This window comes from Klebsiella sp. JB_Kp042 (assembly GCF_040065275.1).
GTDB lineage: Bacteria > Pseudomonadota > Gammaproteobacteria > Enterobacterales > Enterobacteriaceae > Klebsiella > Klebsiella quasipneumoniae.
In genome coordinates this window covers 1-42,218 of sequence record NZ_JBEAJL010000023.1, presented here as the reverse complement: position 1 = coordinate 42,218, position 42,218 = coordinate 1, and the positions used below count along the sequence as shown (strand labels likewise).

Annotated in this window: 38 protein-coding genes, 1 rRNA gene and 2 pseudogenes; 24 read left to right on the top strand and 17 right to left on the bottom strand. The window is 56.5% G+C overall.

From position 1 onward, the window contains the following. Window positions 1-90 precede the first annotated feature (90 nt). Window positions 91-206, top strand: a 5S ribosomal RNA gene (gene rrf / locus ABLV54_RS07785). Between the two features lie 220 nt (window positions 207-426). On the opposite strand, the gene ABLV54_RS07780 is transcribed toward rrf, so the two are convergent. The 3 genes and pseudogenes from ABLV54_RS07780 to ABLV54_RS07770 all read right to left on the bottom strand — a co-directional run bounded on the left by ABLV54_RS07780 (window position 427) and on the right by ABLV54_RS07770 (window position 5,189). Then, on the bottom strand, window positions 427-648 hold the full coding sequence (locus ABLV54_RS07780) for a membrane protein (RefSeq protein ID WP_004206262.1): 222 nt from the start codon (window positions 646-648) through the stop codon (window positions 427-429). A 292-nt stretch (window positions 649-940) separates the two neighbouring features. Beyond that, a pseudogene (locus ABLV54_RS07775) lies at window positions 941-4,037 on the bottom strand (efflux RND transporter permease subunit). A gap of 12 nt (window positions 4,038-4,049) precedes the next feature. Next, window positions 4,050-5,189, bottom strand: a complete 1,140-nt coding sequence (locus tag ABLV54_RS07770; RefSeq protein WP_044524928.1) for an efflux RND transporter periplasmic adaptor subunit — start codon at window positions 5,187-5,189, stop codon at window positions 4,050-4,052. A 376-nt stretch (window positions 5,190-5,565) separates the two neighbouring features. On the opposite strand from ABLV54_RS07770, the gene envR reads away from it, so the two are divergent. Next, entirely contained in the window at window positions 5,566-6,219 is a 654-nt protein-coding gene (gene envR, locus ABLV54_RS07765; RefSeq protein ID WP_023291162.1) for an acrEF/envCD operon transcriptional regulator, read from the top strand. Between the two features lie 84 nt (window positions 6,220-6,303). Here envR and fis read toward each other — a convergent pair whose 3' ends face one another. The 10 genes and pseudogenes from fis to msrP all read right to left on the bottom strand — a co-directional run bounded on the left by fis (window position 6,304) and on the right by msrP (window position 14,770). Then, a complete protein-coding gene (gene fis / locus ABLV54_RS07760) occupies window positions 6,304-6,600 on the bottom strand; it encodes a DNA-binding transcriptional regulator Fis (RefSeq protein ID WP_000462905.1) in 297 nt (98 codons plus the stop codon). After that, window positions 6,582-7,590: pseudogene (gene dusB, locus ABLV54_RS07755) on the bottom strand (tRNA dihydrouridine synthase DusB). Before dusB ends, fis begins: the two are co-directional and overlap by 19 nt. Before the next feature lie 357 nt (window positions 7,591-7,947). Further along, on the bottom strand, window positions 7,948-8,829 hold the full coding sequence (gene prmA / locus ABLV54_RS07750; RefSeq protein WP_348813897.1) for a 50S ribosomal protein L11 methyltransferase: 882 nt from the start codon (window positions 8,827-8,829) through the stop codon (window positions 7,948-7,950). 11 nt (window positions 8,830-8,840) lie between these two features. Further along, window positions 8,841-10,292 (bottom strand): sodium/pantothenate symporter, encoded by a 1,452-nt coding sequence (panF, locus tag ABLV54_RS07745; RefSeq protein ID WP_023291160.1) that lies wholly within the window; start codon window positions 10,290-10,292, stop codon window positions 8,841-8,843. Beyond that, complete coding sequence (locus ABLV54_RS07740; protein WP_004206253.1) at window positions 10,282-10,524, bottom strand: DUF997 family protein; 243 nt, start codon at window positions 10,522-10,524, stop codon at window positions 10,282-10,284. The genes panF and ABLV54_RS07740 overlap by 11 nt, the downstream gene beginning before the upstream one ends. 110 nt (window positions 10,525-10,634) lie before the next feature. After that, on the bottom strand, window positions 10,635-11,984 hold the full coding sequence (gene accC, locus ABLV54_RS07735; protein WP_004174096.1) for an acetyl-CoA carboxylase biotin carboxylase subunit: 1,350 nt from the start codon (window positions 11,982-11,984) through the stop codon (window positions 10,635-10,637). A 10-nt stretch (window positions 11,985-11,994) separates the two neighbouring features. After that, window positions 11,995-12,462, bottom strand: a complete 468-nt coding sequence (gene accB / locus ABLV54_RS07730) for an acetyl-CoA carboxylase biotin carboxyl carrier protein (RefSeq protein ID WP_004206250.1) — start codon at window positions 12,460-12,462, stop codon at window positions 11,995-11,997. 22 nt (window positions 12,463-12,484) lie between these two features. Further along, a complete protein-coding gene (gene aroQ, locus ABLV54_RS07725; protein WP_023291159.1) occupies window positions 12,485-12,937 on the bottom strand; it encodes a type II 3-dehydroquinate dehydratase in 453 nt (150 codons plus the stop codon). A 232-nt stretch (window positions 12,938-13,169) separates the two neighbouring features. After that, window positions 13,170-13,769, bottom strand: coding sequence for a protein-methionine-sulfoxide reductase heme-binding subunit MsrQ (gene msrQ, locus ABLV54_RS07720; RefSeq protein ID WP_050534350.1), 600 nt, complete (start codon window positions 13,767-13,769; stop codon window positions 13,170-13,172). Beyond that, window positions 13,769-14,770 (bottom strand): protein-methionine-sulfoxide reductase catalytic subunit MsrP, encoded by a 1,002-nt coding sequence (gene msrP / locus ABLV54_RS07715; RefSeq protein ID WP_032454192.1) that lies wholly within the window; start codon window positions 14,768-14,770, stop codon window positions 13,769-13,771. The genes msrQ and msrP overlap by 1 nt, the downstream gene beginning before the upstream one ends. 230 nt (window positions 14,771-15,000) lie before the next feature. Between msrP and ABLV54_RS07710 the strand changes: the two genes are divergently transcribed. The 9 genes from ABLV54_RS07710 (at window position 15,001) to tldD (ending at window position 27,541) form a co-directional block, all read left to right on the top strand. After that, window positions 15,001-15,192 (top strand): hypothetical protein, encoded by a 192-nt coding sequence (locus ABLV54_RS07710; protein ID WP_032429221.1) that lies wholly within the window; start codon window positions 15,001-15,003, stop codon window positions 15,190-15,192. A 79-nt stretch (window positions 15,193-15,271) separates the two neighbouring features. After that, window positions 15,272-17,212 (top strand): RNase E specificity factor CsrD, encoded by a 1,941-nt coding sequence (gene csrD / locus ABLV54_RS07705; RefSeq protein WP_044524921.1) that lies wholly within the window; start codon window positions 15,272-15,274, stop codon window positions 17,210-17,212. Between the two features lie 305 nt (window positions 17,213-17,517). Then, window positions 17,518-18,561: a rod shape-determining protein MreB gene (mreB, locus tag ABLV54_RS07700; RefSeq protein ID WP_002918653.1), complete on the top strand. Its 1,044-nt coding sequence runs from the start codon at window positions 17,518-17,520 to the stop codon at window positions 18,559-18,561. Window positions 18,562-18,631: 70 nt separating this feature from the next. Beyond that, window positions 18,632-19,624 (top strand): rod shape-determining protein MreC, encoded by a 993-nt coding sequence (gene mreC, locus ABLV54_RS07695; RefSeq protein WP_004206242.1) that lies wholly within the window; start codon window positions 18,632-18,634, stop codon window positions 19,622-19,624. After that, window positions 19,624-20,112 (top strand): rod shape-determining protein MreD, encoded by a 489-nt coding sequence (mreD, locus tag ABLV54_RS07690; RefSeq protein WP_002918648.1) that lies wholly within the window; start codon window positions 19,624-19,626, stop codon window positions 20,110-20,112. The genes mreC and mreD overlap by 1 nt, the downstream gene beginning before the upstream one ends. Window positions 20,113-20,119: 7 nt before the next feature. Further along, a complete protein-coding gene (locus ABLV54_RS07685; RefSeq protein WP_023291155.1) occupies window positions 20,120-20,701 on the top strand; it encodes a nucleoside triphosphate pyrophosphatase in 582 nt (193 codons plus the stop codon). Window positions 20,702-20,703: 2 nt separating this feature from the next. Next, window positions 20,704-22,173: a ribonuclease G gene (gene rng / locus ABLV54_RS07680; protein WP_004206239.1), complete on the top strand. Its 1,470-nt coding sequence runs from the start codon at window positions 20,704-20,706 to the stop codon at window positions 22,171-22,173. A 37-nt stretch (window positions 22,174-22,210) separates the two neighbouring features. Further along, the gene (gene yhdP, locus ABLV54_RS07675; protein ID WP_101881676.1) at window positions 22,211-26,008 is read left to right on the top strand and encodes an AsmA2 domain-containing protein YhdP; all 3,798 of its coding nucleotides are present in this window, start codon (window positions 22,211-22,213) and stop codon (window positions 26,006-26,008) included. Window positions 26,009-26,095: 87 nt separating this feature from the next. Then, window positions 26,096-27,541: a metalloprotease TldD gene (gene tldD / locus ABLV54_RS07670; RefSeq protein WP_004206236.1), complete on the top strand. Its 1,446-nt coding sequence runs from the start codon at window positions 26,096-26,098 to the stop codon at window positions 27,539-27,541. Between the two features lie 35 nt (window positions 27,542-27,576). On the opposite strand, the gene aaeR is transcribed toward tldD, so the two are convergent. Further along, entirely contained in the window at window positions 27,577-28,506 is a 930-nt protein-coding gene (gene aaeR, locus ABLV54_RS07665) for an HTH-type transcriptional activator AaeR (RefSeq protein ID WP_049012968.1), read from the bottom strand. A gap of 131 nt (window positions 28,507-28,637) precedes the next feature. Here aaeR and aaeX point away from each other — a divergent pair, with 131 nt between their 5' ends. The 4 genes from aaeX (at window position 28,638) to ABLV54_RS07645 (ending at window position 32,109) form a co-directional block, all read left to right on the top strand. Further along, the gene (gene aaeX / locus ABLV54_RS07660; protein WP_002918640.1) at window positions 28,638-28,841 is read left to right on the top strand and encodes a p-hydroxybenzoic acid efflux pump operon protein AaeX; all 204 of its coding nucleotides are present in this window, start codon (window positions 28,638-28,640) and stop codon (window positions 28,839-28,841) included. A gap of 7 nt (window positions 28,842-28,848) precedes the next feature. Continuing rightward, entirely contained in the window at window positions 28,849-29,781 is a 933-nt protein-coding gene (gene aaeA / locus ABLV54_RS07655) for a p-hydroxybenzoic acid efflux pump subunit AaeA (RefSeq protein ID WP_023291152.1), read from the top strand. Window positions 29,782-29,786: 5 nt separating this feature from the next. After that, window positions 29,787-31,754 (top strand): p-hydroxybenzoic acid efflux pump subunit AaeB, encoded by a 1,968-nt coding sequence (gene aaeB / locus ABLV54_RS07650; protein WP_023291151.1) that lies wholly within the window; start codon window positions 29,787-29,789, stop codon window positions 31,752-31,754. Window positions 31,755-31,833: 79 nt separating this feature from the next. Further along, complete coding sequence (locus tag ABLV54_RS07645) at window positions 31,834-32,109, top strand: barstar family protein (protein ID WP_002918629.1); 276 nt, start codon at window positions 31,834-31,836, stop codon at window positions 32,107-32,109. A gap of 50 nt (window positions 32,110-32,159) precedes the next feature. On the opposite strand, the gene yhcN-B is transcribed toward ABLV54_RS07645, so the two are convergent. The 3 genes from yhcN-B to argR form a co-directional block, all read right to left on the bottom strand. Beyond that, window positions 32,160-32,426, bottom strand: coding sequence for a DUF1471 family stress response protein YhcN-B (gene yhcN-B / locus ABLV54_RS07640; RefSeq protein ID WP_002918627.1), 267 nt, complete (start codon window positions 32,424-32,426; stop codon window positions 32,160-32,162). Between the two features lie 100 nt (window positions 32,427-32,526). Beyond that, window positions 32,527-32,790 (bottom strand): peroxide/acid stress response protein YhcN, encoded by a 264-nt coding sequence (yhcN, locus tag ABLV54_RS07635; protein ID WP_017899932.1) that lies wholly within the window; start codon window positions 32,788-32,790, stop codon window positions 32,527-32,529. 374 nt (window positions 32,791-33,164) lie between these two features. Further along, entirely contained in the window at window positions 33,165-33,635 is a 471-nt protein-coding gene (argR, locus tag ABLV54_RS07630; RefSeq protein WP_002918625.1) for a transcriptional regulator ArgR, read from the bottom strand. Window positions 33,636-34,049: 414 nt separating this feature from the next. On the opposite strand from argR, the gene mdh reads away from it, so the two are divergent. The 9 genes from mdh to ABLV54_RS07585 form a co-directional block, all read left to right on the top strand. Further along, complete coding sequence (gene mdh / locus ABLV54_RS07625) at window positions 34,050-34,988, top strand: malate dehydrogenase (protein ID WP_023291150.1); 939 nt, start codon at window positions 34,050-34,052, stop codon at window positions 34,986-34,988. 131 nt (window positions 34,989-35,119) lie between these two features. Continuing rightward, on the top strand, window positions 35,120-35,749 hold the full coding sequence (locus tag ABLV54_RS07620; protein WP_044524918.1) for a GntR family transcriptional regulator: 630 nt from the start codon (window positions 35,120-35,122) through the stop codon (window positions 35,747-35,749). Then, window positions 35,736-36,401: a GntR family transcriptional regulator gene (locus ABLV54_RS07615; protein WP_023291148.1), complete on the top strand. Its 666-nt coding sequence runs from the start codon at window positions 35,736-35,738 to the stop codon at window positions 36,399-36,401. Before ABLV54_RS07620 ends, ABLV54_RS07615 begins: the two co-directional genes overlap by 14 nt. A gap of 211 nt (window positions 36,402-36,612) precedes the next feature. Then, window positions 36,613-37,881 carry an SLC13 family permease gene (locus ABLV54_RS07610; RefSeq protein ID WP_044524916.1) on the top strand — a complete coding sequence of 423 codons (1,269 nt, stop codon included), beginning with the start codon at window positions 36,613-36,615 and terminating at the stop codon, window positions 37,879-37,881. A gap of 32 nt (window positions 37,882-37,913) precedes the next feature. Beyond that, window positions 37,914-38,813, top strand: a complete 900-nt coding sequence (gene ttdA, locus ABLV54_RS07605; protein WP_012540456.1) for a L(+)-tartrate dehydratase subunit alpha — start codon at window positions 37,914-37,916, stop codon at window positions 38,811-38,813. Beyond that, window positions 38,813-39,430: a L(+)-tartrate dehydratase subunit beta gene (gene ttdB, locus ABLV54_RS07600; RefSeq protein WP_008806673.1), complete on the top strand. Its 618-nt coding sequence runs from the start codon at window positions 38,813-38,815 to the stop codon at window positions 39,428-39,430. Before ttdA ends, ttdB begins: the two co-directional genes overlap by 1 nt. Window positions 39,431-39,571: 141 nt before the next feature. Continuing rightward, window positions 39,572-39,823 (top strand): oxaloacetate decarboxylase subunit gamma, encoded by a 252-nt coding sequence (locus ABLV54_RS07595; RefSeq protein ID WP_044524913.1) that lies wholly within the window; start codon window positions 39,572-39,574, stop codon window positions 39,821-39,823. A gap of 15 nt (window positions 39,824-39,838) precedes the next feature. Further along, entirely contained in the window at window positions 39,839-41,608 is a 1,770-nt protein-coding gene (gene oadA / locus ABLV54_RS07590) for a sodium-extruding oxaloacetate decarboxylase subunit alpha (RefSeq protein ID WP_117265044.1), read from the top strand. A 15-nt stretch (window positions 41,609-41,623) separates the two neighbouring features. After that, window positions 41,624-42,218 (top strand): sodium ion-translocating decarboxylase subunit beta (locus ABLV54_RS07585; protein ID WP_348813892.1); only part of this gene is annotated, 595 nt, incomplete at its 3' end.

The following is a 42,218-nucleotide window of genomic DNA, read 5'->3' as shown; positions in this document are numbered from 1 at the left end:
CGCACCCTTGGTAAGGGTGAGGTCCCCAGTTCGACTCTGGGTATCAGCACCACTTTTTAGGTTAAAGTTCGGCACGTTGTAAAGAATTTGCCTGGCGACAATAGCGCGGCGGTCCCACCTGACCCCATGCCGAACTCAGAAGTGAAACGTCGTAGCGCCGATGGTAGTGTGGGGTCTCCCCATGTGAGAGTAGGGAATCGCCAGGCATCAAATAAAGCAGAAGGCCCAGTCGAAAGACTGGGCCTTCTGCTTTTGTGTTATCTGTTGATAAGCAGTCCTGCCGCCAGGGGGAAACCCGTCAAAGCCGATTTGCGCGTAATGCAGCAAGGGACAGTGAGTTTGTTTGTTCGGTTGTCATGTGGATGATGCGCAGAAGAGCAGATACAGGTTCGACGCTAGCCCCTGTATCTGCTGGTCGGGGGAGAATTAGCGGGTCAGCGCGACGATCCCTAACGTGAGGCCGGCTACCGCGGCGGCGCCCCCGGCGATCGCGCCTGCGGTGTCCCAGTTGTCTTCTGTTGTGCCTTTCATACAGGTATTGGTGTGGACTAAGCGGCCTTGCGAGTCATACACCGGCACGCAGGGAGAGTCATGGGCACAGCCTGCCAGCAGAGAGGCCAGCAGCGCCACGATTAAATACTTTTTCATGATATTACCTCTGGATAATCCGCAGGGTTGTACTGAAAGCCAGTGCAGAACGGAATGGCTTATTTTATCACCGCGGATTGTCCGGCCCGGATGCCGAAATCATCTCAATATATGAGCCACGTAAATATCGTGAAGATAAGCAGGGGAATATGCAGAAAAGATGGAGAGAACGATCGTGTCCCAGCGCTGCCGCGCGCGATAGCGGTTGTCAGATAGCGGGAAGCTGTAGTGGTTGCTCATATACCAGGCGAAAAAAAAGCGCCCGCAGGGGCGCCTTTAATACCAGGCCGGGTTATTCAGCGTGCCGGGTAAAACGTCGTCTGACGACCACAAAGAAGACCGGAACAAAGAAGATCGCCAGCAGTGTCGCGGTTAGCATCCCGCCCATGACACCGGTACCCACCGCATTCTGCGCCCCGCTGCCGGCACCATGGCTAATCACCAGCGGCATGACCCCGAGAATAAAAGCCAGAGAGGTCATCAGAATGGGTCGCAGGCGCATCCGCGATGCCTCCAGGGTTGCTTCAATGATCCCTTTCCCTTCTTTCTCCATCAGATCCTTGGCGAATTCGACGATCAGGATCGCGTTCTTCGCCGACAAACCGATCGTGGTCAGAAGGCCTACCTGGAAGTAAACGTCGTTATTCAGCCCACGCAGCGTGGCGGCTAACAGCGCGCCGATGACCCCCAGCGGAACCACTAGCATGACTGAGAACGGAATCGACCAGCTCTCATACAGCGCCGCCAGGCACAGGAAGACGACAATCAGCGAGATGGCATAGAGCGCGGGAGCCTGGTTGCCGGAAAGGCGTTCCTGGTAAGACATCCCAGTCCAGTCGTAACCAATACCGCTCGGCAGTTTACTGGCCAGCGCTTCCATCAGCGCCATGGCTTCCCCGGTACTCTTGCCCGGCGAGGCTTCACCGAGGATCTCCATGGAGGGTAAACCGTTGTAGCGTTCCAGACGCGGCGAGCCATATATCCAGCGCGAGGTGACGAAGGCGGAGAACGGAACCATCTCGCCATTGGCGCTACGAACATACATATTGTTAATGTCGCTCGGCAGCATACGGAAATGGGCATCAGCCTGAACGTACACTTTCTTGACGCGACCACGGTCAATAAAGTCATTGACGTAGTACCCGCCCAGCGCAGCGGATATCGTTTCATTGATATCGGAGAGCGATACGCCCAGCGCCTGCGCTTTTTCCTGGTCGACATCCAGTTTGAACTGCGGCGTATCTTCCAGCCCATTAGGCCGTACCCGTACCAGCTGATCCGGATGCTGTTTCACCATGCCCAGCAGTTGATTGCGCGCCTGCGTCAGGGCAGTATGACCTAGCCCGCCCTGGTCGATCAGCTCAAAGTCGAAGCCGGTGGCGGTACCCAGCTCAATAATGGCAGGCATGTTGAACGGGAAAACCATGGCGTCTTTGATCTGGCTGAAGGCCACGGTGGCTCGCTTGATGATGGACTCCACGCTGTTTTTATCGCCGCTGCGCGCTTCCCATGGTTTCAGGCTGACAAACGCCATGCCGGAGTTTTGTCCCTGGCCGCTGAAGCTGAAGCCGTTAACGGTAAAGACGCTTTCGACGTTAGCCTTCTCGTTATGCAGATAGTAGTCGGTCACGGTATCCAGCACTTTCTGTGTCCGCTCCTGTGTAGCGCCGGAAGGCAGCTGGATCATGGTCAGGAAGACCCCCTGGTCTTCATCGGGTAGAAAGGATGTCGGGAGACGCATAAACAGCACGGCCATTCCCACGACGATCAGCAGATAGATCACCAGGTAACGGCCGGTTCCACGCAAAATACCGCTGACGCTGTTGGTGTAGTGGTTAACGCTCTGGTCAAAACGGGCGTTAAACCAGCCGAAAAATCCTTTTTTCTCATGGTGTTCAGCTGAGGCTGGCTTCAACAACGTGGCGCAGAGCGCTGGTGTCAGCACCAGGGCAACCAGCACGGAGAGCGCCATGGCGGAAACGATGGTGATCGAAAACTGGCGATAAATCGCGCCGGTGGAACCGCCGAAGAAGGCCATCGGCACGAAAACCGCAGAGAGCACCATGGCGATACCCACCAGCGCCCCCTGGATCTGCGACATCGACTTTTCCGTCGCTTCTTTTGGCGAGAGCTTCTCCTCAACCATCACACGTTCGACGTTTTCCACCACCACAATGGCGTCATCGACCAGCAGACCTATCGCCAGCACCATACCAAACATCGTCAGGGTGTTGATGGAGTAGCCAAACATCGACAGTACCGCGAAGGTACCCAACAGCACGACGGGCACGGCAATGGTCGGAATGAGCGTAGCGCGCATGTTCTGCAGGAACAGATACATGACAAGGAAGACGAGAATAATCGCTTCAAAGAGCGTTTTGACCACTTCGTGAATAGAGATTTTGACGAAAGGGGTCGTATCGTACGGATAGACCACCGAAGTAAGGCTGCAGTTCGGCCAGCTTCGCTTTAATCGCGGTGGCAGTATCCAGCGCGTTGGCGCCGGTCGCGAGCTTAATACCCAGACCAGAGGCGGGCTTGCCGTTAATTCTGGCAACGACATTGTAGTTCTCTCCGCCCAGCTCAACGCGGGCGACATCTTTCAAATGGACGACAGAACCATCGGCATTGACCCGCAGCGTGACCTTGCCAAACTCCTGCGGATCTTTAAGCCGCGTCTGGGCAATGATCGACGCGTTCAACTGCTGGCCTTTCAGCGCTGGCGTACCGCCCAGCTGGCCGGCGGCAATCTGATCGTTCTGAACCTGCAGCGCATTGATGACGTCCACCGGCGTCAGGTTGTATTTGTTCAGCAGGTTGCCATCCAGCCAGATGCGCATGGCGTACTGCGCGCCGAACAGCTGTACATCGCCCACACCGTTGAGTCGGCTGATGGGATCTTTAACATTAGAGGCGACATAGTCGGAAATATCATCCTGGGTGGTGACCGGGTTATCAGAGATAAAGCCGGCCACCAGCAGGAAGCTGCTGCTGGACTTCTCTACGCTAATTCCCTGCTGCTGGACTTCCTGAGGCAGCAGCGGGGTGGCCAGCTGCAGTTTGTTTTGCACCTGCACCTGGGCGATATCCGGATCGGTGCCGGACTTAAAGGTAAGCGTGATGGTTACTGAGCCGGCGGAATCGCTGGTCGACGACATATACATCAGGTTGTCGATACCGTTCATGTTCTGCTCAATAACCTGAGTGACCGTGTCCTGCACGGTCTGAGCATCCGCACCGGGATAGGTGGCGGAGATCGCCACCGCAGGGGGCGCAATCGTCGGATACTGCGCTATCGGCAGCTGGAGAATGGCCAGACCGCCGGCAATCATCATGATGATGGCCAGCACCCAGGCAAAGACCGGTCGATGGATAAAAAACTTAGACATGGCTGGGTATCCTTATTGCGCGACCGGTGCCGCACGCTCCACTTCTGCTTTAACGGTGACGCCGGGACGGACTTTCTGTAAGCCGCTGACAATCACCTTGTCGCCCGGCTTCAGCCCGCTGGTGATAAGCCACTTATCGCCCACGGCCTGGGAAGCCACCACTTGACGGGTTTCAACCTGATTTTTGTCATTCACCAGCATGACGGAGGCATCGCCCCGCGGCGTTCGAGTCACCCCCTGCTGCGGCACCAGGATGGCCTGAGGATCGGTGCCTTCATCGATGCGGGCGCGGACGAACATCCCCGGCAGCAGGACATGCTGCGGGTTAGGGAAGATAGCGCGCAGGGTAATTGAACCTGTACTTTCATCGACAGTGACGTCGGAGAACTGCAGCGAACCCTTAAGCGGATAGGCCTGACCGTTCTCCATCAGCAGTTCAACGCTTTTGGTGTCGCCGCCGCGTTGCAGGCTTTCCTGCTTAAGGCGCATGAAGTCATTGCTGGATTCCGTCACGTCGACGTAGATCGGATCGAGCTGCTGGACGGTGGCCAGGGCATCCGACTGACCGTTGGTAACCAATGCCCCCTCGGTGACGCTCGATTTACCGATGCGTCCGCTAATGGGAGAGGTCACTTTGGTGTAGGCCAGGTTGATGCGGGCGCTTTCCACGGAGGCTTTGGTAGCGATGACGTCGGCATCGGCCTGGCGGGCGGTGGCCACCGCCTGATCGTATTCCTGTTGACTGATATACTTGGTACCCAGCAGCGGAACGTAGCGTTTCACCGTCAAGTGGGCGATGGCGGCTGCGGCTTCGGCTTTTGCTTCATCGCCCTTGGCGCTGTTCCACGCCGCCTGGTAGGTTGCCGGATCGATCTGATAGAGCGACTGGCCTGCTTCGACATCGCTTCCTTCAACAAAGTTACGCTTCAGGATAATACCGCTTACCTGAGGTCGGACTTCCGCCACGCGAAAAGCTGAAGTTCGGCCTGGCAGTTCGGTGGTGACCGACAGCGGCGCGCTGTTCACGACATGGACCGTCACCTGCGGCGCCTGGGCATGGGGTTGCGGATTGTCCGAATTATCGCAGCCGGTAAGCAATAAGGCCGAGATAATTAAACCGGATAAAAGTGTCACTCTGGCGTGAGTAGTCATGGCGGTTCCTTATAGATTACGTGCCAAATTCGGCGGCGAATCTGTGAAAGAAAGAGGGAATTAAAAAGCAGTTTGCCATCCTACAAATAAACGCCGCTGGATGTAAGGGATAGTTATTTTGGGACAATCAGCAAGGCACGCAAAAACAAAAAAACGCGCTGCCTTTTTATTCTGTTTACCTTAATTGTAAATCTTAATAAATAGACATCAATTCCGTGAATGAGTTATTTATTAATATTGATTTGGGTAATTTATTTGACGATGGCGTCAGAATTAACTTGTCTGCATTTTTGCTAAAAAATATTCCATGACAAATGTTAGGTTAAGCGATCTTCAGAAAATCCTAAATATCCTGTCTGGCGGGAAGGGGGCTTGTATGGCAAGAAAAACGAAAGAAGAGGCGCTACGCACGCGGCAGCTCCTGATTGAGTCCGCGATCCAGCAGTTCGCTCTGCGGGGGGTGACCAACACGACCCTGACGGATATTGCTGATGCGGCGGGAGTGACCCGCGGCGCCGTCTACTGGCATTTTGCCAGTAAGACCGAGCTGTTTAATGAAATGTGGCAGCAGCAGCCACCGCTCAGGGATTTGATTCAGCATAGCCTCGCAACAGAGAATGAACAGGAGCCATTAAATGCATTGCGCGAGCGGTTTATTACCGGGCTCCGCTATATTGCTGCGAATCCTCGCCAGCGCGCGCTGATGCAAATTCTTTATCAGCGCTGCGAGTTTGCCAATGATATGCTTTCGGAAAATGAAATTCGCCAGCGCATTGGCTTTAATTATTCGCTCATCGGCGGCATGCTGCAGTGCTGTGTGCGTAACAATATATTGCCAGCCGAAACAAATATTGAAGTGATATTAATTGTTTTACACAGCGCCTTTTCCGGACTAATTAAAAACTGGCTGCTCGATCCGCAACGCGTCGATCTTTATCAGCAGGCGCCTGCGCTGGTGGATAATATTATGGCGGTAGTCTGTGCTGCTCGTGTATCGGAGACGCCGGTACTGCGGGCGGTGAATCAGTAATGTGTCCCGCTGCCGCAGGTAATAAAAAAGGCGCTTCCCCATGCCGAAGAGCGCCTTTTATATCAAGCAAGCAACTGACTAGTATCAGTTCATGCCGTATTTTTTCAGTTTTTTACGCAGCGTACCGCGGTTGATGCCCATCATCAGGGCAGCGCGGGTCTGGTTACCACGGGTGTATTGCATCACCATGTCCAACAGGGGCTGTTCAACTTCAGCCAGTACCAGCTCATACAGGTCATTCACATCCTGACCGTTCAGTTGAGCAAAATAGTTCTTCAGTGCCTGTTTAACCGAGTCACGCAGGGGCTTTTGAGTTACCTGATCCTGAGAGTTAACGGTAGAAACGGTCAGTACGTCAGAATTTACGCGTTGTTCGAACATAGTTCTGTCAGCTCTTTATTTCTATTACGCAAAATTTTCGAAGTATGCCTCCAACGCCTCCAGCTGTTCGCTGGCATCCTCAATGGCGTTGAATGTGCGCCGAAACTGGTCATCTGGAGCATGTTCCTGAAGATACCAGGAGACGTGTTTACGCGCGATTCGGTACCCTTTTGCCTGACCATAAAAGTCATGCAATTCCCGAACGTGCGCACAAAGCAAGCGCTTGACCTCTGCCAGCGGCAGCGGGGGCAGCAGCTCTCCAGTGTCCAGATAATGCTGGATTTCCCGAAAGATCCAGGGTCTTCCCTGAGCTGCACGGCCTATCATCAGGGCATCAGCCCCTGTATAGTCGAGCACAGCTCTGGCTTTAAGCGGGTCAGTAATGTCGCCATTCGCGATAATCGGAATGGAAACTTTCTGCTTAACTGCCCGAATACTGTCGTACTCAGCGTCTCCGTTAAACAAGCAGGCGCGGGTGCGTCCGTGAATAGTCAGAGCCTGAATGCCACACTCTTCGGCCAGTTGGGCAATCTCTACGCAGTTACGGTGTTCCGGTTCCCAACCGGTGCGAATCTTGAGAGTCACAGGAACGTCCACCGCATTCACGACCGCCGTCAGGATCGACTTCACCTGGTCGGGGTACTGCAAGAGGGCTGAACCTGCAAGCTTGCGATTCACCTTTTTCGCCGGGCATCCCATATTGATATCAATAATCTGGGCGCCGCTTTCCACGTTAATCCGCGCGGCGGCAGCCATCTCTTCCGGCACGCTACCGGCGATTTGCACGGTACGAATACCGGGCTCATCAATATGCACCATCCGTAAACGGGACTTGTCGCTCTCCCACACCTGTGGGTTAGAGGACATCATCTCGGAAACGGTTAAACCCGCTCCCATCTCGTAGCACAGCGTCCGGAATGGTCTGTCAGTAATGCCAGCCATGGGCGCTGCGATCAGGCGATTTCTGAGCTGGTGGTGTCCGATGCGCATGAGTTAAGAAATGACCATACTGTGACTGCAAGGCGGCGTATATTACGCATTTTTTGCACGAGATGAAAGGCCAAACTTTGAGCAATCCTCTGTTGCAGATCAATGAATCCGGGACTAACGTAAAAGGAATGAATAAATACTTATATTAATCATTGATTTAATGGCTGATGGATAATTTGTGTCCATTTATAAAATCATAAAACTTCTCGATTTTTCTTAGAAAAACTCGCTACCAGACGATATAAAACGCTGTTTTTATAGCCAAAAAAGTGCTCTGTAGTGCGATCTGCCTCTCATTTCCTGGCATTATTTGGTGGCTACTGGAAACAAAAATGCGGCCCACAGGCCGCATTGCGCTTAGTTTTTCCGGCCGGTGATCCGGCACCACTCCTCTTTCTCGACCACCGGGTCAAGGGTGAAGAGATCGGCGTAGGCTTCACAGACGCTCTCCGCCTGGCTGGCAAGGATGCCGGAAAGCCCCAGCAAACCGCCTGAAACGGGCAGGACGCTGATTAACGGCGCCAGCTCACGTAACGGGCCAGCCAGGATATTGGCGACCACGACGTCGGCTTTCATCGACTCGGGCTGGTCCTGAGGAAGATAGAGCTCCAGACGCTCAGATACGCCGTTACGCTGCGCGTTATCGCGGCTGGCCTGAATAGCCTGCGGGTCGATATCAATGCCGATCGCTTTTGCGGCCCCCAGCTTCAGCGCGGCAATCGCCAGGATGCCGGAACCGCAGCCGAAATCAATGACCGTTTTTCCGTTGAGGTCGAGTCCATCGAGCCACTGCAGGCACAGGGATGTCGTCGGGTGCGTGCCGGTACCGAAGGCCAGACCCGGATCGAGCATCACGTTGACGGCATTTTCATCCGGAACGTCGCGCCAGCTCGGGCAGATCCACAGCCGCTCACCGAAACGCATCGGATGGAAATTATCCATCCATTCCCGCTCCCAGTCTTTAGCTTCCAGCTGCTCGATCTTATGCGCGAAGCCGGCGCCCAGCAGCGGGTGCTGCTCCAGTTGGGCAACGACCGCTTTCATATCGGTTTCGGCATCGAACAGGCCGATCACGTCGGTATCGCCCCACAGCCGGGTTTCCCCGGGTAATGGCTCAAATACCGGCGTATCGTGCGTATCCTGGAAGGTGATCGAGACCGATCCGGCCTCCATCAGCGCATCGCTAAGATCTTCAGCGTTCGCGCCGGTGGTATTTAGTTTCAGTTGGATCCATGGCATAGCAAAACTCTTTATTTATCAGTAGTCAAAATAGGTGGCTGTGGTGCGGGACGGCCGAAACGGTTCCCTGCCACAAACGCCAGTAAACTCAGCAGCAGCGCGGGAACGATCGGGTGGAAGCCGAGAAACTGCACTTTCAGCGTGGCAAGTACGGCATACAGCACGCCGCCCACGATCATCGCGCTCAGCGCGCCAGCCGCGTTGGCACGTTCCCAATACAGGCCCAGTACCAGCGGCCACAGGAAGACGGCTTCCAGGCCGCCGAAGGCCAGCAGATTCAGCCAGATAATCATCTCCGGCGGTCGCCAGGCCGCGAGCAGCAGCAGAACACCCAACAGGAGCGTGATGCCGGCGGACATGCGTTTTAGCCGCTTTTCGTTAGTCGCCTGATCCGGACGCCAGTTCAGATACAGATCCTTGATGATCGTAGCGGAACTTTGCAGAAGCTGGGCATTGATCGTCGACATAATCGCCGCCATCGGCGCGGCCAGAAAGATCCCTGCCGCAAAGGGCGGGAGCACTTTGACCATCAGCGTCGGGATCACCAGATCCGGTACGGTTAAGTCGGGGAGCACCGCCCGACCTAACGCGCCGGCCAGGTGCATGCCAAACATCAGGATCGCCACTACGATGGTGCCGATCATGATGCCGCGATGCACGGCTTTGCTGTCTTTGTAGGAGATACAGCGTACGGCGGTATGCGGCAGGCCAATGACGCCGAAGCAGACCAGCACCCAAAACGAGGCCATAAAGGTTGGCGAGAGGATATCTTCCGCCCCCTGCGGGGACACCAGCTTGACGTCGATCGACTGCAGAGTCTCTACCGCATGGCCAATCCCGCCGGCGGCGTGGATCACCCCCACCAGTAGCACGATCGTGCCGATCAGCATCACCATGCCCTGCATGGTATCGTTGAGCACGCTGGCGCGAAAGCCGCCATAGGCGGTATACAGCGCGATGCTGATGCCGAAGATCAGCAGACCGGTATCGTAGGGAATACCCGCAGCCGTCTCCAGCAGGCGGGCGCCGCCGATAAACTGGACGGTCATGGCGCCAACGAAGGCTACCAGCAGGCTCAGGCTGGCCAGCCAGACCAGCAGACGGCTCTGGTAGCGCGCAAACAGCATGTCATTGAGGGTGACGGCATTATAACGACGCGCAAGGATGGCGAATTTTTTTCCCAGTACGCCCAGCGACAGCCAGATGGCGGGGAGCTGGATCATCGCCAGCAGTACCCATCCCAGGCCGTATTTATAGGCGGCGCCGGGTCCGCCGATAAATGAGCTGGCGCTGATATAGGTGGCGGTTAGCGTCATGGCCAGCACGAAGCCGCCCATCGAGCGGCTGCCGAGAAAGTACTCATTAAGAAAGCTTCCTGAGGCGCGTTTTCTCATGGCGTAAAGGGATAAGCCGAACACCACCACCAGATAGGCGATCAGGGGAATAATGACCTCAAACTGCATCATCGTCCTCCAGAGGTATGTCGCGGAAAACCAGTTTGACCATCGCCCAGCACAGCAGAATAAACAGCAGCGGAACCAGCAGGCAGGCCATTTCAAACCAGTGGGGCAGGCCGGTAAAACCGATAGCCACCCCCGGCAGATAGGCGGCGGCCAGCCAGGCGGCAAGATAGAGAAGGGTCAGCCACAGCGCCCAGCGCGCTTCTTTGTGGGCCTGAACAAAGCGTTTGTCCATTTTTTGTCCCTTGAGGATAAAGAAAGCGGGGATTGTACCGCATGGTATAGATGAGGAGAGAGAAAAAGAAAAAAGGCCGGAAAATCCGGCCTTTTGCTGAGAGAGCAGAATTATTTTTCCTGCAAGCCGAGTTTTTTCTCCAGATAGTGGATGTTGGTGCCACCATGCTGGAAGTTCTCGTCGCTCATAATGCGCATCTGCAGATCGACGTTGGTCTTGATGCCATCGATGATCAGCTCCTGCAGCGCATTCTTCATGCGGGCAATCGCCACGTCACGGCTTTCGCCGTAGCAGATCAGTTTGCCGATCATGGAGTCATAGTACGGCGGTACGGTGTAGCCGGCGTAAATATGGGACTCCCAGCGCACGCCAAAGCCGCCCGGCGCGTGGAAACGGGTAATTTTACCCGGGCTCGGCAGGAAGGTGTTCGGGTCTTCGGCGTTGATACGGCATTCCACCGCATGGCCGCGAACCACCACTTCATCCTGCTTGATGGACAGCGGCTGGCCGGCTGCGATACGCAGCTGCTCTTTGATCAGGTCAACGCCGGTGATCATTTCAGTTACCGGATGCTCTACCTGGATACGGGTGTTCATTTCAATGAAGTAGAACTCGCCGTTTTCGAAAAGGAACTCAAAGGTACCCGCCCCGCGGTAGCCGATATCGACACAGGCTTTCGCGCAACGCTCGCCGATGTAGCGACGCAGTTCCGGAGTGATGCCCGGCGCCGGCGCTTCTTCGACCACTTTCTGGTGACGACGCTGCATGGAGCAGTCACGTTCAGCCAGATAGATAGCGTTGCCCTGACCGTCCGCCAGTACCTGAATTTCAATGTGACGTGGGTTTTCCAGGTATTTCTCCATGTAGACCATATCGTTGTTGAAAGCCGCTTTGGCTTCCGCTTTGGTCATGGAGATGGACTGGGCCAGTTCAGCGTCGCTGCGCACAACGCGCATACCGCGACCGCCGCCGCCGCCGGAGGCCTTGATGATCACCGGATAGCCGATGCGTTTAGCATGGGCGCGGTTAGCGTCCATGTCGTCGGTCAGCGGGCCGTCAGAACCGGGTACGGTCGGGACGCCGGCTTTTTTCATGGCGGTGATCGCGGACACTTTGTCGCCCATCAGGCGGATAGTGTCGGCTTTCGGGCCGATGAAGATAAAGCCGGAGCGCTCAACCTGCTCAGCAAAGTTGGCGTTCTCGGAGAGGAAGCCATACCCCGGGTGAATCGCTACCGCGCCGGTGATCTCAGCGGCGCTGATGATAGCTGGGATGTTCAGATAGCTTTTTACGGACGGAGCCGGACCGATACAGACCGTCTCATCCGCTAACAATACGTGTTTTAGATCGCGATCCGCGGTGGAATGCACAGCAACGGTCTTGATGCCCAGTTCTTTACAGGCACGAAGGATGCGCAGTGCGATCTCGCCACGGTTAGCGATGACAATTTTATCCAGCATGTTCGCCTCGTTACTCGATAACTACCAGCGGCTCGTCGAATTCTACCGGTTGGCCGCTTTCGATCAGAATGGCTTTCACCACGCCGGCTTTGTCGGCTTCGATCTGGTTCATCATTTTCATCGCTTCGACGATGCACAGGGTGTCGCCCACGTTAACTTTCTGGCCAACTTCCACAAACGCTTTCGCGTCTGGGCTTGGCGTACGATAGAAAGTACCAACCATCGGGGAACGTACGATGTGACCACTGATTTCCGCTTTTGCCGGCGCTTCTGCTGCTGCAGCTGGCGCGGCAGCCGCGGCGGCAGGTGCCTGAGGCTGCATCATCGGCGCAGCATAAGCCTGCTGCATAACCGGATAGCTTGCGGCCGGTGCAGAGCGGCTGATGCGAACAGACTCTTCGCCTTCAGAAATTTCCAGTTCGGAGATACCTGATTCTTCAACCAGCTCGATCAGTTTTTTAATCTTACGAATATCCATGAGTGGGTTCCGTACTCTTTGTTTAGTGTGATTGTGACAGGCGTTTTACCGCCGTCTGTAAAGCGTATGAATAGCCGTCCGCCCCCAGTCCGCAGATGACGCCAGCGGCGACATCTGACAGATACGAATGCTGGCGGAAGGGTTCGCGTGCATGCACATTGCTCAGGTGAATCTCGATAAACGGGATGTTCACGGCAAGCAAAGCGTCACGGATTGCTACGCTGGTATGCGTGAACGCGGCCGGATTAATCAGGATATAGTCCACGTTGTCTTTAGCCTGATGAATTCGGTCGATTAACGCATGCTCCGCGTTGGACTGCAGGTGATCCAGGCTCACATTCAGCGCCGCCGCTTCAGATGTTAAATGGTTAACAATCTCCGCCAGCGTGAGCGGACCATACTTCTCAGGCTCGCGGGTACCGAGCATGTTAATGTTTGGACCATTCAAAAGCAAAATGTGAAACTTCTTTGCCATCGTGTGGCGATCTCCTGCCATTTTCGGGTAAAAAACAACATATACCTTCAATGCGCCCTTGTCACCTTTTCAGGGTCAGAAAACCCCGTCAGGAAAGCCAAAGTCGCACATTATAACGATTTCGTAGCAATTGGCAGCTAAATACTGGTCTTATCAGGGAAGATTATCAACCGCTATCTTAAAAAGAGTCGCGGTTGATAAAGGATCTGCGGGAAACTGCACATTACGGGATTCAGCGCCACCACTGGCGGAACTTCTTGTAACGCCATGCCAGCAGCGCCACTGCCAGCAGGGCATAAATGATGGGCTGCGGCGAGAGGATCTTCACTGACCACAGGTAGTGAATCGGCGCGAGGATCGCCACCAGATAGACGAAGTTGTGTAAAAGTTGCCAGCGGCGGCCCAGTTTTCGCTGCATCGCCTGCGTCGACGTCACCGCCAGCGCCAGCAGGAGCGCCCAGCTGACCATGCCTAACGTCAGATAGGGGCGGTTGATAATCTCCGAGCCCAGCAGCGCCAGATTGTTAATGCCCAGCTCCAGCAGGGTATAGCTGGTCAGGTGCAGCGTCGCCCAAGCGAAACACCATAAACCTAACAGGCGACGAACGCGAATCAATAATGGTTGTTTCGCATAGCGCGCCAGCGGGGAGACCAGCAGCGTCGCCAGCAGAAACTTCAGCGCCATCCTGCCGGTAAAATGCTGGATATCCTTGGCCGGATCGGCGCTAAAGTAGCCCTGATGTCCGGCCCAGAATAGCCAGACCAGCGGCAAAAAACCCGCCAGATGAAGTAAAACCTTCAGCCAGGCGATCTGTTTGACGGTGAAACGCACTAGAAGTTCTCCCGCAGATTCATGCCGCGATACAACGACGCCACCTCGTCGGCATAGCCGTTAAACAGCAGGGTTGGCTGACGCTTGACATCGAGTACGCCGCCGGCGCCGATAAACCGCTCGCTGGCCTGCGACCAGCGGGGGTGATCGACGTGCGGATTGACGTTGGCGAAGAAGCCGTATTCGTCCGGTGCCGCCAGGTTCCAGGTGGTCGGCGGCCGCTCGCGGGTCAGTTCAATGCTGACGATGGATTTAATGCCTTTGAAACCGTACTTCCACGGCACAGTAAGGCGGACCGGCGCGCCATTTTGCGGCGGCAGCGCTTTGCCATACACCCCGACGGTGAGCAGCGTCAGCGGATGCATCGCTTCATCCAGCCGCAGCCCCTCCACGTAAGGGTAAGCCAGTCCCCCACCGATAAACCGATCTTTCTGCCCGGGCATTTGATCCGGAGCATAGAGGGTTTTGAAGGCCACATAGCGCGCATTGCTGGTGGGCTCCACCAGCGCCAACAGCTTATGCAGCGGGAAGCCGACCCAGGGGACCACCATCGACCAGGCTTCCACGCAGCGCATACGATAAATACGCTCTTCCAGCGGGAAGCGTTTGGTCAGATCGTCATGGTCGAGAGTCAGCGGCTTCGCCACCTCACCGCCGATGGTCAATGTCCAGGGATCGGTGCGCAGGCTACCCGCGTTCGCCGCCGGATCGGCTTTATCGAGGCCGAATTCATAAAAGTTATTGTAGCCGGAGACTTTATCTTCCGGGGTAAGCGTCAGCTTAGCCTGCCATTCAGCGGGTTTAGCAAAGTCCAGGGCTTTGCCCGCCGGGGCTGGCGGACGGTCGTGGCCTTTAAACCAGTCCAGCAGGTCGGCCTGCGCGGCGGCGGGAAGCGAAAGGGCGGTCGCGCTGATGCCCAGCATTTTCAGTACCTGGCGCCGCTGGAGCATAAAAACGGATTCGGCCGTGACGTCGGCTTCCGTCAGTTTTTTTCTTTTCATGGTGTCCTCCGTCATGCGTTTCCTTAAGCATGACGGAGGCGGCGATGAATCGCGAATATGTCACGAAAAATTGCACATTAGGAGCATGGGCCGCCGCCGAAGCAGGGGCGCGGTCATCCAGGAATCTTCGGAAAGTGGCGCAAGACGTTTCCTTTACCGCGCCTGACCCGGCATCTTTAGCAGGGAAAAAAGCGGACGGGAGGCTGGCAGGACGGAAAATCGGCAATAATGTGCGCCGCTGGCGCGGGTTTGCCATCCAGCGTCTAAAATTAAAGCGCTTCTGGCGCAGGCCGCAGGCGGGCGGCGATTGGCAAATTTTTTCTGCCGACTATACTCGCTATCGGCATACTTTCGCCGATAATACGCATTCCATTGCCAGACTCGCCATCTTTGATAGTATGCGTCGCGCTTTAAAAGGTTAATGCTAGCGTCAAGGCGCGCGCCGGCACGGGAGCCTGATGGTTCATCGGGCAGTCATTCACTCGCGGAGTTAACACAGGGATGCGATTAACGACGAAGTTCTCAGCCTTTATCACGCTGCTAACTAGCCTGACCATCTTTGTCACGCTGATTGGCGCTTCGCTGAGTTTTTACAACGGCATTGAGAACAAGGTCGAAAACCGGGTTCAGGCGGTGGCGACCATGCTGGATAACCGGCTCATCACTACCTCTTTTGATAAGCTTGAGCCGCAGCTGGATGAGCTGATGACGCCGATAGAGATCGTGCATATCGATTTCATGCTTAACGGTAAACCGCTCTACAGCCACTCCCGAACCGACAGCTACCGCCCGCTTGGCAGTCATGAGCAATTCCGTGAGATCACGGTCCCGTCGTTGAAACATCCCGGTATCTCTCTGCATCTGGTCTACGTTGACCCGATGGTGAACTATTTCCGTTCGCTGTCGATTACCGCCCCGCTGTCGATCTCCATCGGCTTCATGGTGGTGATTATTTTCTTCGCCGTCCGCTGGATCCGCCGCCAGCTGGCGGGTCAGGAGCTGCTTGAGCTTCGTTCCACGCGTATCCTGAGCGGCGAGCGCGGGCCGCAGGTGCGCGGCTCAGTCTATGAATGGCCTGCCAGCACCAGTAGCGCGCTGGATATGCTGCTGTCGGAGCTGCAGTTTGCCAGCGATCAGCGCAGCCGGATGGATACGCTGATTCGCTCCTATGCGGCACAGGATTCTAAAACCGGGCTGAATAATCGCCTGTTTTTTGACAATCAGCTGGCCACGCTGCTGGAAGATCAGGAGAAGGTGGGGGCGTACGGCATCGTGATGATGATCCGTCTACCGGAGTTTGATCTGCTACGGGACAACTGGGGGCGGGCGGCGGCCGAAGAACATTACTTCACGCTTATCAACCTGCTCTCTACCTTTATTATGCGTTACCCTGGCGCGCTGCTGGCGCGCTATCACCGTAGCGACTTCGCTGTGCTGCTGCCGCACCGCACGTTAAAAGAGGCGGATAGTATCGCCGGGCTGCTGCTGAAGGCCATGGACGCGCTGCCTCCGACGCGGATCCTCGATCGTGACGATATGATGCATATCGGCATCTGTTCTTTCCGCAGCGGACAATCGGCGGCGCAAGTGATGGAACATGCAGAAGCGGCGACGCGCAACGCGGTGCTGCAGGGCAGCAACAGCTGGTCGGTCTATGACGATACCCTTCCGGAGAAAGGCCGCGGCAACGTTCGCTGGCGGACGCTGATCGAACAGATGCTGAGCCGCGGCGGGCCGCGGTTGTACCAGAAGCCCGCCGTCACCCGCGACGGTCGGGTGCATCACCGTGAACTGATGTCGCGGATGTACGACGGTAAAGAAGAGGTGATTGCCGCCGAGTACATGCCGATGGTGCTGCAGTTTGGCCTGGCGGAGGAGTATGACCGCCTGCAGGTGACGCGCCTGCTGCCGTTTTTAGGCTTCTGGCCCGAGGAGAATCTGGCGCTGCAGCTGTCGGTGGAGTCGCTGATCCGTCCGCGTTTCCAGCGCTGGCTGCGCGATGCTCTAATGCAGTGTGAAAAATCGCAGCGTCAACGGATTATTTTTGAACTTGCTGAGGCAGATGTTTGTCAATATATCGGCCGTCTGCAGCCGGTTATGCGGTTGGTTAACGCGCTTGGCGTTCGGGTGGCGGTGGTTCAGGCAGGCTTAACCCTGGTGGGAACCAGCTGGATCAAGCAGCTGGATGCGGAGCTGATCAAACTGCATCCGGGCCTGGCGCGCAACATCGAAAAGCGCAGCGAGAACCAGCTGCTGGTGCAAAGCCTGGTGGAAGCCTGTAAAGGCATGCCTATGCAAGTTTTTGCGACGGGCGTACGCAGCCGCAGCGAGTGGCTGGTACTGTCCCAATGCGGTGTCACGGGCGGGCAGGGGGAATTTTTTGCCGCCTCACAGCCACTTGACACAAATGTGAAAAAATATTCGCAAAGATACTCGGTTTGATCTGCCGTTTAGCGTGATTTCACGTAGAATAACGCGCGCCATCGTGAAGGGGGTGTGCTTGTCTACCTGCCGGATCATCGCAATGTAAATGCCAGTGACCCTCCTTTGACAGGTTACAAATTCAGGCGTGGAGCGCTGCTGAAGATTTCAGCAATGAACGGAGTCGGAAAAATTTGTAACAAAGGAAATGAACTGCACTAATTTTCACCGCAGCAGGTGATTTTTGCGCCTTGTCGCTGCTGCGTGTGGTTGGTAAAGTAAGCGGATTTTGTTTTCCGCCCCAGCTTTCAGGATTATCCCTTAGTATGTTAAAAAAATTTCGTGGCATGTTTTCCAATGACCTGTCCATTGACCTGGGTACCGCGAATACCCTTATTTACGTAAAAGGACAAGGCATCGTATTGAATGAGCCTTCCGTGGTGGCCATTCGTCAGGATCGTGCCGGATCGCCGAAAAGCGTCGCCGCCGTGGGTCATGAAGCGAAGCAGATGCTCGGCCGTACCCCGGGTAATATCGCGGCGATTCGCCCGATGAAGGACGGCGTTATCGCTGACTTCTTCGTGACGGAAAAGATGCTGCAGCACTTTATCAAACAAGTGCACAGCAACAGCTTTATGCGCCCGAGCCCGCGCGTACTGGTCTGCGTGCCGGTTGGCGCCACCCAGGTTGAGCGTCGTGCTATCCGTGAATCCGCGCAGGGCGCTGGCGCTCGCGAAGTGTTCCTGATTGAAGAACCGATGGCGGCCGCGATCGGCGCTGGCCTGCCGGTTTCTGAAGCGACCGGTTCCATGGTGGTGGATATCGGCGGCGGTACCACCGAGGTAGCGGTTATCTCCCTGAACGGCGTGGTTTACTCTTCTTCCGTGCGTATCGGCGGCGACCGCTTCGACGAAGCCGTCATCAATTACGTGCGTCGTAACTACGGCTCCCTGATCGGTGAAGCGACCGCTGAGCGTATCAAACATGAAATCGGTTCGGCTTACCCGGGCGATGAAGTGCGTGAAATTGAAGTGCGCGGCCGTAACCTGGCGGAAGGCGTTCCACGCGGCTTTACCCTGAACTCAAACGAAATTCTTGAAGCGCTGCAGGAGCCGCTGACCGGCATCGTGAGCGCGGTCATGGTTGCCCTTGAGCAGTGCCCGCCGGAACTGGCGTCTGATATCTCCGAGCGCGGGATGGTTCTCACCGGCGGTGGTGCGCTGCTGCGCAACCTGGACCGTCTGTTAATGGAAGAAACCGGTATTCCAGTCGTGGTTGCTGAAGATCCGCTGACCTGCGTAGCGCGTGGCGGCGGCAAGGCGCTGGAAATGATCGACATGCACGGCGGCGACCTGTTTAGCGAAGAGTAGTCAGCCTGAAGGTCCGGGGTGGCTTACCCGCTGCCCCAGGTCTTTACTGACACGAGAATACGCATAGCCTATGAAGCCAATTTTTAGCCGTGGCCCCTCGCTACAGATTCGCCTTATTCTGGCGGTGCTGGTGGCGCTTGGCGTGATTATCGCCGACAGCCGCCTGGGTACGTTCAGTCAAATCAGAACGTACATGGATACAGCCGTCAGCCCTTTCTACTTTGTCTCTAATGGTCCCCGGGAACTGCTCGACAGCGTATCGCAGACGCTGGCTACCCGTGACCAGCTCGAACTGGAAAATCGCGCGCTGCGTCAGGAGCTGTTGTTGAAAAACAGCGATCTGCTGATGCTGGGCCAGTACAAGCAGGAGAACGCACGCCTGCGTGAACTGCTTGGCTCGCCGCTGCGCCAGGACGAGCAAAAAATGGTGACCCAGGTCATCTCAACGGTCAACGACCCCTATAGCGATCAGGTGGTTATCGATAAGGGCAGCGTCAACGGCGTCTACGAAGGCCAGCCGGTTATCAGTGATAAAGGCGTGGTGGGGCAGGTCGTAGCCGTGGCGAAAATGACCAGCCGGGTACTGCTGATCTGTGATGCCACCCATGCGTTGCCGATCCAGGTCCTGCGGAACGATATTCGCGTCATTGCCGCCGGTAACGGCTGCACCGACGACCTCCAGCTTGAGCATCTGCCGGCAAATACCGATATTCGCGTCGGCGATGTGCTGGTGACCTCCGGTCTGGGCGGTCGTTTCCCGGAAGGGTACCCGGTTGGGGTTGTCTCTTCAGTGAAACTGGACACCCAGCGCGCCTACACGGTGATCCAGGCGCGTCCGACGGCCGGTCTGCAGCGTTTGCGCTATCTGCTGCTGCTGTGGGGCGCCGATCGCAATGGCGCTAACCCGATGACCCCGGAAGAGGTCCATCGGGTGGCTAACGAACGCCTGATGCAGATGATGCCGCAGGTGTTGCCTGCGCCGGATGCGATGGGGCCGCAGATGCCGGCGCCCGCCACCGGGCTGACGCCGTCTCAGCCGTCGCAGCCTGCAGGGGGGCAATAGTGGCAAGTTACCGTAGCCAGGGACGCTGGGTTATCTGGCTCTCGTTTCTTATCGCGCTATTGCTGCAAATTATGCCCTGGCCGGCGGACATCAGCGTTTTCCGGCCCAACTGGGTATTATTGATCCTGCTGTACTGGATCCTCGCGCTGCCGCACCGGGTGAATGTGGGAACGGGCTTCGTGATGGGGGCTATTCTTGATCTCATCAGCGGTTCGACGCTGGGCGTTCGCGCGCTGTCCTTAAGCATCGTCGCCTATCTGGTGGCGCTGAAGTATCAGCTGTTCCGTAACCTGGCGCTGTGGCAACAGGCGCTGGTGGTCATGCTGTTATCCCTCGCCGTGGATATCATTGTTTTCTGGGCAGAGTTTTTAGTGATCAACGTCTCTTTCCGTCCGGAAGTATTCTGGAGTAGTGTAGTAAACGGTATCCTCTGGCCATGGCTCTTCCTGCTGATGCGTAAAGTGCGTCAGCAATTTGCAGTGCAATAAGGTTGATATGACAACTCTGTATCTTGCTTCTGGTTCCCCGCGTCGGCAGGAACTGCTGACTCAGCTTGGTCTCGCGTTTGAGCGTCTGGTTCCTGGTATCGAGGAGCAGCGCCAGCCGCAGGAGAGCGCGCAGCACTATGTCGTGCGCCTGGCGCGCGAAAAGGCGCAGGCCGGAGTGGCGCTGGCATCGCGGGATTTGCCGGTTTTGGGAGCGGATACGATTGTTATTTTGAACGGCGAAGTGCTGGAAAAACCGCGCGACGCCGAACACGCTGCAGCGATGCTGCGCCTGCTTTCCGGCCAAACCCATCAGGTCATGACCGCGGTGGCGCTGGCGGATAAGCAGCAGACGCTGGATTGTCTGGTGGTCACGGAAGTGACCTTCCGGCCGCTCAGCGAGCAGGATATCGCCGATTATGTGGCCAGCGGCGAGCCTTTAGATAAAGCAGGTGCATACGGTATTCAAGGGTTGGGTGGCTGTTTCGTCAGGAAGATTAATGGCAGCTATCACGCCGTAGTCGGCTTACCGCTGGTGGAAACGTATGAGTTGCTCAGTAACTTTAACTCACTGCGTAAAGAAAAGGGATAAAGATGACGGCTGAATTATTAGTGAACGTAACGCCATCCGAAACGCGCGTTGCGTATATTGATGGCGGTATTCTGCAGGAAATCCATATTGAGCGTGAAGCGCGACGCGGAATAGTAGGCAATATCTACAAAGGTCGTGTTAGCCGAGTGCTGCCGGGAATGCAGGCGGCTTTTGTAGATATTGGTCTGGATAAGGCGGCGTTCCTCCACGCCTCCGATATCATGCCGCATACCGAGTGCGTTGCCGGTGAGGAGCAAAAGCAGTTTACCGTGCGCGATATTTCGGAGCTGGTGCGCCAGGGCCAGGACCTGATGGTCCAGGTGGTTAAAGATCCGCTCGGCACCAAAGGCGCGCGTCTGACCACCGATATTACCCTGCCTTCCCGCTATCTGGTCTTTATGCCGGGCGCCTCCCACGTGGGGGTCTCTCAGCGCATTGAAAGCGAAGCCGAGCGCGAGCGGCTGAAAAAGGTCGTGGCAGAGTACTGCGACGAGCAGGGCGGATTTATCATTCGCACCGCCGCGGAAGGCGTTCACGAGCAAGAGATGGCCGCCGATGCCGCCTATCTTAAGCGCGTATGGACCAAGGTGATGGAGCGCAAAAAGCGCAACCAGACCCGCTATCAGCTGTACGGCGAGCTGGCCCTGGCTCAGCGCGTGCTGCGTGATTTTGCCGACGCGCATCTCGACCGGATTCGCGTTGACTCGCGGCTGACCTACGAGGCGCTGCTCGAATTTACCGCCGAATATATTCCGGAAATGACCAGCAAGCTGGAACACTACAGCGGCCGTCAGCCGATATTCGATCTCTTTGACGTTGAGAACGAAATTCAGCGCGCGCTGGAGCGTAAAGTCGAGCTCAAGTCCGGGGGGTATCTGATCATCGACCAGACCGAGGCGATGACCACCATCGATATCAACACCGGGGCGTTTGTTGGGCACCGCAATCTTGACGATACTATCTTCAATACCAATATCGAAGCCACCCAGGCGATAGCCCGCCAGCTGCGTTTGCGTAATCTCGGCGGCATTATCATCATTGATTTCATCGACATGAACAATGAAGACCATCGCCGGCGGGTGTTGCACTCCCTGGAGCAGGCCCTCAGTAAAGACCGGGTGAAGACCAGCATCAACGGTTTCTCCCAGTTGGGTCTGGTGGAGATGACCCGTAAACGCACCCGCGAAAGCGTGGAGCATGTGCTGTGCAACGAATGCCCGACCTGCCACGGACGCGGAACGGTAAAGTCCGTGGAAACGGTATGCTATGAGATTATGCGTGAGATCGTTCGCGTGCATCATGCTTATGATTCCGATCGCTTCCTGGTCTATGCTTCCCCTGCGGTGGCGGAAACCCTGAAAGGGGAAGAGTCGCATGCGCTGGCGGAAGTGGAGATCTTTGTCGGCAAGCAGGTGAAGGTACAAATTGAGCCGCTCTATAATCAAGAGCAGTTCGATGTGGTTATGATGTAAGACACTGCGTCATTGTGCGGCTGACAAGGAGAGAGGCGTGAGGCGACTGCCCGGGATTTTATTGCTCACCGTGGCAACACTGATTGTTATCGTCGCGCTGCTGGTGAGTGGCTTGCGTCTCGTGTTGCCACAGCTCGATGCCTGGCGTCCGCAGCTGCTGGAGAAGATCTCCTCTCTCACCGGCACGCCGGTGGATGCCTCGCAGATCGCCGCCAGCTGGCAAACTTTTGGCCCAACATTAGATGTCCGCGATATTCATGTCGGGCTGAAAGATGGCGGGACAATGGCGGTCAAGCGCGTGACCCTGGCGCTGGACGTCTGGCAGAGTCTGTTGCATATGCGCTGGCAGTTCCGTGATCTCACCTTCTGGCAGCTGCAGATCCATACCAATACCCCTATTCAGACCAATGACGGCGGTGAAAGCCTGAAAACCGACCGCGTCAGCGATCTCTTTTTACGTCAGTTCGACCACTTTACTCTGCGCGACAGTCATCTGAGCTTCCTGACTATTTCCGGTCAGCGGGCGGAGCTGGCGGTCCCGCAGCTGACCTGGCTTAACGGCAGGAACCGTCACCGCGCCGAGGGGCAGCTCAGCCTTTCCAGTCTCACCGGCCAGCATGGCGTCATGCAGGTGCGGATGGATCTCCGCGATGAGGATGGCCTGCTGAACAAAGGCCGGGTCTGGCTGCAGGCTGACGATATTGACGTCAAGCCCTGGCTGGGCCGCTGGATGCAGGACAATATCGCCCTGAAAAGCGCCCGCTTCAGCCTCGAAGGCTGGATGACCATTGAAAAAGGCGATGTGGCCAGCGGCGACGTATGGCTGAAAAAAGGGGGCGCCAGCTGGCAGGGGGATAGCGAGGTTCATCACCTGTCAGTGGATAACCTGACGGCGCATCTCTCCCATGACAAGCAGAGCTGGGGCTTCTACATTCCCGATACGCGGATCGCGATCGACGACAAACCCTGGCCAAGCGGCGCGCTGGCGATGGCGTGGATCCCAGCGCAGGATGTCGGTGGCGACGGTCATCAGCGTAGTGATGAATTACGTATTCGCGCCAGCAACTTAGCCCTCAGCGGTCTGAGCGGACTGCAGCCGTTTGCCGATAAGCTGGCGCCTTCATTGGGCGAACTCTGGCGCACCACGCAGCCCAGCGGCAAAATCAACCTGCTGGCTCTCGATATTCCCCTGCAGGCGACGGAGAAAACGCGCTTTCAGGCGCAGTGGAGCGATCTGGCGTGGAAGCAGTGGAAGCTCCTGCCGGGAGCGGAACACTTTTCCGGCAGCCTGAATGGCAGCGTTGAGCATGGGGAACTGCGCGCGCGCATGACGAAGGCGCTGATGCCGTATACCGGTGTTTTCCGGGCCCCGCTGGAGATCGCCGCTGGCGAAGCCACCCTCAGCTGGGTGAAAAATGACAAAGGGTTTATGCTTGATGGCCGCGATATTGACGTGCAGGCGACGGGGGTACGCGCCCGCGGCGGCTTCCGCTATCTGCAACCGCAGGGGGACGATCCCTGGCTGGGCATTCTGGCGGGGATCAGCACCAACGATGGCGGCCAGGCGTGGCGTTACTTCCCGGAAAACCTGATGGGCAAAGCGCTGGTGGACTATCTCAGCGGCGCGATTAAAGCCGGACAGGCCCGCGATGCGACGCTGGTGTATGGCGGCAACCCACATCTGTTCCCGTATCCGCACAACGAAGGCCAGTTCCAGGTTTACGTCCCGCTGAAGAATGCCACTTTCGCTTTTCAACCGGACTGGCCGGCGCTGACCGGGTTGAATATCGACCTTAATTTTATCAACAGCGGCCTGTGGATGCGGGCGGAGAAAGCGATGCTCGGCAACGTGACCGCCAGCAATCTCGATGCCGCGATCCCGGATTATGCGCAGGAAAAACTGCTGATTGATGCCGATATCAAAGGCCCGGGGAAAGAGGTGGGACCTTATTTCAACACCACGCCGCTGAAAGAGACCCTGGGAGCGGCGCTGGATTCCCTGCAGCTGGATGGCGATGTAAGCGCTCGCTTACATCTGAACATTCCCCTCGATGGCGAAATGACCACCGCGAAAGGCGATGTGCATCTGCAGAATAACGATCTGTTTATCAAGCCGTTAGATACCACGCTGCAGAATCTGAGCGGTAATTTCAGCTTTGTGAATGGCGATCTTAATAGTCAAACGTTGAGCGCGACCTGGTTTAATCAGCCGCTGAACCTCAATTTTTCCACCCGCGAAGGCGAAAAAGCATTTCTGGTGGATGTCGGGATGAACGCCAGCTGGCAACCGTCGCGCACCGGGCTGCTGCCGAAAGCGGTTAATGAGGCGCTGAGCGGTAGCGTTCCGTGGGAGGGTAAAGTCGCTATCGAACTGCCGTACCATGGCAATGCCAGCTATAAGGTTGATATCAATGGCGATCTGAAGAATGTGAGCAGTCACTTACCTTCACCGGTCAACAAGCCCGCTGGCGAACCCCTGCCGGTCAAAATTAACGTTGCCGGCGGTCTGAGCAGCTTCGACCTGACCGGTTCCGTTGGCGCGAAGAATCATATCAACAGCCGCTGGTTGCTGAACCGTAAGCTGACGCTGGACAGAGCGATCCTCACGACGGACAGCAAAGGCCCCTCTCCGCTGCCCGACCAGCCCGGCGTTGAGCTCAATCTGCCGCCGATGGATGGCGCGCAGTGGCTGGCGCTGTTCCAGAAGGGCGCGGCGAATGAAGTCAGCAGCAGCGTCCTCTTTCCAACGCGCATTGTGCTGCGTACGCCGTCGCTGGCGCTGGCCGGCCAGCAATGGAACAACGTGAGTCTGATGTCGCAGCCGGTCACTGGCGGTTCACAGGTTGAGGCGCAGGGGCGCGAGATCAACGCCACCCTGACGATGCGCGACAATGCCCCGTGGCTGGCAAATGTGCGTTATCTCTATTTCAACCCGGCCAGCGCCAGCGGCAAGGGCGGAACGGAGAACGTGGCCCCGCAGGCGGAGACGCGGCTGGATTTCCACGGTTGGCCCGATCTGCAGCTGCGCTGCGCGGAATGCTGGCTGTGGGGGCAAAAATATGGCCGTATCGACGGCGATGTGGCGATCAAGGGCGATACCTTAACGCTCTCCAACGGCCTGGTGGATACCGGGTTTGGCCGGCTGACGACCGACGGCATGTGGGTTAACGCCCCTTCCGGGGTGCGCACCTCGCTGAAAGGCAGACTGCATGGCAATAAAACGAATGAATTTGCGGATTTCTTTGGCGTTTCCACACCGGTGAAGGATTCGCCGTTTGATATCGACTACGATCTGCACTGGCGCGCGCCGCCCTGGTCACCCGATGTCGCGTCGCTCAATGGGATCATTAAAAGCCACCTCGGCAAGGGTCAGTTTACCGACCTGAGTACCGGACACGCAGGCCAGCTGCTGCGTTTGCTGAGCGTCGATGCCCTGCTGCGCAAACTGCGCTTCGACTTCAGCGATACCTTTAGCGAAGGATTTTACTTCGACTCGATTAACAGTACGGCCTGGATTAAGGATGGTGTACTGCATACCGATGATACGCTGGTGGATGGTCTGGAGGCGGACATTGCCATGAAAGGGTCGGTCGATCTGGTGCGTCGTCATCTGGACCTGCAGGCGGTGGTGGCGCCGGAGATATCCGCGACCGTCGGCGTGGCGGCGGCCTTCGCCGTCAACCCGATTGTCGGCGCGGCGGTGTTTGCCGCCAGCAAGGTGCTGGGGCCGCTGTGGAACAAAGTCTCGATACTGCGCTATCGCATCACCGGCCCGATTGACCAGCCGCAGATCAATGAAGTGCTGCGCCAGGCGCGCAGCAACAAAAAGCAATGATTTGACGATTGCCGGGAATTGCCGCAATCTCAATAGAAGCCTTCTGTATTTCCGCCTGTCAGGCGGCAACAAACGAGTAGCATAACGATGAGTCTGAACCTGGTAAGTGAACAATTACTGTCGGCAAATGGCCTGAATCATCAGGACCTGTTTGCCATTCTTGGTCAACTGACCGAGCGCCGCCTCGATTACGGCGATCTCTATTTTCAATCGAGCTATCACGAATCCTGGGTTCTGGAAGACAGCATCATTAAAGATGGGTCGTACAATATCGACCAGGGCGTAGGCGTGCGCGCCGTCAGCGGCGAAAAAACGGGCTTTGCCTACGCTGACCAGATCAGCAAGCTGGCGCTGGAGCAGAGCGCCCAGGCGGCGCGGACAATTGTGCGCGAGACGGGCAATGGCAAAGTACAGACCCTCGGCGCCGTAGAGCACAGCGCCCTCTATACCAGCATCGACCCGCTGCAGAGTATGAGCCGGGAAGAGAAGCTGGATATTCTCCGCCGGGTAGACAAAGTCGCCCGCGCGGCGGACCAGCGCGTGCAGGAGGTTTCGGCCAGCCTGAGCGGGGTCTATGAGCTGATTCTGGTGGCCGCCACCGACGGCACTCTGGCCGCCGACGTTCGTCCGCTGGTGCGCCTCTCGGTCAGCGTGCTGGTGGAAGAGGACGGCAAACGCGAGCGCGGCAGCAGCGGCGGCGGCGGGCGTTTTGGCTATGACTATTTCCTCGCCTCTCAGGAGGGCGAAGTACGGGCCGACGCCTGGGCGAAAGAAGCGGTGCGCATGGCGCTGGTTAACCTCTCGGCGGTCGCCGCCCCGGCGGGGATGCTGCCGGTGGTGCTCGGCGCCGGCTGGCCTGGCGTCCTGCTGCACGAAGCGGTCGGTCACGGCCTGGAAGGCGATTTCAACCGTCGCGGCACCTCGGTCTTTAGCGGCCATATGGGGGAATTAGTCGCCTCTGAGCTGTGCACCGTCGTGGACGATGGCACCATCGTCGACCGTCGTGGCTCGGTGGCCATCGATGACGAAGGCACGCCGGGTCAATACAATGTGCTGATCGAAAACGGCATCCTGAAAGGCTACATGCAGGATAAACTCAATGCGCGTCTGATGGGCGTCGCGCCGACCGGCAACGGCCGCCGTGAATCCTATGCCCATCTGCCGATGCCGCGTATGACCAACACCTATATGCTGGCGGGCCAGTCCACGCCGCAGGAGATTATCGAGTCGGTGGACTACGGTATCTTCGCGCCAAACTTCGGCGGCGGGCAGGTGGATATCACCTCCGGTAAGTTTGTCTTCTCCACCTCCGAGGCCTATCTGATCGAAAAAGGCAAGGTCACGAAGGCGGTGAAAGGCGCTACCCTGATCGGCTCCGGGATTGAGACTATGCAGCAGATTTCGATGGTGGGTAACGATCTGCGTCTGGATAACGGCGTCGGCGTCTGTGGCAAAGAGGGCCAGAGCGTGCCGGTGGGCGTTGGCCAGCCGACCCTGAAGGTCGATAACCTCACCGTCGGCGGCACTGCCTGATCCTGAGCGGGTTCCCGGCGTCGCCGGGAACCGCTTCAGCGGGCGATCCCTCTGCCGTGCATCCCCTGATAGATCTTCGCCACGTCGACAAAATACTCCGTCAGATAATTGATACAGACCTGCACTTTCAGCGGCAGTTTATCCTTTTCGGTGTACAGGGCGTAGACCGGACGCGGATCGGACTGGTAGCTCGGCAGCAGGATCTCAAGCTCACCGCGATTGATCTCTTCGATCGCCCACATCAACGGCACATAGGCGATACCCACCCCGGCGGTCAGCCAGCGCACCAGCGTCATGGGGTCATTGGTCACAAAGCGCCCCTGCGGGGTCAGGCGGGTTGAGATCCCTTCCGGCGCGATAATGACAAACTCATTGTCCGGCCGCACGCTATATTCCAGCCAGGCATGCCCGGCAAGATCGGCCGGTTTCTCAGGATTGCCAGCCTGCGTCAGATAGCTTTTCGCGGCGCATAACACCATCGGCATTGAGCCCAGACGGCGGGAAAAAAGACTGGAATCCTGCAGGGCGCCCACGCGGATCACCACGTCAAGACCGTCGGCGATCAGGTCCGGGGCAGGTATGCCGGTGACCAGATTGACGGAGAGCCCGGGGTATTCTTTCAGCATTTTCGCCGTTATGCGCGCCAGAACATTCTGTGCCATAGTTGAAGAGCAGCCGATACGCAGCGTTCCGATGGGGGTGTTGTTAAATGCGTATAATTGCTCATGGACATCCTGTGCTTCAAACAGCATCCTACGGCAGCCCTGATAGTAAATTTTACCCGCTTCCGTTAAGCCAAGGCTGCGGGTGCTGCGGTTGAGCAGCTTCACCTGCAGTTCATCTTCCAGTTTGGCGACGGTCTGACTGATCGAAGAAACGCTCATCTGAAGCTGGCGGGCCGCTGCGGTGAAGGAACCTAATTCGACCACTTTGGCGAAAACGGACATGCGCTTTAATCGTTCCATTATTCACTCTGGCTTAAAAGTGATTTAGATCACACATTGTAGATAATGCGGCAATCGTTACGTTAATATATTGTTAGCTACATAATAAACGCATCTGCTCACTACCTGTACGCTTCTTATTCAAGGTCATCATGAGTCTGTTTCCTGTCATCGTGATTTTCGGCTTATCGTTTCCGCCGATCTTCTTCGAGTTGCTTTTGTCGCTGGCCATCTTCTGGCTGGTGCACCGATTGCTGGTTCCGACCGGCATTTACGATTTTGTCTGGCACCCTGCACTGTTTAATACGGCGCTATATTGCTGCCTTTTTTATTTGATATCGCGCTTGTTCGTTTGAGGTTGATGTGAAAACACTAACAAGAAATATCCTCCGTACCGCTATTACCGTGATACTGGTCATTTTGGCCTTCGTGGCGATTTTCCGCGCCTGGGTTTACTACACCGCCTCGCCGTGGACGCGGGATGCGCGCTTTAGCGCCGACATTGTGGCCATTGCCCCCGACGTCTCCGGGCTGATTTCCCAGGTAAACGTCAAGGATAACCAACTGGTTAAGAAAGACCAGGTATTGTTCGTTATTGACCAACCTCGTTACCAAAAAGCGCTGGCGCAGGCGGAAGCCGATGTCGCCTACTACCAGACCTTAGCCCAGGAAAAACGTGTCGAAGCCGGTCGGCGTAATAAGCTTGGCGTCCAGGCGATGTCGCGGGAAGAGATTGACCAGGCGAACAACGTGCTGCAGACCGTTGAGCATCAGCTGGCGAAAGCGGTGGCCAGCCGCGACCTGGCCAGACTGGACCTGCAGCGCACGGAGATTCGCGCCCCCGCGGATGGCTGGGTGACCAACCTTAACGTCTATACCGGGGAATTTATCACTCGCGGCTCCACGGCGGTGGCGCTGGTGAAAGAGAATACATTTTACGTCATGGCCTATCTGGAAGAGACCAAACTGGAAGGCGTCCGCCCTGGATACCGGGCGGAAATTACCCCGCTTGGCAGCAGCAAAACCATTAAAGGCACGGTGGACAGTATCGCTGCGGGGGTAACCAACGCCAGCAGCAGCAGCGACTCGAAAGGGATGGCTTCGGTGGATTCCAACCTTGAATGGGTGCGTCTGGCGCAGCGTGTGCCGGTTCGTATTCGCCTTGACCACCAGCAGGGGAATCTGTGGCCATCGGGCACGACGGCGACGGTGGTGATCACCGGTAAAGAAGACCGTGATACCAGCCAGGCCAACTTCTTCCAGAAACTGGCTATGCGCCTGCGCGAATTCGGTTAATCGCTATGGGGACATATACTATTGCTCCCCAGCATCTCCGCTTTGCTATTAAGCTTGCATGCGCGGTGGTGTTGGCGCTGTTTGTCGGCTTCCATTTTCAGCTCGAAACGCCGCGCTGGGCGGTGCTGACCGCGGCGATTGTCGCCGCTGGCCCGGCCTTTGCCGCCGGGGGAGAGCCGTACTCCGGCGCGATCCGCTATCGCGGCATGTTGCGTATTGCCGGGACCTTTATTGGCTGTATTGCGGCGCTGGTCATCATCATCCTGATGATCCGCGCCCCTCTGCTGATGATGCTGGTCTGCTGCCTGTGGGCCGGGTTTTGTACCTGGGTTTCGTCGCTGGTCAAGGTCGAAAACTCCTATGCCTGGGGGCTGGCCGGATACACCGCGCTGATTATCATTATTACCATCCACACCGATCCGATGCTGGCGCCGCAGTTTGCCGTTGAGCGCTGTAGCGAAATCGTCATCGGGATTGTCAGCGCCATCGTCGCCGATCTGCTGTTCTCCCCGCGTTCGATTAAAAAAGAGATCGACCTTGAACTGGATAACCTGCTGATTGCACAGTATAAGCTGATGCAGTTATGCGTTGCGCACGGCGAAAAAGATGAAGTGGATCAGGCCTGGGGAGCGCTGGTGCGTCGCACCACGGCGCTGGAAGGAATGCGCAGTAACCTGATTATGGAGTCCTCTCGCTGGGCTAAGGCGAATCAACGCCTGAAGGCGATCAATACCCTCTCGCTAACGCTTATCACCCAGGCTTGCGAAACCTACCTGATTCAGAACTCGCGCCCGGAAATGGTGACGGACGACTACCGCGAGCTGTTCGCTGAGCCGGTTGAGACGGTGCAGGATGTTCACCAGCAGCTGAAGCGTATGCGTCGCTTCCTGACCTGGAAAGGCGAGCATAATACGCCGGTCACCATCTACAGCTGGGTAGGCGCAGCCACCCGTTACCTGCTGCTTAAGCGTGGCGTGGTGGGCAACACCAAAATCAGCCGCATCGAAGACGGTGTATTGCGCGGCGAAACGGTGGTTAAAGTGGAGTCCGCCGAGCGTCACCACGCGATGGTGAACTTCTGGCGTACCTCTGTCTCCTGTATCCTTGGGACGTTGTTCTGGCTGTGGACGGGCTGGACCTCAGGCAGCGGCGCGATGGTGATGATTGCCGTGGTTACCGCGCTGGCGATGCGCTTGCCTAACCCGCGAATGGTGGCGATAGACTTCCTCTACGGTACTCTGGCGGCGTTACCGCTGGGTACCCTGTACTTTCTGGTGATCATGCCGGCGACGCAGCAGAGTATGCTGTTGCTTTGTATCAGCCTGGCGGCGATGGCGTTTTTTATCGGTATCGAAGTGCAGAAAAGGCGCCTCGGATCGCTGGGGGCGCTGGCGAGCACCATCAACATTCTGGTGCTGGATAACCCGATGCAGTTCCAGTTCAGTCAGTTCCTCGATAGCGCGCTGGGGCAGATCGTCGGTTGTTTCCTCGCCCTGATGGTTATTCTCATTGTCAGGGATAACTCCCGGGCAAGAACCGGTCGGGTGCTGCTGAACCAGTTTGTCTCCGCGGCGGTCTCTTCGCTGACCACCAACTCGGCGCGTCGCAAAGAGAATCATCTGCCCGCGCTCTATCAGCAGCTGTTTTTATTGCTCAACAAATTCCCTGGCGATGTCGCCCGTTTCCGTCTGGCGTTGACGTTAATCATTGCCCACCAGCGCCTGCGCGATGCGCCCGTGCCGGTGAATGAGGATCTGTCGGCGTTCCATCGCCAGCTGCGACGTACCGCGGATCATGTGATCTCCGCCGGGAGCGATGATAAGCGTCGGCGCTACTTTACCCGGCTGCTGGCGGAGCTTGATGTTTATCAGGAGAAGCTGCGGGTCTGGGAGGCTTCGCCGCAGGTGACCGAGCCGGTACGGCGACTGGTTGAGATGTTGCACAAGTACCAGCATGTGCTGACCAGCAGTTAACCCATAAACCGACGCCCAGGCGTCGGTTTTTTTATCGCTATACTTAACGGCGACAGGAAGAGAAGCGGGAGGGGCTGCCATGACCACCTATACGTTTGATTTTGACGAAATCGCCGAGCAACAGGATTTCTACCGGGAGTTTTCCCGCACCTTCGAGCTGGCACAGGATAAGGTCAACAACCTTGATTCGCTATGGGACGCGGTGACCGGTGGGCTGCTGCCGCTGCCGCTGGACATTGAGTTCATCCATTTAAATGACAAGCAGCGTCGGCGCTTTGGGGCGTTAATTTTATTATTTGATGAAGCAGAGGAAGAGCTGGAGGGGGAGTTACGTTTTAACGCCCGGCAGGCATAAAAAAGCCCCCGGCAGGCGGGGGCAAGTCGTCGAAATAAGACGACGAGGGTTTATTTGTACAGCTCAGCGGTGGCGTGCCAGCTATCGCCGGTACGTGCTTCAATAATACGGTAGCTGCTGGCGCCTTCTTTCTCGGCTTTAGCGGCCAGTTCCTGACGCATGTCCATTGGCGCACTACCTACCTGGGAAACCGAGATGGTGCCCATGGACTGCAGGTTCTGGGCTTGCTCAGCGTTCACTTGCTGAACGGCCGCGCTAGCGCCGAAAGAGAGAAGAGAAGCCAGGCCAAGGGATGCGATGATCATTGCGCGTTTCATAATCTTTACTCCAGTCTTTGTTTTGCCGCGGCGGGGCGATGAATGAGGCCGGGCCGCGGTAGAGAATTTTTTGTCGGGTTAATCGTTGACGATCTAAAACTTATTTATACAGCTCAGCAGTGGCATGCCAGTGGTCGCCAGTGCGGGCTTCGATAATGCGGTAAGAAGAAGCCCCTTCTTCCTGCGCTTTTTTGTTCAGCATTTCATGCATATCCATCGGGGAAGAGGCTACCGCGCCGACGGAAACTGTACCGATGGCCTCGCGGCCCTGGGCTTGCTCGCTGTTGATAACATCAGCGGCGAAAGCGCCAAACGACATGACGGACAGGATGCTGAGAGCTGCTACAGTGGTTTTGATTTTCATGATGTTCACCTCGTCGAATCTTTTTGTTGAGGGTCTTTGTTTCGTGACCCTCATCACAAAAACAAGTATACACTAATCACCAAAAATATTAATACCATGCTAATTGTTTTGTGCGTTAATAGTTACAATAAATTGCGTTTTTTATAACCGATAAGAATTAAAAATGACGAGTCACAAACGGAGATAAGTTTTATTTCTAATAAAATCATAAAGGTATACGATTTTGATCTTTCGTGCGTTTTAGGCGTTTCCCTTACGTAAAAGAACGTATAGACAGGCTAAATCACACGAAATGTTAAATTTTTGTTGAGTTGAAAGGGGGGGAGGGAGAGAAGAGGGGGAATCACCCTCTGACGGTTGCCAGAGGGGAATGCTCAGAGTTCCTGTTCGAACAGCACCAGGATAGCGTCGTGCAGATCTTTCACTGTGAAACCGCGCGCTGGCGTGGTGAAGATGGTGTCATCCCCGGCGATGCTGCCAAGAATACCTTCCGCCTTGCCCAGCGAGTCGAGAAGACGGGCGATCAGCTGCGCTGCCCCGGGGCTGGTGTGAATCACCACGACGGCATCGTTATAATCGATATCCAGCACCAGATTTTTCAGCGGGCTGGAGGTGGTCGGCACGCCAAGCTCGGCAGGCAGGCAATAGACCATTTCCATTTTGGCGTTACGGGTACGAACCGCGCCAAATTTGGTGAGCATGCGGGAAACCTTCGATTGGTTGATATTCTCGAAGCCTTCTTCCTGCAGCGCCTGGACGATCTCTCCCTGCGAGCTGAATTTCTCTTCTTTAAGCAGCGCTTTAAACGCTTTAACCAGTTCTTCTTGTTTTGCCGAACTTCGCATAAGTCACCCAGATTATGGTGGTAAAATCAACATCATTATGCATAACCGTGAATTTTTATGCAAATAATCCGCGAGGGGATAGGTCAATAATGTTATGAAGGGGGCATATTTTAGCAAAAAAACCGTATAAGGAACATGTTCTCATCACAACGCTTAAAGGCATGTAAAAGTAAATGAAATGTTATTGAGTTGGTGTTGTTTTGCGCAACTGGCTGGGTGTATTGTAACCAATAGTCGATCCGGTACTTCGCTTTGCTGGATGGTCAGTCAGGAAGCATAAAGTGCGCCGCTGTTCTATTGCTACGCACAATAATGCATTCTTCAGCCATAATCATTGTAATTGTTCATCTTGTGAATTAAGGTCCAGGCGACGGAATAACGAAAGACTAAATTAACCATAATAAGGAGTTTAGGATGAAAGTTGCAGTCCTTGGCGCTGCCGGTGGTATCGGCCAGGCGCTTGCCCTACTACTTAAGACCCAACTGCCTTCAGGTTCAGAGCTCTCGTTGTACGACATCGCTCCGGTTACGCCGGGCGTGGCGGTAGATCTAAGTCATATCCCCACAGATGTAAAAATTAAAGGATTTTCCGGTGAAGATGCTACCCCGGCGCTGGAAGGCGCTGATGTGGTGCTGATCTCCGCGGGCGTAGCGCGTAAGCCCGGCATGGATCGTTCCGACCTGTTTAATGTGAATGCGGGTATCGTTAAGAACCTCGTGCAGCAGATTGCCAAAACCTGCCCGCAGGCCTGCATCGGCATTATTACCAACCCGGTGAACACCACCGTGGCCATCGCCGCCGAAGTGCTGAAAAAAGCCGGCGTGTACGATAAAAACAAACTGTTCGGCGTGACTACGCTGGACATCATCCGCTCCAATACCTTTGTGGCGGAGCTGAAAGGTCAATCGGCAACCGAGGTGGAAGTCCCGGTTATTGGCGGTCACTCCGGGGTCACCATTCTGCCTTTACTGTCGCAGATACCGGGCGTCAGCTTTAGCGATCAGGAAGTGGCCGATCTGACTAAACGCATTCAAAACGCCGGTACCGAGGTCGTGGAAGCGAAAGCGGGCGGCGGGTCGGCGACCTTGTCGATGGGTCAGGCGGCTGCGCGCTTTGGCCTTTCTCTGGTTCGCGCCATGCAGGGAGAAAAAGGCGTAGTGGAGTGCGCCTACGTGGAAGGCGACGGCCAGTATGCGCGTTTCTTCTCTCAGCCGCTGCTGCTGGGGAAAAACGGCGTAGAAGAGCGTCAGTCTATCGGCAAACTCAGCGCCTTTGAGCAGCAGGCGCTGGAAGGCATGCTGGACACCCTGAAGAAAGATATCGCGCTCGGCGAAGACTTCGTCAACAAGTAACCTCGCACGCTCAAAAAAGCCGGAACTGTTGTTCCGGCTTTTTATTACCTCACTTTTCGCCCCAATGCGCCAGCGGTCGGGCAAATCTGCTAAAATCCCCCGCGTTTTAAGCCACCAGCCATGAGGACAGCGTGAAAAAGATCGAAAGAAAACAGACCCGGGACCAAATCGCGCAGATGATTCGTTATCAGATTCTCTCCGGCGCCATGAAACCCGGGGAGGAATTGACTCAGGAGAACATCGCAGAACAGCTGGGACTTTCACGTATGCCGGTTAGGGAAGCGCTACAGTCCCTTGAACAGGAAGGATTTCTGGTGCGCTTGCCTAACCGACATATGCAGGTCTCCACGCTGGCCGTCGAGGACGTGAGCCATATTTTTCGCGTTATCGCGGTGATGGCTGCGGAACTATTTGCCCTCGTGCCGGCGAATCAGGGGGAATTACTTCGCGTACGCGCGCAGGAGCTGGCGTGTGCTGGTGATAACGCCGGTGAACTGGCGTTTCATCAGTTGCTGATTTCCTATCTTGATAACCGCTATCTGGCAAAGGCGTATCAGCAATTTTTGGACGGTTATATTTCCTATGTCATTCTGTACCTGAAAGAGGATGGCCAGGAGTCGGCGCAGATCCTGAGCGAACTGGCGAGCGCCATTGGCCAGGGTGAAGGCGAAAAAATTGCTCAGGCAACACAGCGTTATTTCCTTATCCTTGCGGAGATAATGCGTCAACATATGAAGGATTGGGAAAGTGCAGAAGCCTAAATTAGGGAAAATTAAGCTTCTTTCCGCGAAGGAGCAGGTGGCGGCGGTTTTGCGTAAAGCGATCCTTTCGCGGGATTTAGTGGAAGGGCAGGAAATTACCCTTGAAGGGATTGCCAAAATGGTTGGCGTTTCCAGCATGCCGGTACGTGAAGCGTTTCAGATTTTAGCCGCTGATGGCCTGATTCAAGTGCGGCCGAATAAAGGTGCGGTGGTGCTGGGGATTAATGAGCAGACTATCCGCGAGCATTACGAAATTCGCGCCGTACTGGAAAGTGAAGCGGTGGCGAAAGCTTCTCGCCCAGGGACCGATATTACACGCATCGCTCAGGTTCACTATGCCGCAGAGAAGGCGCTGGCAGACAATAATTCTGCTGAATATTCCGACCTGAATCAGGCCTTCCACATGGAGATCTGGAACGCGGCGGGAAATGAAAAAATGAAGATGCTGCTCTGCAACATGTGGAACGGACTCTCGATGGGGCACAAGGTGACCGAAGAAGAGTACGCCATCATTTCCATTCGTGAACATAAAGCGATCTTACAAGCGCTTGAGCAGCATAACGAAGCGCTGGCCCGCCAGCGAATGCATGAGCATATCATCCGCTCGATGGAGAATATGCTCACGCGTTACCTGCCCGATCCGGCACCCTGACCGGTTCGATCGCCAGCGAATGGCTGGCGTTTGTTGTATTTATCAACATTATTAATTCCTCCTCGTGACGATCTGCGCAGGATCTTGATGCAGATCTCATTGCGCGATCATTCCACAAAAACGCATTGACTTACTTTTTGCATGGGAATAATTTCTCTCTCGTCAATATTGGATACAATATCATATATCATTGATAGGAAAAATTATAAGTATGGAACCGATTACCATCACCCTATGTTTGCTGGTGTTCGCTATCGTCATGTTTATCTGGGAGAAGGTGCCGCTGGCAGTGACTTCCATGGTGGTTTGCGTGGCGTTAGTGGTCACTGGCGTATTGGATCTAAAACAGGCCTTTGCCGGTTTTATCGACAGCAACGTCATTCTCTTTGTCGCCATGTTTATCGTTGGCGGGGCGTTATTTGAGACCGGGATGGCCAATAAAGTCGGTGGGGTGATCACTCACTTCGCCAAAACTGAGAAGCAGCTGATCTTCACCATTATGGTGGTGGTTGGCGTGATGTCAGGTTTTCTCTCGAATACCGGTACGGCAGCCGTATTGATCCCGGTCGTGATTGGCGTGGCCGCCAAATCGGGATTTACCCGCTCGCGTCTGCTGATGCCGCTGGTGTTTGCTGCCGCGCTGGGCGGCAACCTGTCGCTGATTGGCGCTCCGGGCAACCTGATCGCACAATCGGCCCTGCAGAAGATCGGTAGCGGTTTCGGCTTCTTTGAGTATGCGAAAGTGGGCCTACCAATGCTGGTCTGCGGCATCCTCTATTTCCTGACCATCGGCTATAAGTTCCTGCCCAATAACCCGAACAGCGGTGAAGTGGGCAGCGTCGGCGAACAGCGTGATTACAGTCATGTTCCGCGCTGGAAGCAGATCCTGTCCCTGGTCGTACTGATCGCCACGATCCTCGGCATGATTTTCGAAAAACAGACCGGCATTAGACTGGCGGTGGCGGGCTGTATTGGTGCCCTGTTACTGGTTGTTACCGGGGTTCTGACGGAAAAGCAAGCTTACAAAGCCATTGATTCACAGACTATTTTTATCTTCGGCGGCACCCTGGCGCTGGCAAAGGCGCTGGAAATGACCGGGGCGGGCAAGCTGGTGGCTGACCAGGTTATCGGTCTGCTGGGCAACAACTCCTCGCCGTTCATGCTGCTGGTGGTGGTTTTTATCCTCTCCGTGGTGATGACCAACTTTATGTCCAATACCGCCACCGTCGCGCTATTGGTGCCAGTGAGCCTGTCTATTGCCGCCGGTATGGGGGCCGATCCGCGTGCGGTGCTGATGGCGACGGTGATTGGTAGCTCCTGCGCCTATGCGACGCCGATCGGTATGCCCGCCAATATGATGGTGCTGTCGGCCGGGGGCTATAAGTTCGTCGATTACGCCAAGTCCGGCATCCCTCTGATTATCGTCTCCACCATTGTCAGCCTGATCCTGCTGCCAATCCTTTTCCCTTTTCATCCGTAACTTACGGACGCTGTTCTGACTAAGGAGCCTTTATGAGCAAAAGTGAACAGATATCCCGCATGACCGACATTATGGCCAGATTTGTGGGATATACCGGCAAAGTATTGCCTGATGACGTCACGGCAAAACTAAAAGAGTTGCATAAGAAAGAGACCAGCCAGCTGGCGGATGTCATCTTCACCACCATGATTGAAAACCAGCGACTGGCGAAAGAGCTGGATCGTCCCTCCTGCCAGGATACCGGCGTGATCCAGTTTCTGGTGGAGTGCGGCGCCAACTTCCCGCTGATCGGCGAACTGGAAGCGCTGTTGCGCGAATCGGTGATCAAAGCCACCGTCGACTCCCCGCTGCGTCATAACAGCGTCGAGACCTTTGATGAATACAACACCGGCAAAAACGTTGGCAAAGGGACGCCCACCGTTTTCTGGGAGATTGTCCCGGATTCCGATCAGTGCAGCATCTACACCTATATGGCTGGCGGCGGCTGCTCGCTGCCGGGTAAAGCGATGGTGTTGATGCCTGGCGCTGGCTATGAAGGGGTGACCCGCTTTGTGCTGGATGTGATGACCAGCTATGGCCTGAACGCCTGTCCGCCGCTGCTGGTTGGCGTTGGCGTTGCGACTTCCGTTGAAACGGCGGCGCTGTTGTCGAAGAAAGCGCTGATGCGCCCGATTGGCTCGCACAATGACAACGAACGCGCGGCATCGCTGGAAAAAATGCTCGAAGACGGCATCAACAAAATTGGCCTGGGGCCGCAGGGGATGTCCGGCAATACCTCCGTAATGGGCGTCAATATCGAAAATACTGCCCGTCATCCTTCCACTATTGGCGTGGCGGTTAACGTTGGCTGCTGGTCGCACCGCAAAGGACATATCGTTTTCGATAAAGACCTGAACTACACCATTACGTCTCACACAGGAGTGGCATTCTGATGGCTAAAAAAATACTCACTACGCCCATTAAAGATGAAGATTTAGCTGATATTAAAGCGGGCGATATCATTTATCTCAACGGCCATATTGTGACCTGTCGAGATGTGGCTCATCGTCGCTTAATTGAGGGCGGGCGTGAATTACCGGTCAATGTTGCCGGTGGCGCGATATTGCATGCCGGGCCGATTGTGCGACCGATTAAAGGTTCGGAAGATAAATTTGAAATGGTCTCCGTTGGGCCGACCACCAGTATGCGCATGGAGAAATTTGAAAAAGAGTTTATTGCCAGAACCGGCGTGAAATTAATCGTTGGTAAAGGCGGTATGGGGAAGGGAACCGAAGAGGGTTGCGCCGAGCATAAAGCCTTGCACTGCGTGTTCCCGGCCGGCTGCGCGGTCGTCGCCGCGGTCTGCGTGGAAGAAATAGAAGATGCGCAGTGGCGTGATTTAGGGATGCCGGAAACCTTATGGGTATGTCGGGTGAAAGAGTTCGGGCCGTTAATTGTCTCAATCGATACCCACGGCAATAACCTGTTTGAGCAGAATAAAGTGATCTTTAATCAGCGCAAAGACATTGTCGCCGATGAAATCTGCAAACATGTGAGCTTCATTAAATAACCCCGATTGAATATATAGCGCAGTAATGGCAGCGGCAGCTGACCGCTAAACAGAGGCTTCTGACCAGGCGGTCCGGGGAAATCCACTCTGCTAACGCGGTCTGCTGTTAGCCATTATTGCGCCCCTCCCAAAGGCTATTTTATGACTGATAATGCCGTCCTGTTAGGCGAAGGCTTCACCCTGATGTTTCTCGGCATGGGCTTTGTGCTGGTGTTCCTGCTGCTGCTCATTTTCGCCATCCGGGGAATGTCCCTCGCCGTCAACCGCCTGTTTCCCGAGCCGCCTGCCGCCCCCAAACCGGCGCCGGCCGCCGTTGCGCCCGCCGACGACTTCGCCCGCTTAACGCCGGCGATTGTCGCCGCCATTCACCACCACCGCCGTCTTCACCCTTAATTCACGGAGGAATTCATGACCGTTGCCATTACCGATGTCGTCCTGCGCGACGCCCACCAGTCCCTGTTCGCCACCCGTCTGCGTCTCGACGATATGCTCCCCGTCGCCGCTCAGCTTGACGACGTCGGCTACCGCTCGCTGGAGTGCTGGGGCGGGGCCACCTTTGACGCCTGCATCCGCTTCCTCGGCGAGGACCCGTGGGTCCGCCTGCGCGAGCTGAAAAAGGCGATGCCGAAAACCCCGCTGCAGATGCTGCTCCGCGGCCAGAACCTGCTCGGCTACCGTCACTACGCCGACGACGTGGTCGAACGCTTCGTGGAGCGCGCCGTCAAAAACGGCATGGACGTCTTCCGCGTCTTCGACGCCATGAACGACCCGCGCAACATGCAGGCCGCCCTGCAGGCGGTCCGCAGCCACGGCGCCCACGCCCAGGGCACCCTGAGCTACACCACCAGCCCGGCCCACACCCTGCAGACCTGGCTCGACCTCACCGAACAGCTGCTGGAGACCGGCGTCGACTCCATCGCGATTAAAGACATGTCCGGCATTCTCACCCCCGGCGCCGCCTTTGAGCTGGTCAGCGAAATCAAAAAACGCTTTGCCGTCACCCTGCACCTGCACTGCCACGCCACCACCGGCATGGCGGAGATGGCCCTGCTGAAGGCCATTGAAGCCGGCGTCGATGGCGTCGATACCGCCATCTCCTCGATGAGCGCCACCTACGGCCACCCGGCCACCGAAGCGCTGGTGGCCACCCTCGCGGGTACTGAGCACGACACCGGGCTGGATATCCACAAGCTGGAGAGCATCGCGGCGTACTTCCGCGAGGTGCGTAAGAAGTACCATGCCTTCGAGGGCCAGCTGAAGGGCACCGACAGCCGTATCCTCGTCGCCCAGGTGCCGGGCGGGATGCTCACCAACCTCGAAAGCCAGCTGAAGCAGCAGAGCGCCGCCCACCGTCTGGATGAAGTGCTGGCGGAAATCCCCCGCGTGCGCGAGGACCTCGGCTTCATCCCGCTGGTCACCCCGACCTCGCAGATTGTCGGCACCCAGGCGGTGCTCAACGTGCTGACCGGCGAGCGCTACAAAACCATCGCGAAGGAGACCGCCGGTATTCTGAAAGGTGAATACGGCCGCACCCCGGCGCCGGTGAACGCCGCCCTGCAGGCGCGGGTGCTGGACGGCGCTGAGGCCATCACCTGCCGCCCGGCGGACCTGCTGAAGCCGGAGCTGGCGCAGCTGGAAGCCGATGTGAAGCGCCAGGCGCAGGAGAAGAATATTCAGCTGGCGGAGAACGCCATCGACGACGTACTCACCGTGGCCCTGTTCCCGCAGCCCGGCCTGAAGTTCCTCGAAAACCGCCATAACCCGGCGGCCTTTGAACCGGTGCCGCAGGTGGAAGCCGCGCAGCCTGCTCCTGCCCCGGCGAAAGCTGCCGCCTCCGGTATCTACACCGTGGAAGTGGAAGGCAAAGCCTTTGTGGTGAAGGTCAGCGACGGCGGCGACGTCAGCCAGCTGACGGCGGCCACCCCGTCTTCCGCACCGGTTCCTGCCGCCGCCCCGGCCGGCGCCGGCACCCCGGTCACCGCGCCGCTGGCGGGCACTATCTGGAAAGTGATTGCCGGCGAGGGCCAGACGGTGGCCGAAGGCGAGGTGCTGCTGATTCTGGAAGCCATGAAGATGGAGACCGAAATCCGCGCCGCCCGGGCCGGGACCGTCCGCGGTATCGCGGTGAAAGCCGGCGATGCGGTGGCGGTCGGCGACACCCTGCTGCAGCTGGCGTAACGACGAGGAGCGGAAATGGAAAGTCTGAACGCCCTGATTCAGGGGATGGGGCTGATGCACCTGGGGTTCGGCCAGGCGGTGATGCTGCTGGTCAGCCTGCTGCTGCTCTGGCTGGCGATTGCGAAGAAGTTCGAGCCGCTGCTGCTGCTGCCGATTGGCTTCGGCGGCCTGCTGTCGAACATCCCGGAGGCCGGGCTGGCGCTGAGCGCTCTGGAGAGCCTGCTGGCCCACCACGACCCGGCGCAGCTGGCGGTGATTGCCGCGAAGCTCCACTGCGCGCCGGACGTCCACGCCATTAAGGAGGCGCTGGCCCTGGCCCTGCCGTCGGTGCAGGGGCAGATGGAGAGCCTGGCGGTGGACATGGGCTACTCCGCCGGGGTGCTGGCCATCTTCTATAAGGTGGCGATTGGCTCGGGCATCGCGCCGCTGGTGATTTTTATGGGCGTCGGGGCGATGACCGACTTCGGCCCGCTGCTGGCCAACCCGCGCACCCTGCTGCTGGGGGCGGCGGCGCAGTTCGGTATCTTCGCCACCGTCCTCGGGGCGCTGACACTCAACTACTTCGGCCTGATTTCGTTCACCCTGCCGCAGGCGGCGGCCATCGGCATCA

What these genes read in the sequence shown, in the direction of transcription:
- ABLV54_RS07780 (WP_004206262.1), bottom strand. Translation starts at nt 648, where the DNA reads ATGAAAAAGTATTTAATCGTGGCGCTGCTGGCCTCTCTGCTGGCAGGC.
- ABLV54_RS07770 (WP_044524928.1), bottom strand. Translation starts at nt 5,189, where the DNA reads ATGACTACTCACGCCAGAGTGACACTTTTATCCGGTTTAATTATCTCG.
- envR (WP_023291162.1), top strand. Translation starts at nt 5,566, where the DNA reads ATGGCAAGAAAAACGAAAGAAGAGGCGCTACGCACGCGGCAGCTCCTG.
- fis (WP_000462905.1), bottom strand. Translation starts at nt 6,600, where the DNA reads ATGTTCGAACAACGCGTAAATTCTGACGTACTGACCGTTTCTACCGTT.
- prmA (WP_348813897.1), bottom strand. Translation starts at nt 8,829, where the DNA reads ATGCCATGGATCCAACTGAAACTAAATACCACCGGCGCGAACGCTGAA.
- panF (WP_023291160.1), bottom strand. Translation starts at nt 10,292, where the DNA reads ATGCAGTTTGAGGTCATTATTCCCCTGATCGCCTATCTGGTGGTGGTG.
- ABLV54_RS07740 (WP_004206253.1), bottom strand. Translation starts at nt 10,524, where the DNA reads ATGGACAAACGCTTTGTTCAGGCCCACAAAGAAGCGCGCTGGGCGCTG.
- accC (WP_004174096.1), bottom strand. Translation starts at nt 11,984, where the DNA reads ATGCTGGATAAAATTGTCATCGCTAACCGTGGCGAGATCGCACTGCGC.
- accB (WP_004206250.1), bottom strand. Translation starts at nt 12,462, where the DNA reads ATGGATATTCGTAAGATTAAAAAACTGATCGAGCTGGTTGAAGAATCA.
- aroQ (WP_023291159.1), bottom strand. Translation starts at nt 12,937, where the DNA reads ATGGCAAAGAAGTTTCACATTTTGCTTTTGAATGGTCCAAACATTAAC.
- msrP (WP_032454192.1), bottom strand. Translation starts at nt 14,770, where the DNA reads ATGAAAAGAAAAAAACTGACGGAAGCCGACGTCACGGCCGAATCCGTT.
- csrD (WP_044524921.1), top strand. Translation starts at nt 15,272, where the DNA reads ATGCGATTAACGACGAAGTTCTCAGCCTTTATCACGCTGCTAACTAGC.
- mreB (WP_002918653.1), top strand. Translation starts at nt 17,518, where the DNA reads ATGTTAAAAAAATTTCGTGGCATGTTTTCCAATGACCTGTCCATTGAC.
- mreC (WP_004206242.1), top strand. Translation starts at nt 18,632, where the DNA reads ATGAAGCCAATTTTTAGCCGTGGCCCCTCGCTACAGATTCGCCTTATT.
- ABLV54_RS07685 (WP_023291155.1), top strand. Translation starts at nt 20,120, where the DNA reads ATGACAACTCTGTATCTTGCTTCTGGTTCCCCGCGTCGGCAGGAACTG.
- rng (WP_004206239.1), top strand. Translation starts at nt 20,704, where the DNA reads ATGACGGCTGAATTATTAGTGAACGTAACGCCATCCGAAACGCGCGTT.
- tldD (WP_004206236.1), top strand. Translation starts at nt 26,096, where the DNA reads ATGAGTCTGAACCTGGTAAGTGAACAATTACTGTCGGCAAATGGCCTG.
- aaeR (WP_049012968.1), bottom strand. Translation starts at nt 28,506, where the DNA reads ATGGAACGATTAAAGCGCATGTCCGTTTTCGCCAAAGTGGTCGAATTA.
- aaeX (WP_002918640.1), top strand. Translation starts at nt 28,638, where the DNA reads ATGAGTCTGTTTCCTGTCATCGTGATTTTCGGCTTATCGTTTCCGCCG.
- aaeB (WP_023291151.1), top strand. Translation starts at nt 29,787, where the DNA reads ATGGGGACATATACTATTGCTCCCCAGCATCTCCGCTTTGCTATTAAG.
- ABLV54_RS07645 (WP_002918629.1), top strand. Translation starts at nt 31,834, where the DNA reads ATGACCACCTATACGTTTGATTTTGACGAAATCGCCGAGCAACAGGAT.
- yhcN-B (WP_002918627.1), bottom strand. Translation starts at nt 32,426, where the DNA reads ATGAAACGCGCAATGATCATCGCATCCCTTGGCCTGGCTTCTCTTCTC.
- yhcN (WP_017899932.1), bottom strand. Translation starts at nt 32,790, where the DNA reads ATGAAAATCAAAACCACTGTAGCAGCTCTCAGCATCCTGTCCGTCATG.
- argR (WP_002918625.1), bottom strand. Translation starts at nt 33,635, where the DNA reads ATGCGAAGTTCGGCAAAACAAGAAGAACTGGTTAAAGCGTTTAAAGCG.
- mdh (WP_023291150.1), top strand. Translation starts at nt 34,050, where the DNA reads ATGAAAGTTGCAGTCCTTGGCGCTGCCGGTGGTATCGGCCAGGCGCTT.
- ABLV54_RS07610 (WP_044524916.1), top strand. Translation starts at nt 36,613, where the DNA reads ATGGAACCGATTACCATCACCCTATGTTTGCTGGTGTTCGCTATCGTC.
- ttdA (WP_012540456.1), top strand. Translation starts at nt 37,914, where the DNA reads ATGAGCAAAAGTGAACAGATATCCCGCATGACCGACATTATGGCCAGA.
- ttdB (WP_008806673.1), top strand. Translation starts at nt 38,813, where the DNA reads ATGGCTAAAAAAATACTCACTACGCCCATTAAAGATGAAGATTTAGCT.
- ABLV54_RS07595 (WP_044524913.1), top strand. Translation starts at nt 39,572, where the DNA reads ATGACTGATAATGCCGTCCTGTTAGGCGAAGGCTTCACCCTGATGTTT.
- oadA (WP_117265044.1), top strand. Translation starts at nt 39,839, where the DNA reads ATGACCGTTGCCATTACCGATGTCGTCCTGCGCGACGCCCACCAGTCC.